39 protein-coding genes, 1 tRNA gene and 1 riboswitch are annotated in these 47,221 nt (G+C 53.0%); of the genes, 29 read left to right on the top strand and 11 right to left on the bottom strand.

Annotated features, from left to right (window positions below):
* Positions 1-72: 72 nt before the first annotated feature.
* Positions 73-381 carry an accessory factor UbiK family protein gene (locus JK223_RS12055; RefSeq protein WP_212714428.1) on the bottom strand — a complete coding sequence of 103 codons (309 nt, stop codon included), beginning with the start codon at positions 379-381 and terminating at the stop codon, positions 73-75.
* A 170-nt stretch (positions 382-551) separates the two neighbouring features.
* Positions 552-700: riboswitch (FMN riboswitch) on the top strand.
* A gap of 109 nt (positions 701-809) precedes the next feature.
* Between JK223_RS12055 and ribB the strand changes: the two genes are divergently transcribed.
* Complete coding sequence (gene ribB / locus JK223_RS12060) at positions 810-1,466, top strand: 3,4-dihydroxy-2-butanone-4-phosphate synthase (protein WP_212714429.1); 657 nt, start codon at positions 810-812, stop codon at positions 1,464-1,466.
* A gap of 181 nt (positions 1,467-1,647) precedes the next feature.
* The gene (gene ygiD / locus JK223_RS12065; RefSeq protein WP_212714430.1) at positions 1,648-2,433 is read left to right on the top strand and encodes a 4,5-DOPA dioxygenase extradiol; all 786 of its coding nucleotides are present in this window, start codon (positions 1,648-1,650) and stop codon (positions 2,431-2,433) included.
* Positions 2,434-2,488: 55 nt separating this feature from the next.
* Here ygiD and JK223_RS12070 read toward each other — a convergent pair whose 3' ends face one another.
* The 3 genes from JK223_RS12070 to tolC all read right to left on the bottom strand — a co-directional run bounded on the left by JK223_RS12070 (position 2,489) and on the right by tolC (position 5,932).
* A complete protein-coding gene (locus JK223_RS12070) occupies positions 2,489-3,649 on the bottom strand; it encodes a glutathionylspermidine synthase family protein (protein WP_212714431.1) in 1,161 nt (386 codons plus the stop codon).
* Positions 3,650-3,657: 8 nt separating this feature from the next.
* Positions 3,658-4,308: a DUF1190 family protein gene (locus JK223_RS12075; RefSeq protein ID WP_212714432.1), complete on the bottom strand. Its 651-nt coding sequence runs from the start codon at positions 4,306-4,308 to the stop codon at positions 3,658-3,660.
* A 142-nt stretch (positions 4,309-4,450) separates the two neighbouring features.
* Entirely contained in the window at positions 4,451-5,932 is a 1,482-nt protein-coding gene (tolC, locus tag JK223_RS12080) for an outer membrane channel protein TolC (protein ID WP_212714433.1), read from the bottom strand.
* 224 nt (positions 5,933-6,156) lie between these two features.
* Between tolC and nudF the strand changes: the two genes are divergently transcribed.
* Genes nudF through parE form a run of 5 tightly spaced genes read left to right on the top strand, consistent with a single transcriptional unit; the run spans position 6,157 to position 10,615 of the window.
* Entirely contained in the window at positions 6,157-6,792 is a 636-nt protein-coding gene (nudF, locus tag JK223_RS12085) for an ADP-ribose diphosphatase (protein ID WP_212714434.1), read from the top strand.
* Complete coding sequence (locus tag JK223_RS12090; protein ID WP_212714435.1) at positions 6,789-7,214, top strand: DUF1249 family protein; 426 nt, start codon at positions 6,789-6,791, stop codon at positions 7,212-7,214. Before nudF ends, JK223_RS12090 begins: the two co-directional genes overlap by 4 nt.
* A gap of 45 nt (positions 7,215-7,259) precedes the next feature.
* Positions 7,260-8,087, top strand: coding sequence for a 3',5'-cyclic-AMP phosphodiesterase (gene cpdA / locus JK223_RS12095; protein WP_212714436.1), 828 nt, complete (start codon positions 7,260-7,262; stop codon positions 8,085-8,087).
* Positions 8,088-8,090: 3 nt separating this feature from the next.
* Positions 8,091-8,672 carry an esterase YqiA gene (gene yqiA, locus JK223_RS12100; protein WP_212714437.1) on the top strand — a complete coding sequence of 194 codons (582 nt, stop codon included), beginning with the start codon at positions 8,091-8,093 and terminating at the stop codon, positions 8,670-8,672.
* A gap of 47 nt (positions 8,673-8,719) precedes the next feature.
* A complete protein-coding gene (gene parE, locus JK223_RS12105) occupies positions 8,720-10,615 on the top strand; it encodes a DNA topoisomerase IV subunit B (RefSeq protein ID WP_212714438.1) in 1,896 nt (631 codons plus the stop codon).
* Between the two features lie 665 nt (positions 10,616-11,280).
* Here the strand turns inward: parE and JK223_RS12110 are convergent.
* On the bottom strand, positions 11,281-12,198 hold the full coding sequence (locus JK223_RS12110) for a DMT family transporter (protein ID WP_212714439.1): 918 nt from the start codon (positions 12,196-12,198) through the stop codon (positions 11,281-11,283).
* A 419-nt stretch (positions 12,199-12,617) separates the two neighbouring features.
* On the opposite strand from JK223_RS12110, the gene JK223_RS12115 reads away from it, so the two are divergent.
* Complete coding sequence (locus JK223_RS12115; RefSeq protein WP_212714440.1) at positions 12,618-13,541, top strand: LysR family transcriptional regulator; 924 nt, start codon at positions 12,618-12,620, stop codon at positions 13,539-13,541.
* Here JK223_RS12115 and JK223_RS12120 read toward each other — a convergent pair.
* Positions 13,534-14,115, bottom strand: coding sequence for an NAD(P)H-dependent oxidoreductase (locus tag JK223_RS12120; protein WP_212714441.1), 582 nt, complete (start codon positions 14,113-14,115; stop codon positions 13,534-13,536). The two genes, JK223_RS12115 and JK223_RS12120, sit on opposite strands and share 8 nt — an antisense overlap.
* A gap of 624 nt (positions 14,116-14,739) precedes the next feature.
* Here JK223_RS12120 and parC point away from each other — a divergent pair.
* The 3 genes from parC to ftsP all read left to right on the top strand — a co-directional run bounded on the left by parC (position 14,740) and on the right by ftsP (position 19,448).
* Positions 14,740-17,031 carry a DNA topoisomerase IV subunit A gene (gene parC / locus JK223_RS12125; RefSeq protein WP_212714442.1) on the top strand — a complete coding sequence of 764 codons (2,292 nt, stop codon included), beginning with the start codon at positions 14,740-14,742 and terminating at the stop codon, positions 17,029-17,031.
* A gap of 167 nt (positions 17,032-17,198) precedes the next feature.
* Positions 17,199-17,936 carry a 1-acylglycerol-3-phosphate O-acyltransferase gene (locus JK223_RS12130; RefSeq protein WP_212714443.1) on the top strand — a complete coding sequence of 246 codons (738 nt, stop codon included), beginning with the start codon at positions 17,199-17,201 and terminating at the stop codon, positions 17,934-17,936.
* 90 nt (positions 17,937-18,026) lie between these two features.
* Positions 18,027-19,448: a cell division protein FtsP gene (gene ftsP / locus JK223_RS12135; protein ID WP_212714444.1), complete on the top strand. Its 1,422-nt coding sequence runs from the start codon at positions 18,027-18,029 to the stop codon at positions 19,446-19,448.
* A gap of 48 nt (positions 19,449-19,496) precedes the next feature.
* Here ftsP and dkgA read toward each other — a convergent pair whose 3' ends face one another.
* The 3 genes from dkgA to metC form a co-directional block, all read right to left on the bottom strand.
* Positions 19,497-20,327, bottom strand: coding sequence for a 2,5-didehydrogluconate reductase DkgA (gene dkgA, locus JK223_RS12140; protein ID WP_212714445.1), 831 nt, complete (start codon positions 20,325-20,327; stop codon positions 19,497-19,499).
* A 182-nt stretch (positions 20,328-20,509) separates the two neighbouring features.
* A complete protein-coding gene (locus JK223_RS12145) occupies positions 20,510-21,172 on the bottom strand; it encodes a DedA family protein (RefSeq protein WP_212714446.1) in 663 nt (220 codons plus the stop codon).
* 92 nt (positions 21,173-21,264) lie between these two features.
* Positions 21,265-22,476: a cystathionine beta-lyase gene (gene metC / locus JK223_RS12150; protein WP_212714447.1), complete on the bottom strand. Its 1,212-nt coding sequence runs from the start codon at positions 22,474-22,476 to the stop codon at positions 21,265-21,267.
* Positions 22,477-22,761: 285 nt separating this feature from the next.
* On the opposite strand from metC, the gene exbB reads away from it, so the two are divergent.
* The 4 genes from exbB (at position 22,762) to JK223_RS12170 (ending at position 28,028) form a co-directional block, all read left to right on the top strand.
* Positions 22,762-23,487, top strand: coding sequence for a tol-pal system-associated acyl-CoA thioesterase (gene exbB, locus JK223_RS12155; protein ID WP_212714501.1), 726 nt, complete (start codon positions 22,762-22,764; stop codon positions 23,485-23,487).
* 5 nt (positions 23,488-23,492) lie between these two features.
* Positions 23,493-23,915, top strand: a complete 423-nt coding sequence (gene exbD, locus JK223_RS12160; protein WP_212714448.1) for a TonB system transport protein ExbD — start codon at positions 23,493-23,495, stop codon at positions 23,913-23,915.
* A gap of 214 nt (positions 23,916-24,129) precedes the next feature.
* A complete protein-coding gene (locus JK223_RS12165; protein ID WP_212714449.1) occupies positions 24,130-25,452 on the top strand; it encodes an MFS transporter in 1,323 nt (440 codons plus the stop codon).
* A gap of 461 nt (positions 25,453-25,913) precedes the next feature.
* Entirely contained in the window at positions 25,914-28,028 is a 2,115-nt protein-coding gene (locus JK223_RS12170) for a bifunctional diguanylate cyclase/phosphodiesterase (RefSeq protein ID WP_212714450.1), read from the top strand.
* A gap of 425 nt (positions 28,029-28,453) precedes the next feature.
* Here the strand turns inward: JK223_RS12170 and JK223_RS12175 are convergent, their stop codons facing one another.
* Positions 28,454-28,921, bottom strand: coding sequence for a RidA family protein (locus JK223_RS12175; protein WP_212714451.1), 468 nt, complete (start codon positions 28,919-28,921; stop codon positions 28,454-28,456).
* A gap of 421 nt (positions 28,922-29,342) precedes the next feature.
* Here JK223_RS12175 and JK223_RS12180 point away from each other — a divergent pair, with 421 nt between their 5' ends.
* On the top strand, positions 29,343-30,590 hold the full coding sequence (locus JK223_RS12180) for an FAD-binding oxidoreductase (RefSeq protein ID WP_212714452.1): 1,248 nt from the start codon (positions 29,343-29,345) through the stop codon (positions 30,588-30,590).
* A 94-nt stretch (positions 30,591-30,684) separates the two neighbouring features.
* Here the strand turns inward: JK223_RS12180 and ftnA are convergent, their stop codons facing one another.
* A complete protein-coding gene (ftnA, locus tag JK223_RS12185; protein ID WP_212714453.1) occupies positions 30,685-31,197 on the bottom strand; it encodes a non-heme ferritin in 513 nt (170 codons plus the stop codon).
* Positions 31,198-31,685: 488 nt separating this feature from the next.
* On the opposite strand from ftnA, the gene prfC reads away from it, so the two are divergent.
* The 13 genes from prfC to JK223_RS12250 all read left to right on the top strand — a co-directional run bounded on the left by prfC (position 31,686) and on the right by JK223_RS12250 (position 46,703).
* A complete protein-coding gene (gene prfC, locus JK223_RS12190) occupies positions 31,686-33,275 on the top strand; it encodes a peptide chain release factor 3 (protein WP_212714454.1) in 1,590 nt (529 codons plus the stop codon).
* 311 nt (positions 33,276-33,586) lie between these two features.
* On the top strand, positions 33,587-34,171 hold the full coding sequence (osmY, locus tag JK223_RS12195) for a molecular chaperone OsmY (RefSeq protein ID WP_212714455.1): 585 nt from the start codon (positions 33,587-33,589) through the stop codon (positions 34,169-34,171).
* Positions 34,172-34,281: 110 nt separating this feature from the next.
* Positions 34,282-34,443: a DUF1328 domain-containing protein gene (locus JK223_RS12200; protein ID WP_071846595.1), complete on the top strand. Its 162-nt coding sequence runs from the start codon at positions 34,282-34,284 to the stop codon at positions 34,441-34,443.
* Between the two features lie 148 nt (positions 34,444-34,591).
* Entirely contained in the window at positions 34,592-35,395 is an 804-nt protein-coding gene (locus JK223_RS12205) for a TatD family hydrolase (RefSeq protein WP_212714456.1), read from the top strand.
* 231 nt (positions 35,396-35,626) lie between these two features.
* Positions 35,627-36,406 (top strand): deoxyribose-phosphate aldolase, encoded by a 780-nt coding sequence (deoC, locus tag JK223_RS12210; RefSeq protein WP_212714457.1) that lies wholly within the window; start codon positions 35,627-35,629, stop codon positions 36,404-36,406.
* 107 nt (positions 36,407-36,513) lie between these two features.
* Positions 36,514-37,833, top strand: coding sequence for a thymidine phosphorylase (deoA, locus tag JK223_RS12215; protein ID WP_212714458.1), 1,320 nt, complete (start codon positions 36,514-36,516; stop codon positions 37,831-37,833).
* 61 nt (positions 37,834-37,894) lie between these two features.
* A complete protein-coding gene (deoB, locus tag JK223_RS12220; RefSeq protein WP_212714459.1) occupies positions 37,895-39,118 on the top strand; it encodes a phosphopentomutase in 1,224 nt (407 codons plus the stop codon).
* 68 nt (positions 39,119-39,186) lie between these two features.
* Positions 39,187-39,906: a purine-nucleoside phosphorylase gene (gene deoD / locus JK223_RS12225; protein WP_212714460.1), complete on the top strand. Its 720-nt coding sequence runs from the start codon at positions 39,187-39,189 to the stop codon at positions 39,904-39,906.
* Positions 39,907-40,091: 185 nt separating this feature from the next.
* Positions 40,092-42,035, top strand: coding sequence for a penicillin-binding protein 2 (gene mrdA, locus JK223_RS12230; protein ID WP_212714461.1), 1,944 nt, complete (start codon positions 40,092-40,094; stop codon positions 42,033-42,035).
* A 154-nt stretch (positions 42,036-42,189) separates the two neighbouring features.
* A tRNA-Phe gene (locus tag JK223_RS12235) sits at positions 42,190-42,265 on the top strand.
* A 1,035-nt stretch (positions 42,266-43,300) separates the two neighbouring features.
* A complete protein-coding gene (locus tag JK223_RS12240) occupies positions 43,301-44,392 on the top strand; it encodes a phosphotransferase (RefSeq protein WP_212714462.1) in 1,092 nt (363 codons plus the stop codon).
* A gap of 15 nt (positions 44,393-44,407) precedes the next feature.
* Positions 44,408-45,775, top strand: a complete 1,368-nt coding sequence (locus JK223_RS12245) for an aspartate aminotransferase family protein (RefSeq protein ID WP_212714463.1) — start codon at positions 44,408-44,410, stop codon at positions 45,773-45,775.
* An 88-nt stretch (positions 45,776-45,863) separates the two neighbouring features.
* A complete protein-coding gene (locus JK223_RS12250) occupies positions 45,864-46,703 on the top strand; it encodes a GntR family transcriptional regulator (protein ID WP_212714464.1) in 840 nt (279 codons plus the stop codon).
* Positions 46,704-47,221: the final 518 nt, after the last annotated feature.

Below are 47,221 nucleotides of genomic sequence, written 5' to 3' on the forward strand. Positions count from 1 at the left end.
GTAAGCGGAAGGTGAAAGTAGCCCCCCTTACAGGGGGCATTCTCAAAAGCCACCTTCTAAGAAGGTGGTCTTTTACTCTGCCGCAGACGGTTTGTTGTCTTGTGCGTCAGCGTCGGCCACGACCACAGGAACGTCGGGTGTATTCTGACTTTCCAGCGCGGCCAGACGTTGCTCCAGCGCAGTCAGTTTTTCACGGGTACGCATCAGCACCTGAGTCTGGATATCGAACTCTTCACGGTTCACTAAGTCCATCCGGCCCAGTTGCGCCTGTAATACCTGACGAATTTTCTTTTCGACATCATCGCCCAGCGTACGGATCCCCTGCGGCATCGCGTCATGTACCTGGCGGGCAAGTTGTTCAATTTTCTTCGTATCTATCATGGCTGTTTCCTGTAATGTGCGCCCGAAAGCGGGCCGGTGGCTGTCCCGGATAAGATTAAGTGTAATGCTTCAACGGTAAACGGGAAACCATAAATTAAAAGCAATAAATGTTAATAGCTTTTGTCTTTCCCCTGATTGCCGTTTTTCCGGATTGGGGATATAGTGAATTGGCTTATTCTCAGGGCGGGGCGAAATTCCCCACCGGCGGTAAATCAGTGTCTACTGAAAGCCCGCGAGCGCTTCAGCTTCTGGCTGAAGGTCAGCAGATCCGGTGTAATTCCGGGGCCGACGGTTAAAGTCCGGATGGGAGAGGGTAACGATAGTCCAATGGCCCCGGGTGGGTCCATGCCGTTATTTTTTATGTCTTCCTGACATTCCTCCTAAGCTGCCCTGATTCTGGTAACGTTGATAATCAAAGGATTTTTACCATGAATCAGACTCTTCTTTCTGAATTTGGCACGTCTGAACAACGTGTAGAACGTGCACTGGCTGCACTCCGGGAACAGCGCGGCGTTATGGTGCTGGACGATGAAAACCGGGAAAATGAAGCGGACATGATCTTTGCCGCAGAAACAATGAGCGTTGCGCAGATGGCGCTGACCATTCGTCACGGTAGCGGTATCGTCTGCCTGTGCCTGACCGAAGAACGCCGCCGTCACCTGGATCTACCGATGATGGTGGACAATAATACCAGCGCGTACGGGACCGGGTTCACCGTGACTATCGAAGCGGCTCAGGGGGTTACCACCGGCGTTTCGGCACAGGATCGTATTACGACGGTACGCGCGGCAGTGGCCGACGATGCCCGGCCTTCCGATCTGAACCGTCCCGGCCATGTATTCCCGCTGCGCGCCCGTGAAGGGGGAGTGCTTTCCCGTGGCGGCCATACGGAAGCAACGATCGATCTGGTTCGCCTTGCCGGGTTTAAACCGATGGGTGTGCTGTGTGAACTGACCAACGATGACGGTACGATGGCCCGGGCACCGGAAGCCATTGAATTTGCAAAACAACATAATATGCCGGTCGTGACTATCGAAGATCTGATTGCCTGGCGTCAGGTGCACGACAACCGACAGGCGGTTTAATCCCGCCACCGCTCCTCCTGAAAGCTGACATCCCGTCAGCTTTTTTTATGGCTTGCCGCCCCCGCCGGCCCTGTCTTTGTTCAAATTCATTGAAAATGATCATCACCGATATCCGGGTGTAATCCGTGAGGGAAAGCGTATCGTGTAATGCATTAGCCCAACTGAATTGCGGAATAAATATATGACAGCTTCACGTATGCCGGCGGTGTTTCTCGGTCATGGCAGCCCGATGAATGTACTGGAAGAAAATCGTTATACCGAATGCTGGCGCGAACTGGGGGAACGCTTACCCCGGCCCGACGCCATACTGGCGGTTTCTGCCCACTGGTATACCCGTGGTACGGCGGTAACCGCTATGGAGCAGCCTCGCACCATACATGATTTCGGCGGCTTTCCGCAGGCATTGTTTGATACGCAGTACAATGCTCCGGGGGCTCCGGCACTGGCCCGGACAGTGGCAGAGCTATTGTCGCCGGTCCCGGTCGCTCTCGATCAGCAGTGGGGGCTGGATCATGGGTCATGGGGCGTTCTGATTAAGATGTATCCGGATGCCTCCCTCCCGGTCGTGCAATTAAGCATCGACGGAACCCAGCCGGCCAGTTATCACTTTGCGCTTGGACAAAAGCTGGCTGCTTTACGTGAGCAGGGAGTGATGATTGTCTCCAGCGGAAACGTGGTTCATAACCTGCAGAAAGCGCGTTGGGGAGGCGGGGATGAAGTGTACCCGTGGGCAGAATCCTTTAATGATTTTGTCCGTGAGAACCTGAACTGGCAGGGCGAGCCGTCTCAGCATCCGCTGGTGAATTTTATGCAGCATGAAGGCGCGGCGTTATCTAACCCGACTCCTGAACACTATCTGCCATTACTTTATATTCTGGGCGCATTTCAGCCGGGTGATAAGATCTCTGTGCCGATCGACGGTATCGAGATGGGATCCCTGAGTATGCTGTCGGTGCTGGTGGAATAACGTTACGATGGCGGGGATCGCCGGGATCCCCGCCGGTTGCCTCTCTCCGATCAGCTTATCCGGTGAAATAGTGCGGGTAAAAGCGGGAAAGATCCTGAGTGATCAGTTGCTTATCTTCCCTCAGCCCGATGCCCGCCGGCGCATCATCAATCAGCCAGCTACCGATGACGGTGTAATTGCCGTCAAACCCCGGGAGCGGGTGAAACTGCTGAATAATGTAGCCTTCTTCGCCGTACGGGCCACCGGCACAGGCAATTTCGCCCTGACTATCCATGATGCGGATGTTAGCACCCTCGCGCGAAAATAAGGGTTTGATAACATATTTCTCTGGCAGCGGCGGGTTATCTTCAGCAAACCACGCCGGTAACAGGTTCGGATGGCCGGGAAACATCTCCCATAACAAGGGCAGGATGGCTTTATTCGAGATAATACTTTTCCAGGCCGGTTCCAGCCACCGAACCCCGGCATCGGCCAGTTTCATGGAGAAGGATTCCCTGAACATATGTTCCCAGGGATAGAGCTTGAACAGATGACTGATCACTCTGTCGCCGGTATCGGTAAACTGACCTTTTTCACCCAGCCCGATATCATCAATGTACAGAAAATCATTATCAACGCCTGCTGCACTGGCGCAGTCCTGCAAATACTGTACTGTTGCACGGTCTTCGTCGGTATCACGACAGCAGCTCAGGTGCAGCAGGGGTATGCCGGAATGCTGTTGTAACTGACGGAAACGCTCAATCAGTTTTTCCTGCAGGCTGTTAAACTGATCACTGCCGGCGGGCAATTGCCCGGCCGCTAGCTGGTCCTCCAGCCAGATCCACTGGAAAAAAGCGGCTTCATACAGCGAGGTCGGTGTATCGGCATTATTTTCCAGCAGTTTGGCATCACCTTCGCCTCCCCACGCCAGGTCCAGTCGGGAGTAGAGCGATGGCTGCCGGCTTTTCCATGCATCGGCAACAAACGGGCGGACATGTGCCGGTATGCAGAATTTATCCAGCAGTGTTTCGCTATGTATGACTCTGTCGACCGCCTGCAGACACATCTGGTGCAGCTCTGCCGTGACTTCTTCCAGGTAGTCAATCTGTGACAGCGTAAAACGGTAACAGGCTTCTTCACTCCAGTAGGGTTCGCCATACAGCGTATGGAAATTGAAGCCATATTCTTCGGCTTTTCTGCGCCAGTCAGGACGTTCGGTGATCCGTTGTCGTTGCATACCCGGCATCAGCCTCCGAAGGTTCTGCCGCTGCGGGCAGCGGGTGCAGCGCTGTGACGTTGCATAGGCATCTGGCGGGCCACGGACTCGCCGAAACCGCCCCGGGTAATAGTAGTGGTGGTCGCCGGTTTCGGTGTCATGGCGCTTTTCGGCACGGTCGCACTGCGTCCGCCCGCTGCCGGACCGTAGCTCCGGCCGGAAGCATCCACAAATTGTCCGCGGGCCGGGCTGGTGGCACTGCGCGGACTGAACAGCGGCTGAGCCATCCCTCCGCCCATCATCCGTCCCATCATGTAGCCGGCCATCAGCGGCATCCAGGGGCTGCTGCTGTGCTGAGCTTCAGTCCCGGCGGCTGCCGGCACCTGCTGGCACTGATTATCACCAAATTCGGCGACGCAATCTTCACGGGTGGCATATTTCGGGGCGGTACGTGCGGCTTCTTTAGCGGCACTGTTATAAGCGCTGGTACATTGTGTGCTCTGACCGGGATTTGCCTGACTGCACTGGTCAGCATTCATATACATTGAGACTTTTTCGTCTTTTTGCTCGCAGCCAGTGACCATAAATACTGCAGAAATAGCCATCGCAACCGGTGTCAGATGACGGGGTTGCCAGCCTTTACGAAAGGCCGCATGACGTATGTTTTTTGTCCGTTTCATTATATTTTTCCTGAACCCAGAGATCAGGGCTAAGAATAGGGGATGGCTGGTCGAAAATGAAGCAGAAGCAGGGAGTGTGCGGGGATCTTTACGTTGTTATACGTTTCGCCGGGGAACAGGGCTGCCCCCCGGCAAATCAACGTTAGTGGCGGAAAGGATTGCCACCACGGGGTGATGCGACGTTCTGACGGGCTGCGGCCGGGGTGACGGCAGCACTGCCTGGCGCAGAGCCATTGCCATCCGCCGCGGCATCCTGTTGCGCATTTTCAGGCGCAACAGTATCCGGGGATGTCGAAACGTCTTTACCCAGCTGAGCATTCAGCGCGGCCAGGTCCTGTTCATTCAGGGTACCCAGCGCATACTTGATATTCAGCTGGTTAATCAGATAGCTATAGCGTGCATCTGACAGCTGCTGTCTGGCGTTGTACAGGGTAGTGGTGGCATCCAGTACATCGACGATGGTACGGGTCCCCACCTGGTAACCGGCTTCCATCGCATCCAGAGAACTTTTCGCAGAGACGACGGCCTGTTTATACGCATTAATGCTACTGATGGAGGCATTAACGTTATTAAACGAGGAACGCACGGTCTGTACCGCAGAGCGGTGTGCGCTTTCCAGTTTTTCACTGGCGCTGACAAAGCTGTATTCAGCCTGTTTTACTTCAGAGGAGACCGCGCCGCCGCTGTACAGCGGAATGGAAAGGCTCAGTCCGACCTGAGTGGTGCCGGCGATGGAGTCCTGGGTGGATGACGTGGTGTGTGTGCGGTAGCCATCGTACTTGCTGTTAGACATCCCGGTCGATGCCGTCAGCCCCAAGGTCGGCATATGGCCGGTTTCGGCATATTTAATCTGTTCACGGGCCAGATCCTGTGAAAGACGCGCGGATAATAAGGTCAGGTTATGATTATCGGCTTCTTTCAGTAATGCTCCCACGGCTTCCGGCTTCTCGGTGCTGAAACGGGAAATATTCAGAGACGCCAGCGCGTAATAATCATTACCGGTCACCTGACGTAAGGCTTCCACCTTATTATCCAGATTATTACGGGCAGTGACTTCGTTGGCTAATACACTGTCATATTGTGCGCGGGCATTCTGTACATCCGTAATCGCCACCAGGCCGACATTAAAACGCTGCGTCGTTTGGTCCAGTTCGCGATAAATGGATTGTTTCTGCGCTTCGGTATAAGAGAGCGTATCGATAGCACTCAGCACATTAAAATAGGCTGTCGCTGTATTCAGGATAAGATCCTGTTGGGCAACCTGATAAGTGACATCCTGAATACCGGCCGTTTTTTCCTGTAACGTCAGCGCACGCCATTTAGACATATCAAAAATAGTCTGTGTCAGCTGCAATGACGCGCTGCCGGTATTAGAGCGGATACCACTGTTGTCACGATAACCACTATTAAATGTGTAATCGCCGCCCAGACCTAACTGAGGTAACAGAGGACTGCGTGATTCATTAATTTTTTCGAACGCGGCATCACGATCGGCAGCAGCACTGCGCAGGTCAGGGTTAGAGGTACGGGCCTGCTGGTAAACCTGGAGAAGATCTTCTGCCTGGCTAAGCTGTGTGAAGCCGGCAAGGCTCATGCCAATAATGACGGGGAGCAATTTTTTCATTTGCATTCCTTGTATTGCAGCGAAATTGCATAAATGGTGCTGTCGGGTGCCAAAAAATAATCAGCGATTCTATCAGAGTCAGACGGCATGTTAAGTTGGCTTAACGTGCCATCCGGGTTGGATAGCGCGAAATAAGTGCCATACAGATACCTGCAACGGGGTGTAACAATTGCAGTATATAACGTTATACCGGGTTGTCATCAGACGTTATCAGGAGTATCGCAATGACGGAAATAAAAAAATCGCCCATCACTTTCGGGCATCACGATGTAGAAATTATGACACGGGAAAGCCGGTATAAAGGATTTTTTTCTTTAACGAGCTATCGATTTCGCCATCGTTTATTTTCCGGCGGGATGAGTCCGGTGATTGAACGTGAGGTTCTGGAACGGGGCCACGCCGTCGCCGTTCTGCCTTATGACCCCCGGCGTGACCAGGTGGTGCTGATAGAGCAGATCCGCATCCCGGCCTATGATACCAGTGAAACCCCGTGGCTCCTCGAGATAGTGGCGGGTATGATAGGTGAGGGAGAATCGGATGAGCAGGTGGCACGGCGTGAAGCAAAAGAAGAAGCCGGTTTACTGCTGGGCCGGCTGAAACCTGTGATAAATTATTTGTCGAGCCCCGGCGGGACCAGTGAACGTATCACTGTACTGGCAGGTGAGGCCGATGCCTCGACGGCGAAAGGATCTCACGGGCTGGCAGAAGAGAACGAGGATATTCTCGTCCGGGTGGTGAGCAGGGAGCAGGCTTATCAATGGGTAGAAAAGGGGATTATCGATAATGCAGCAACAGTGATTGCCCTACAGTGGCTGGAGCTGCATCACAGACGACTACAAGAAGAATGGAAGGCCACATGACTCAACGTTACACTCCCGATTTCCCTGAAATGATGCGTCTCAACGAGACGAACTATGCACAACTGCGTCGACTGTTACCCCGGGATGAGCGGGAAGGGGAGAGCATTACGTATCAGATTAACGGTGCCCGTTACCGTCTGACCGTTGAAGAGTCCACGCGCTACACCACCCGAATTAATCTTTGCCAGACAGCCCCTGCCGTCAGCTACTGGAGTCTGCCGGCGATGTCTGTCAGGTTGTATCACGACGCCCGTGTTGCGGAAGTGTGTTCAACGCAACAGATCTACCGTTTTAAAGCGCGCTATGATTATCCGAATAAAAAATTACATCAGCGTGATGAAAAGCATCAGATCAACCAGTTCCTTGCCGAGTGGCTGCGTTACTGCCTGCTGCAAGGGACGATGGCCGAAGCGATGTGTTAAATCCGACACCTTCCCCGATAATAGCGTGCTCACTAAGGATATCTCTTGGATAGTGTGTTAATACCCCGGATCGCCGATAACTCACAGATACGCGTGCTGCAACTGACGGATACCCATCTGTTTCAGGGCCGGCACGAATCTTTGCTGGGCGTCAATACCTGGGCAGGTTTCCAGGCGGTATTAGAGGCGATTATTGAGCGGCAGGATCATTTTGATTTAATTATTGCTACCGGTGACCTGGCTCAGGACCATTCGGTTCAGGCCTATCGGAATTTTGCGGAAGGGATTTGCAGGCTGCCCGCCCCCTGTGTGTGGTTGCCGGGGAATCACGATTTTCAGCCAGCCATGTATGATACGCTGGCCAGTGCAGGCATCAGTCAGTCCAGGCATGTTCTGCTGGGGGATCACTGGCAGATGCTGCTGCTCGATAGCCAGGTCTATGGCGTGCCCCATGGCATGCTCAGTGATTTTCAGCTGGAATGGCTGGAGATGACACTATCCCGTTCGCCGGAACGTGATACGCTTATTCTGTTGCATCATCATCCTGTGCCGTCCGGATGCCGCTGGCTCGACCAGCATAATCTGCGGAATTCCCATCAGCTGGATGCCGTACTGCAGTGGTATCCCCGTGTCAGGGCGCTGATTTGCGGGCATATCCATCAGGAAATGGATGAAGACTGGAAGGGCCGTCGGGTGCTCTCTGCACCTTCCACCTGTGTCCAGTTTAAGCCCCATTGCAGCGGTTTTACTATCGATGCTCTGGCCCCGGGCTGGCGTACCTTAACCCTGAAACCGGGCGGTGAAATGGAGACTGCTGTTTACCGGCTGAAAACGACCGACTTCCTGCCCGATCTGGAATCTGAAGGATATTAGTCCATGTCTGTTTTGCTTTACCTGCATGGTTTTAACAGTTCCCCCCGTTCTGTGAAAGCGACCCTGCTGCAGCAATGGGTGCAACAACATTACCCGCAAATCACCATGATCACGCCACAATTACCGGATCATCCCGATAACGCCGCCCGGAGTCTGGATGAGCTGGTCACCGGATTTGCCGGAGAGCCTGCGGGCATTGTGGGGTCGTCGCTTGGCGGGTATTATGCCACCTGGCTGTCACAGCGTTTTATGTTGCCGGCGGTGGTGATCAACCCCGCCACCCGGCCATTTGAACTGCTGCAACACTATCTGGGCGATAACCGGAACCCGTACACGGGCCGGGAATATGTGTTAGAGTCTCGCCATATCCATGACCTGAAGGCGATGCAGGTCGACCCTCTGGTCGCACCGGATCTTTTATGGCTGTTATTACAGACCGGCGATGAAGTCCTCGACTACCGGCAGGCGCTGACGTATTACTCAGCCTGCCGCCAGACCGTCGAGGAAGGGGGAGACCATGCCTTCCGCGGTATTGAACGCTATTTTCCACAGTTGATTGATTTCCTGGGATTAGCCTGCGACTGACACTGCAGCGCGAACCAACCTAATTCAGAAAAAACGAAAAGAGAACAATGACCCAATCAAGTTATAACGCGGATGCTATTGAGGTACTGACCGGGCTTGAGCCTGTCCGTCGGCGACCGGGCATGTATACGGATACTGCGCGTCCTAACCATCTTGGACAGGAAGTCATTGATAACAGTATCGATGAAGCGCTGGCCGGGCATGCGAAACGCGTCGAAGTGATTTTGCATGCGGATCAGTCGCTGGAAGTGATTGATGATGGCCGGGGGATGCCGGTCGATATCCACCCGGAAGAAGGGGTGCCGGCGATTGAATTAATTTTCTGTCGTTTGCATGCCGGGGGTAAGTTCTCGAATAAAAACTACCAGTTTTCCGGCGGATTACACGGGGTCGGGATCTCGGTGGTGAACGCACTGTCGACCCGTGTTGAAGTTTCTGTTCGCCGTAACGGTGAAGTCTTCGCGATGGCCTTTGAAAACGGTGAAAAAGTCGAAGACTTACAGGTGGTCGGCACCGTCGGTCGCCGTAACAGCGGGACACGGGTTCACTTCTGGCCGGACGCCTCATTTTTTGACAGCCCGCGCTTTTCCGTTACCCGGCTGACCCATCTGCTGAAAGCGAAAGCGGTTCTGTGCCCCGGGGTGGAGATTATCTTCCGGGATAAAGCGGCTAATACGGAACAACGCTGGCGTTATGAAGACGGTCTGACCGACTATCTGAAAGAGGCGGTAGATGGCCTGATCACCTTACCGGAACAACCGTTTGTCGGAACATTTTCCGGCGATACGGAAGCCGTGGACTGGGCCTTGCTCTGGCTACCGGAAGGCGGAGAGTTACTGACCGAGAGCTACGTTAACCTGATCCCGACAATGCAGGGCGGAACGCACGTTAACGGACTGCGTCAGGGACTGCTGGATGCGATGCGCAACTTCTGTGAGTACCGCAATATCCTGCCGCGTGGCGTTAAACTGTCCGCCGAGGATATCTGGGATCGCTGTGCTTATGTGTTATCGGTCAAAATGCAGGATCCGCAGTTTGCCGGTCAGACCAAAGAACGCCTTTCTTCACGTCAGTCTGCGGCCTTTGTTTCGGCAATTGTTAAAGATGCCTTTAGCCTGTGGCTGAACCAGAATGTTCAGCAGGCGGAACAACTGGCAGAGATGGCCATCAGTAGTGCTCAGCGCCGTATGCGTGCCGCCAAAAAAGTGGTGCGCAAAAAGATCACCAGCGGCCCGGCCCTGCCAGGCAAGCTTGCCGATTGCACGGCCCAGGATCTGAATAAGACCGAACTGTTTCTGGTGGAAGGGGATTCCGCCGGCGGTTCGGCTAAACAGGCCCGGGATCGTGAGTATCAGGCGATTATGCCGCTGAAAGGGAAGATCCTGAATACCTGGGAAGTCTCTTCCGATGAGGTCCTTGCTTCACAGGAAGTTCATGATATTTCTGTGGCGATTGGGATGGATCCGGATAGTGAAGACCTCAGCCTGCTGCGTTACGGCAAAATCTGTATCCTGGCGGATGCGGACTCCGACGGACTGCATATTGCTACCTTGTTGTGTGCATTGTTTGTCCGTCACTTTCCGGCACTGGTCCGTGGCGGCCATGTCTATGTTGCGATGCCGCCATTGTATCGTATTGATTTGGGGAAAGAAGTTTACTATGCCCTGGACGAAGACGAGAAAGCCGGTGTGCTGGAACAGCTGAAACGCAAGAAAGGCAAAGTGAATGTTCAGCGCTTCAAAGGGTTAGGTGAAATGAACCCGATGCAATTGCGTGAAACCACACTGGACCCTAATACCCGCCGGCTGGTTCAGCTCTCTGTCGATGACAATGACAGGGAGGAAACCCTGAAGATTATGGATATGCTGCTGGCGAAGAAACGTTCTGAAGACCGTCGTAACTGGTTGCAGGAACGGGGTGATAAAGCGGATATCGAAGTCTGAATACCGGCCAGGCAGACCGCTGTCTGGCATTGAGCCCCGTTGCTATGGCCTTGCCGGGAGACCCTGGCAGGCCATCCCCGTATTATTACCGGCGTCCACTCCTCCGGTCTTTACTGACTCATTGATCCCGTGCACCACCAGACAGCCCGTCAGCTCTTATTACCGGCAGGATGAGCGGACTCATATCCTTTGTTATTCCGTTTATTATCCACCCCGGCTCTGCCCGTCGGTGTCAGTCGTCTGTTCGGGCAGTGGTTGTAATCCCTGAATACTCACTGAATCACCGATACCCGCTCTGCCAGCCGTCCTGAGTTATTACCGGCCGGATCAGCGGATGTATTTCGTAAGTATTCATTGAATCACTCACCCCGGGTATCAGGTGACAGCCCGCATTAAAATCCTCAGTGATACCCTTCAGACGGACTTTTACCCTGTGTGCAGACGCATTTTATCTCCGCACTCACCGTGTTGCTTATCTTCCTGCCGAGGTCTGACTTCGGTGGCAGGGGGATCCTGCAGGGGAGGGCTGTTTTCGGGTGAAGACAGGCCACGACACAAGGCCCGGTCACGGCATAAGCCGCCCGGGGGACAGATATCCCGTAAACTCACCGGAAGAGTGTTACGCATGTTCCTGCCGCCGGTGAAATCCCCGCTATCTGCGGTGCTTACAGTTCGGTTAACTGCCGGGCTGAGCGGTTGCGATCCGGGGCCAGAGTGATAAGCACCACGGAAAAAAGTATTAATAAAGAGCCGGTCCATTCGGGGAAGCCAAAAGGAACGCCCAGCAGTATCACCGACAGGAAAGCGCTGCTCAGCGGCTCCGCACAACTCAGAATACTGGCATTCTGGCTTCCGGTCAGATAAGCCCCTTTCAGGAACAGACTGAAAGTCAGTGCGGTACCGATCAGAATCAGATAACCCAGCGCCAGGCCGCCGGAAAGGCCCAGCATATGCAAATCCAGGCCCGGCAGATAAAAGGGTACCAGAACCGCACCAGCTATCAGCATACTGACGCCAGTGACAGACAATGTACCGAAACGGCGTATTAAGCCCGAAGAATAGCCGGCGTTAAACGCCGCCGCGCAGGCGGAAATCAATCCCCACATCAGGCCCGAAACAGAAAGCTGTAATGATGTCAGATGCCCCTTGGTTGCCATTAACAGGGTGCCTGCCAATGAGGTCATGACTGCAATACAAATCATTGCTCCCGGTAATTTCCGGCGAACAACAACGGTGTAAAGCACCAGTACGACAGGGGCCAGAAACTGTAAGACGGTAGCGGTCGCGGCATTGGTCTTCTCTATAGTGACCAGGAAGGAGAGCTGTATCATCAGCGTCCCGAACAGACTGAAAATAATCAGCCTGCTCACTGTCGCCCGTTCACGAAACATTTTCCCCGGCTGACCGCCCTGTAACCGGCCCAGCAGTGTCAGGATCAGACCGGAAAACAGTAGCCGGATCATGGTGACCGCGCCGGGAGTCAGAGGATAAGACCGGAAAAGGTACTGGGCACTGACCCCGGAACTTCCCCACAGCGTCGCAGCCAGCAGAACCAGATAAACTCCCTGACGAGATGTATTCATTAATTTTGTACAAACCCTTGCGTAAAAAAGTATAGAAACCATTTTCTGGCGTCAGTGTCACGTCAGCATCAGCCTGTCTGATAAATACAGAGTCTGGTTTTGCATCTCCGGAGTCTGTTAAACAATTATTGTCCCCTCAGGGGACCCGGGTAAAGTATGTTTATACGGGAAATAAAAGTCATTGTGATAATTGCCAGCAACACGGCGGCGATGGATCAGGTCAGCATGAGGCTGACGTCCTGAAAAGACAACGCCAGCCCAACGGCGAGCGGTCAGGGGAAGTGGTGAGCAGGTATATTGTGCGGGCTCTCTGGTCACCGTGGGCCTGCTGATGGCAAACTCGGCACGATAAGTAATAATGACAGCCTGCCAGGTCACTCCGGCCTGAGGTATGGCGGGAACCTGCCGGGAAACAATGAATGAAAGTGACTCTTGAGGATATGCGCATCTGGATAGCTGTCGTGGACAGTGGCTCTATCACGGCCGCCGCCGCACAGCTGGATATGACTTCGTCGACAGTTAGCAGAACACTGAGCCGCCTGGAGCGTAAGCTCGAAACCGCCCTGATGTTACGTACGACCCGCAGAATGGCGCTGACACCGGAAGGGACCTTATTTCTGCAGCGGGCCCGTGAAATCGTGTCTGCCATGGAATCTGCCGAAGACGAACTGGCGATCCGCCGGGAAACCCCTGCGGGGAGATTACGCATCAACACCGCACCTTCGTTTATGCAGCATGTCATTGTGCCGTTTATTGGCGGATTTATGGAAAAATATCCGCAGATTGAACCTGAACTGGCCACGGACGATTTACCCATAGATCTGCTGGAGCAGCAAACGGATATCGCTATCCGGATGGGCGTATTACCGGATTCGGGGATCCATGCCCGGTTACTGGGGTACAGCCCGTTACGGTTATTTGCCAGTCCGGACTATCTTCGCCGCTATGGTATGCCGCGGCACAGTGACCAGCTTAGTCAGCACCGCACACTGGGGTTTACCCAGCCGGCCGTGCACAATCACTGGCCGTTACTGACTGCGCAGAATGAACTTTTGCAGGTGACGCCGACCTTACGGGCCTCGAGCGGAGAAACCATTTTGCAGCTGGCGATTGCCGGACAAGGGATAGCCCGGCTCTCGGACTTTGCTTCTGCCTCTGCGCTACGTCAGGGGCTGCTGGTTCCGGTACTGGAAAACGTTCTGCATCCTATGCATCTTCCGGTACATGCGGTGTATTACCGCAATGCCTCTCTGGCCGTGCGGGTTCGCTGTTTTCTTGATTATCTGCAACAGACCGTACATCAGCACGGTCTGTTAGTGAACGCCTCACCGTCAGTCAGTTAAATACTGTCTGTAAGTGCTGCTGGTATTGCGAGATATACAGCGGTACTTGCGGGTCTTTAATGACATCGTTACAGATAAAGGTCGGTAACGGACTCATCCCCAGGAACTGACAGGCTTTATGGGAATGCAGGTATACGCCATCGACCCCGACACCTTCAAAGAATTGCTGCGGATCGGTGAAGGCCTCCAGCGGGGCATTCCATGTCAGAGATAACATGTATTTTTTACCCTGCAGCAGTCCACCGGAACCGTATTTTTTGCTGCTGTCTTCGCGGCTGCGCCCGTCACTGGCATACAGACGGCCATGACCATAGGTAAAGACTTCGTCGATATATTTTTTAACGGTCCAGGGTTCACCCATCCACCAGCCTGGCATCTGGAAAATAACCACATCATGGCTAACGAATTTATCGATTTCTGCCTCGATCTCGTAGCCCTGATCGATTCGTGTGACGGAGACCTGATGACCAAGACGACGAAGCTCTGCTGCTCCTTCTTCACTCAGGGTGTGATTTAATCGTCCGGCGGAGTGACCGAAAGTGGTGCCTCCATCAATGATCAGGATCTGACTCATACGTGTTTCCTCATTAAGTATTTTTACGCATTATGGTCTCTGTGAATCATTATGGTGTCTGTGAGTGAGGAAAAAAACCCGACATACCGCACAAGAATTTTGCCGCTGGTGCAATAATCCTGCGGCATACCTGCGATCCTTCGACCGCAGCTCGCCGTCATCCCTGACCGATGGCCTGGTCAGGTAACTTTCAGCCCGTAAGCTGACCTTGTGCATCCGCGAGAGAAGGCTTTGCCGGCAGGAGATGCTTATCGTCCCCCTTCCGGCAGAGATAACCGCGATGTCCCCCCTGACCGCCACGGGATTGATCCCGAAACGGGTTACCGGTCTGAGTATAGCGGCGGGACAGCGGCTATAATGATGACCTCCGCCGGTCCGGCCGAAAATCAATGGCGGAAAGGGTATCGTAATAAACCGATCCTTATGCTCAGGCCGGGGGCACAAAGAGAGTCTGCTGACGGGGCAGTCACGGCGTTTTCCGCCGCTCAGCGGTCGGTGTGAAAAACCTTCCGGTGCTGCCTCCTGTTAGTCCCTGTGACTAAGCCCGGTGAATAATGTACTATCCCCGCCAGATAACCGCCAAAGACTGGTGTCTGGCTGGCCGCGAAGTGAGGATTGATTAAGATGAGCGACATGACCCGGGACGGCACTGAACGTCTCGCATTGCATAAATTTACGGAAAACGCATACCTGAACTATTCCATGTACGTCATCATGGACAGGGCGCTGCCCTATATCGGTGACGGACTGAAGCCGGTTCAGCGGCGTATCATCTATGCAATGTCTGAGCTGGGGTTGAATGCCAGTGCCAAATTTAAAAAATCAGCGCGTACAGTCGGGGATGTGTTAGGTAAATATCATCCGCATGGCGACAGTGCCTGTTATGAAGCGATGGTCCTGATGGCTCAGCCCTTTTCCTACCGTTATCCGCTGGTGGATGGCCAGGGGAACTGGGGGGCACCGGATGATCCTAAGTCCTTTGCCGCAATGCGTTATACCGAATCACGGTTATCGAAATATGCGGAAATCCTGCTCAGTGAACTGGGGCAGGGCACGGTCGACTATGTGCCTAACTTTGACGGTACGCTGGAAGAACCGAAAATGCTGCCCGCCCGGTTACCGAATATCCTGCTGAACGGGACGACCGGTATCGCGGTGGGGATGGCCACCGATATTCCGCCACATAACCTGCGGGAAGTCGCCAATGCGGCCATTGCACTGATCGAACGCCCCTCGACTACACTGGATGAGCTGCTGGATATCGTGCAGGGCCCGGATTTCCCGACGGATGCCGAAATCATCACTCCGCGCAGCGAGATCCGAAAAATCTATGCCAGCGGACGCGGCAGTGTCCGGCAACGGGCGGTCTGGAAAAAAGAAGATGGCGAAATCGTCATTTCTGCACTGCCGCATCAGGTCTCCGGGGCCAGGGTCCTGGAACAGATTGCGACCCAGATGCGTAATAAGAAGCTGCCGATGGTGGAGGATCTGCGTGATGAGTCTGATCATGAAAATCCGACCCGGCTGGTGGTTGTGCCGCGTTCTAACCGTGTCGATGCAGAGCAGGTGATGAATCATCTGTTCGCCACCACGGATCTCGAAAAAAGTTACCGCATCAACCTGAACATGATCGGCCTGGACAACCGGCCGGCGGTAAAAGATCTGCGGGAAATTCTGAGCGAATGGCTGGTTTATCGCCGTGAAACGGTGCGTAAGCGTCTGAACTTCCGGTTGGATAAAATTCTGCGCCGGTTAAATATCCTGGCCGGTTTGCTGGTCGCCTTCCTGAATATCGACGAAGTGATCGATATTATTCGTACAGAAGATGCCCCGAAACCGGTACTGATGTCGCGTTTTGAACTCAATGATATTCAGGCAGAAGCGATACTCGAGTTGAAGTTACGTCACCTGGCGAAACTCGAAGAGATCAAAATCCGTGGTGAGCAGGATGAGCTGGAGAAAGAGCGTGATGAGCTCCAGGCTTTACTGGCGTCAGAACGGAAGATGAACACACTCCTGAAAAAAGAGCTACAGGCCGACAGTAAAACCTATGGTGATGACCGCCGCTCTCCGCTGTGTGAACGTTCAGAAGCGAAAGCGATCAGTGAAACGGAACTGGTGCCTTCCGAGCCGGTGACGATCGTTCTTTCGCGGATGGGGTGGGTCAGAAGTGCGAAAGGCCATGATATCGATCCGGCCGGGCTGAATTATAAATCCGGAGACAGTTATCTGGCTTCCGCCCGCGGGAAGAGTAATCTCCCTGTCTCCTTTATCGATTCCAGTGGACGAAGCTATACCCTTGATCCGAACACCTTACCTTCGGCACGAGGCCAGGGAGAACCACTGACCGGCAAGCTGACACTGCCGCCAGGGGCGACCATGGAACATGTGCTGATGGAGGCGGACGATCAGCGCTTGCTGATGGCCTCGGATGCCGGCTATGGCTTTATCTGTAATTTCAGTGACCTGCAGTCGCGTAACCGTGCCGGTAAAGCCTTACTGTCACTGCCGGCCAATGGCAAAGTAATGGCACCGCTGGCGGTACATCATGATGACGACATGCTGCTGGCGATCTCTTCTGCGGGCCGGATGCTGATGTTCCCGGTCACTGATCTGCCCGCGTTATCCAAAGGAAAGGGCAATAAAATTATCTCTATTCCGGCGGCCGAAGCGGCCGAAGGGAAAGATAATCTTGCCTGGTTACTCCTGCTGCCGCCGGGCAGTGTAGTGACGTTATATGTCGGAAAACGCAAACTGACACTGCGTGAAGAGGATCTGCAAAAATTCAGAACTGAACGCGGACGCCGCGGTACCTTGCTGCCTCGCGGATTACAGCGTATTGATCGGGTGGAAGTCGATGCGCCGTCACGGGAAGGCGCAGAGGGTGATGCCGACAGTGAGTCTTCTGAGAATTAACCGATTGATATTTCTGCCGGCAGATTCTGCGAACCTGAAAAAAAACGTTATACTTGCCGGCTGAAAAAGTATATCAGGGTAACCACAGCACTGACCGACGGCCAGAGCTGTGATATTCAGGCCTGCCTTCAGGATGCTGCGGGGTCGGCCACTATTACGAGGTTGTTATGCTGTTAGTTCTGCGCGCCCTTTTCGTTTTTATTTACTCGGTCATCGTCTGTGTCGGAGGATGCCTGTGGTGTTGCTTCTCTCCCCGTAATCCTCGCCACGTCGCGACTTTTGCTCATGCCTTTGGCTGGCTGCACAATATTTTCGGTGTGCGGATAGAGTCCCGGAAACCGGAAGGGGCTGACAAGATCGGGAACGCTATCTATATTGCTAATCACCAGAATAATTATGACATGATCACTGCGGCCAATATGGTCCAGTCGCCCACCGTCACCATTGGCAAAAAAAGTCTGGTGTGGATCCCTTTTTTCGGACCGCTTTACTGGCTGACCGGTAATTTGCTGATCGACCGTGATAATAAAAATAAAGCCCACGACACTATCAGTGACCTGGTTGAACAGTTTAAGAAAAAAGAGATCTCGTTCTGGATGTTCCCGGAAGGAACCCGTAGCCGTGGCCGTGGTTTGCTGCCGTTTAAAACCGGGGCATTTCATGCCGCTATTGCCGCCGGCGTTCCGGTGATCCCTATTGTTGTTTCAGATACCCATAATAAAATTAAACTCAATCGCTGGAATAATGGTCTGGTGATTGTGGAGATGCTGCCACCGGTAGATATCAAACAGTTTGAAGGTCAGTCTGCCAGGAAACTGGCGACCCATTGCCGTGAACTTATGGCAACCAGACTGGAAGAGCTGAATGCAGAGATTGCCCGTCGCAGTCAGGAAAAACCTGAATAACCTGACAGCTGGCTGAAGCGTTCAGAAATATGTGTGTCGTTTGTCGTGGTATAACGCCGCTGGCGTTATCAGTATAAGGTCAGAAGTATTATGTCTTTTAGCAGACGTCAGTTCCTTCAGTTATCCGCCGCCGCTGCCGCCGGTACGACATTGCTGCCGCAGGTCGCACAGGCCGCAGAAAGCGGAGAGAATCCGTTACCGGTACCGCCTCTACTGGAATCCCGGCGCGGACAGCCACTGTTTCTTACGCTTCAGTCCAGTCACTGGGCCTTTAGCGGCGGTAATAAAGCGCCGGTCTGGGGATTCAATGGCCGTTATCTGGGGCCGACCGTACGGGTCAGAAATGGCGATGATGTGAAGCTGATTTACAGTAATCGCTTGCAGGAGCCGGTTTCTATGACCGTCAGCGGGTTACAGGTGCCCGGCGCCCTGAATGGCGGAGCCCCCCGGCAGATCTCACCCAACGTAGACTGGGCTCCGGTACTGCCGGTACGCCAGCCTGCCGCCACCTGCTGGTATCATGCCGATACACCCCATCGTATGGCTCCGCATGTGTACAACGGCCTGGCCGGTATGTGGCTGATTGAAGATGACAACAGCAAATCTCTGGCGTTACCCAAACATTATGGCGTTGATGATTTTCCGCTGATCATTCAGGACAAACGGTTGGATAACTTCGGTTCACCGGAGTACGACAGTAACGCGAAAGAGGGCTTCTACGGCGATATTCTGCTGGTTAACGGGGTACAGAAACCTTATGTGAATGTCTCGCGTGGCTGGGTCAGATTACGTCTGCTGAATGCGTCGAATGCCCGGCGTTATCAGCTGCAACTCAGTGATAATCGTCCTTTCACCGTGATTGCCGGCGATCAGGGCTTCCTGTCTGCACCGGTCACGGTACAGCAGCTGGCGCTGGCCCCGGGGGAACGCCGGGAAGTGCTGGTCGATCTCTCACAGGGTAACGATGTTTCTATCACGGCGGGGACGGCGGCGACCTTTGTTGAACGTATCAAAGGGATTTTCCAGCCATCCTCGATCCTGACCTCGACGCTGGTACTGACGCTGCGTCCGACCGGTTTACTGCCGCTGGTCACCGATGGTTTACCGACACAACTGAACGGCCCGGCCCAGCAAAGCAATGTGACCGGCAGCCGGCAGATCCGGCTGGATGACTCACCGCCCGGTATCAACGGTAGCGCCTGGGATATGATGCGTATTGATACCGTCGTCAGTCAGGGGACTACCGAGCGCTGGACAGTGCAGGCGGAGCACCCGCAGCCTTTTCATATTCAGGGCGCGGTGTTTTTGATTAGCAGTGTAAACGGTGCACCGCCGATGGCAGAAGACAGGGGCTGGAAAGATACGGTCTGGGTGGACGGTACGGTGGAGTTATTGGTGACTTTCCCGCACAGCGCCTCGGAGCATTTTCCGTTTGTCTATTACAGTCAGAATCTTGAACTGGCAGACCGCGGTGTGGCGGGGCAGCTGCTGGTTCAGCAGGCGATTAACTGATCCTGACGCGCCCGGGCAGGACCGGCGGACTCACCGCCGGTCAGCCGGTCAGGCTTTATTAAAACTTTCCGGTTCCGGCCCCAGACGTTTCCCTTCATCCAGCGCCGCCAGCTCGCTCAGCTCGCTCTTATCCAGACTGAAATCAAAGACGTCAAAGTTCTCATCGATCCGTTTCGGCGTCACCGATTTAGGGATCACGACCAGCCCGCTATCGATATGCCAGCGGATCACAATCTGCGCCGGGCTTTTTCCGTACTTCTGAGCCAGGCGCAGGATCAGAGGCTGGTCAAAGACCCCTTTACCGCCCTGAGCCAGCGGGCTCCAGGATTCTGTACGGATATGATGCAAATCATTCCAGGCATGCAGCGGACGCTGCTGAAACAGAGGGTGAAGCTCAATCTGGTTAATCGCCGGAGTAACCCCGGTTTCACGGATCAGCTGTTCCAGGTGAGGCTGCTGAAAATTACAGACACCGATACTGCGGGTCAGCCCTTGTTTCTGTAACTCAATCAGTTGTCTCCAGGCATCGACAAAATTGCCATTCTGCGGGCAGGGCCAGTGGATAAGATAGAGGTCCACATAGGACAGCTGCAGCTTCTGCAGGCTGGTTTCCAGTGCCTCGCGGGCCTGTAATTGATCGGAATTCCACAGTTTGGTGGTAATAAAAAGATCTTCCCGCGGCAGGTCACTCTCCTGCAGAGCCTGACCGACACCTTCTTCATTCTGATAGATCGCCGCGGTATCGACAGAACGGTATCCGGTGTTCAGGGCATGGATAACGGCATCGCGCGTCTGTTCAATGCTGGCCTGCCAGACGCCTAACCCCAGTTGAGGCATAAGACGATCATCATTCAGTCTGACAATGGGTTGTCCGGACATTGGGTTCTCCTCCGTGGTATTTTGCGGGTTCATGAGTACGGTGGCACGGAGTTGAGTGTAGACCGGAATATTCGTTTTTACCGGGGGACACCGGCAGAACAGCGGAAAAACCGAATATTCCGGGTAGACCGGACGGGAGGGAGGAGTGCACCGGCCCGGGCGAAAAAGGCCGGTTTGCGGGGTTATCCGGCGTTGTGGCGACGTTTTTTCCACACCAGCATCAGCGTTCCGATAAAGCCGCTGACCAGCAGCAGTAACGGGATTAACATCAGTGCTGTCATCACCTGGTCTTCATGTCGCCGGATAAAGGGGACATGACTGATCCCGTAACCGAGAGTGACCAGGATCGCGACCCACAGCAGGCCACTCAGCCAGTTGAAGAGCTGAAAGCGGGTGTTACTCAGCCCGGAAATGCCTGCCATGGCAGGTAACAGTGTCCGGACAAAGGCCAGAAAGCGGCCAATCAGCAGTGCAGCCAGCCCATGCCGGATAAACATCTGCTCTGCCCGCTGATGATAGCGGGCCGGCAGATGCTTCAGCCAGCCCTGTACCAGCGGGTAATTCCCAAGCCATCGACCCTGCAGATACCCGATCCAGCACCCCAGGCTGGCCGCAGTGGTGAGGATCACCAGTGCAGGAATAAAGTGCATCACGCCCCTGGCAATCAGTGCGCCAGCCAGCAGCAGTAAGCTGTCGCCCGGCAGAAAAGCTGCAGGCAATAAGCCGTTTTCCAGAAACAGCAGGGTAAACATGACCGCATAGACAATCCCGGCCATCTGAGGATTTGCCAGAACGGCAAAATCCTGATGCCAGAGAGCCCGGACGACCTCATTTAAAGCACTCATCAGTTATCTCGTTATAAAATCATGGCTGCGGGGGACGCTATAACTGCCCCGCAGGGCAGTCGACGCCGGTTCACCCGCGTATGTTTAAGGGGTTACCCCGGATGACGGGCCAGACGCTCAAAGCCTGCCGTCAGGTCGGCAATCAGGTCATCGACGTTTTCCAGTCCGATATGCAGGCGTACCAGCGTGCCTGGCAGCGCTGCCTCGCCCTGCGGACGGATGGCCGCAATCTCTTTCGGCTGATTCGCCAGGATCAGCGACTCGAAGCCTCCCCATGAATAGGCCATGCTGAAATGGCGGAAGTTATCCAGGAAGTCGGCCAGGGCGGCGTGAGAGAGCTGTTCCCGTAAGACAAAAGAGAACAGCCCGCTGCTGCCGGTGAAATCGCGTTTCCAGAAGCGGTGTCCGGGGGATTGCGCTAAGGCCGGGTGATTGACACGCCAGACCTCTTCACGGCCTGCCAGCCATTCGGCGACTTTCAGGCTGCTTTCTTCATGCTGGCGCAGGCGGACGGACAGGGTACGCAGACCCCGTGAGGTCATATAGGCCGTATCTGCATCCACCATCTGGCCCATCAGATAAGAATTTTCACGCAGGGTCGGATAACAGCGTTCATTTGCCACGGCCGTGCCGATCATCCCGTCTGAGTGACCGATCAGATACTTGGTTCCGGCCTGGATGGAGATATCAATCCCGAAATCCAGCGCATTAAACAGCACGCCGGCCGCCCAGGTGTTATCCATCATAATAATGGCGTCCGGCGCTTTTCTGCGGACTGCCGCGACGATGGCCGGAATATCCTGAACTTCCATGGTGACAGAGGCCGGGGATTCCAGGAAAACGATACGGGTATTCGGCTGGATCCACTGCTCTATCTCGCTACCGCAGGTGTGAGGGAAGTAGGTGGTGGAGACATTCAGTTTACGCAGGATGGTATTACAGAAGTCACGGGTAGGTTCATACACCGAACCGCACATCAGCACGTGGTCACCGCTTTCGGCGAATGCCAGAATCGCGTTGGTCACGGCAGCGGCACCGCAAGGGTAGAGCGCACACCCTGCGCCATTTTCCAGTTCGCACATCGCTTCCTGAAGGGCAAAATGCGTCAGAGTACCGCGGCGCCCGTAAAAGAGCTCTCCCTGTGTACGACCTGCCGCCGCCCGTTTCTTTTCGGCAACAGTCTCAAAAACCAGCGATGATGCCCGCTGAATGACGCTGTTTACCGCGCCTGCGGTATAGCGTTTGCCTCTGCCGGCGCTGATCAATGTCGTTTCCAGTTTTTTATCTGATCTGTTGTTTGTCATTTCTCTCTGCTCTGCCAGTCTAACCCTGAGTGACACGTTAACATGAAAAGGTGTCCCGGCCAGTGATCACGAGAAAAATTCACCTTGATCATCTCCTGCCTGAGAATAAGGGCTGCGGATGACAGCTGTATGAACGCGGAAGCCGCCTCCCGGAAGGGGCAGGGAATACAGGGTGTAAATACTAATGATAACTACTATCAATTAAGCTGTGATTTGGTATGATCGGGTATATTGCAGGTTGTTAAACGGTTATATGGAGTCGCACACGTGGTAGCCAATGATCTTATGCAGACGGATCTTTCCGTCTGGGGCATGTATCAGCATGCTGATATTGTTGTAAAAATTGTCATGATTGGTCTGTTACTCGCATCGGTGGTGACCTGGGCGATATTTTTCGGTAAGTTCACTGAGCTGAGTGCCGCCATACGCCGGCTGAAAACCGAGCAAAAAGCGCTGAAAGCGGTGCGGACGCTGCAACAGGCAGTGGATATCGCCACGACATTTCCGGCCAGCAGCCATAGCCGTGCGCTGATTGCTGAAGCGCTGGATGAACGCGATCTTTCTGCCGGCAGCCATGAGCCGGAAGGGATCAAAGAGCGAACCGGTTTCCGGCTGGAACGTAAGGTCGCCTCTGTCGGTCGTTTTGCCGCACGCGGTAACGGTTTTCTGGCGACTATCGGTTCTGTTGCTCCCTTTATCGGGCTGTTCGGTACGGTCTGGGGCATTATGAACAGCTTTATCGGGATTGCCAAAACCCAGACCACGAACCTGGCGGTCGTCGCTCCGGGGATTGCCGAAGCTCTCCTGGCAACCGCGATCGGTCTGGTGGCTGCGATCCCGGCGGTGGTGATCTACAACTTTTTTGCCCGGATGATTGCCGGTTATAAAGCCTCTCTGAGCGATACCGCAGCGCAGGTATTGTTGCTGCAGAGCCGTGATCTCGATCTGAATCAGGGCGCGGTAAACAGCACTCCGGCGCGTACCTCTGCCCAACAACTGCGGGTGAGTTAATCGTTATGGCAATGCGTCTGAATGAAGATGTGGAAAACGATGGCGAAATGAGTGAGATCAACGTGACGCCCTTTATCGACGTCATGCTGGTATTACTGATTATTTTTATGGTGGCGGCTCCGCTATCGACGGTGGATGTTAAGGTTAATCTGCCGGCTTCCACCAGTAAGCCTGCACCACGCCCTGAAAAGCCGGTTTATCTGAGTATCAAAGCAGATAAATCCTTGTATGTCGGCAATGAAGCGGTCTCTGCCGGACAGCTGATGGCGTCGATTGATGCACTCACCAACGGTAACAAAGAGACCACCATCTTTTTCCAGGCGGATAAAGAGGTGGATTATGCGACCCTGATGAGCGTTATGGATCAATTACGTGCGGGGGGCTATCTGAAAGTCGGGCTGATGGGGCTGGAGTCTGCCGGTCACTGATCGCCGGGTGGACGATGCCATGATGAAGAGGGCTTCTCTGAAAAGAGAGGCCCTTTTTTTATGCGGTCAGTTTTTATTGAAGTTTATTTGTTGATGTTTTGTTACTTATTTGTTGGCCGTTGTCGCGCATAAAACCAACGAGCATCACATATTTCCGTCAATAGCCGGGGTAAACATGAGCCACGATTAAAATAATCACAGGAAGGATTGGGCTATGAGCGCTTCGGACTTATCTTCTGCCGCCAGCCATACGCGCGGTGCTAAAGCGATTTTCAGGGTGACCAGCGGTAATTTCCTGGAAATGTATGACTTTATGGTGTTTGGCTACTATGCGACCGCCATTGCAGGCACATTCTTTCCTGGCGGAGACCCCTGGTCTTCACTGATGCTGACGCTGATGACGTTTGGTGCCGGTTTTCTGATGCGGCCGCTGGGGGCTATGGTGCTCGGGGCTTACATCGATCGCCACGGCCGGCGTAAAGGGTTGTTACTGACCCTGGGACTGATGGCTATCGGGACGCTGACGATTGCACTGACCCCGGGCTATCACACCCTCGGCAGCCTTGCCCCGGTAATTATTCTGGCCGGTCGTTTGTTGCAGGGGTTTTCTGCCGGGGTGGAACTGGGCGGTGTATCGGTCTATTTGTCTGAAATTGCCCCTAAAGGCCGCAAAGGATTTTATGTCAGCTGGCAGTCAGGGAGTCAGCAGATAGCCGTTATTTTTGCTGCCGTACTGGGACTGTTACTGAACCAGTGGCTGGATAAAGGGCAGGTCACCGACTGGGGCTGGCGTATCCCCTTTGTCGTCGGCTGCCTGATCGTGCCTTTTCTGTTCTATATCCGTCGGATGCTGGAAGAAACCGAAAGCTTTGTCCGGCGTAAACATCACCCGGAAGTCAGGGATATTCTGCGTTCGGTCGCCAGTAACTGGGCGCTGATCCTGGCCGGGATGCTGATGGTGGTGACCACGACGGTGATGTTTTATATGATAACGGCGTTTACTCCGACCTTCGGTAAAACGGTACTGATGATGAGCGATCGTCAGAGTTTTATGGTGACGCTGTTTATCGGGTTATCTAACCTGATCTGGCTGCCGGTGATGGGGGCTCTTTCGGACCGGCTGGGCCGTCGTCCGTTACTGATCGTTTTTACGTTGCTGACAATGTGTACCGCGTGGCCGGTGTTGAAATGGCTGGTGGCGGAGCCGACCTTCAGTCATTTACTGGAGGCCGAGTTATGGCTCTCTTTCCTGTATGCCAGTTATAACGGCGCAATGGTGGTGTATCTGGCAGAAATTATGCCCCCTGAAGTCAGGGCGACCGGATTCTCTCTGGCCTACAGTCTGGCAACGGCGTTGTTCGGCGGTTTCACACCGGCGATTTCCAGTTACCTTATCCACGCCTTCGGGGATAAAGCGATGCCCGGGGCCTGGCTGACCTTTGCCGCCTGCTGCGGGCTGATCGGCACACTGTGTATTGGTTACCTGGCCAGACGTTACCAGCAGAAACAGACAGCGGTGACATTACAGGGGGTGTGAAGGGCAGTAACTCACTTCTGCGCCTGAGACCCGGCGGATCGGCCGGCAGGCGCGACGATCAAACCGGGTCTGGTACCTCAGGCTGGTCAATGAAGCTTATGAGAACGCCGCCGCAGATAACGCAGCGGCGTTTTTATCAGGCCTGGGCGGCCGGTTTTTATTCTCCCGGCGGGGAAAGTCAGATATTTTTGTCACCTGAAGCCAATTAAGGTTTGTTAATGTCAGATCGTATGACGTACTATGTTTAATTAGCAGACGTTTTGACAGGGCGTCAGCGTGCAACGTTCGTTGCCGTACTTTTCTGCTTTGGAGCAGCACCGGATCCACTCAATAACTAAAAACACCCTAATGTTATCTGCCTCAGGGAGTATTTCCTGTGTACCGGAGATAGCTGTTCTGTTTTTTCACTGCTATTTTTAGTTAATACTTTCGTTTATGAACCTGTGACAAAAGGAGTCACTATGCTCGATGTATCCTGGGATAAATGGCTGGTGTTTATATCACTGCTCATCGCCTTTATCGCCTCTTTCACTGCATTGGATACGGCAGGGCGGGTTGCCAGTTCCCGGGGATGGAAAGCCAGATTCTGGCTGGCGGGGGGCGGCACCGCGATGGGCATTGGTGTCTGGTCTATGCACTTTATCGGCATGCTGGCCATGAAATTCCCGATGCCAATGCACTACAGTATCGGTTACACCGGTATCTCGCTGCTGCTTGTCATTGTGGCATCGATAGCCGCGCTTCAGCAGGTGGTCAGCCATCAGCATCTTGGCTGGGGCCGTCTGATCCGTGGCGCTTTTCTGCTGGGCAGTGGTGTGGTCGGGATGCACTATCTTGGAATGTATGCCCTGCTGGTCGACCCGGGGATCATCTGGAATAGCGGGCTGGTGATTTTATCGATTATCGTTGCCTATGTTGCTTCCGGGGTTGCCCTGTGGCTGGCGTTCGAGCTGCGCAAAGGTGAAAGCGGCATTGTTATGCGTCGTCTGCAGGCCTCTCTGGTGATGGGCGTCGCCATTGCCGGTATGCACTATATCGGTATGGATGCTGCTGATTTTAAAGCCGGGTCCCATATTTACGGACACGGTATTAACTCACCGGCGCTGGCTATCTGGGTATTTTTATTTACCCTCAGCATTCTTGGCTGCAGTCTGCTGGTGTCGATGATTGATTCGCAAATCAAAACCACACGGCTGGCGAAGAAATTACACCAGGCTAACCGTGAATTACATAAGCTGGCGATGCATGATCCATTGACGTTATTGCCTAACCGCGCTTATCTGGAAGAGCAACTGGATCATTATATTGAGGAGGCCTCCTCAGGCTCGGCATTTGCGCTGATGTTCCTCGACCTGGATGGCTTTAAGATGATTAATGATGCTTACGGGCATCATATTGGTGATCGGTTGCTTATTACGGTCACCGAACGGTTAAAAAACATTCTTGATTCTGACCATGTGCTGGCGCGTGTCGGCGGTGATGAATTTGTGTTGCTGACGCCATCGACCTCGGCAGATGCGGCGGAACGTATCGCCTCCCGAATGGTGAAAGCGATCGAAAAGCCGTTTCATATTTCTGAATATGAGCTGATGGTTTCCATCAGTATCGGGATTGCGCTGTATCCGCCACACGGATCAGAAGGTCGCGATATGATGTTCAATGCCGATGTCGCCATGTATCACACCAAGAATAATGGCCGTAACGGCTTCAGCGTTTATCGTCCGGACATGAACCCGATGGGGAAAAGTCAGGTCCAGCTGAAAAATGAATTGTGGCGGGCGTTGTACCACAATGAATTACGTCTGTTCTATCAGCCGAAGAACGATGCAGGAAGTGGGCAGATCATCGGTTATGAGGCACTGGTTCGCTGGCAGCACCCTGTGCGTGGTTTATTATCTCCGGATAAATTCCTGCCGGTGGCCGAAAAAAGCGGCATGATCATTCAGGTCGGTGAATGGGTTCTGAACGAAGCCTGTCGTCAGCTGGCTATCTGGCACGCCCAGGGCAATACAGAACTCTCCGTCTCCGTGAACCTGTCTGCACTGCAGTTTGAACAGGAAATGCTGGCCCAGGTGGTACTGAATGCCTTAACCACGAACAATGTGCCGCCGGAAAAAATGATCCTGGAGATCACCGAAACCACGGCGATGCGTTCACCGAAAGAAACTATCCGGATACTGACCATTCTGAAAGAACACGGTATTCAGGTGTCCATCGATGATTTCGGTACCGGGTATTCCAGCCTGTTGTATCTGCAGAGTATGCCGGCCAGTGAACTGAAGATTGATCGTGCATTTGTGCGTGAAATTAACAATAACCATACGGATACCCGTTTGTTAGCCATGATCATTGAACTGGCGAAGAACATGAATCTGAATATCGTGGCCGAAGGGGTTGAGACCGAAGAACAGCAGCGTCAGCTGACTGAGCTGGGTTGTAATATCCTGCAGGGCTTCTATTTCAGCCGTCCTGTGCCACCGGAACAGCTGGTATTGCCGGAAATCATGGTAAAACCCCCTGCACAGGTAAAACTGGATCTGGTACCGGATACCGGTTCCCGGAAGATCAGCGCCTGATGCCTGACAAAGGGCCGGGATTGAGAGGGTACCTGTCAGCCGTGAGGGAATGGCCTCTGTCTTAGCAGTTACTGTGATTTTCGTTACAACAACCCTCCCTGTTTTGCAGGGAGGGTTTTTTATTGCCCTGATCACTGATTGCCGGCCCCGCCAGACAATCCTTCCGCAGCGGTTACCCGTGAATGCAGTCCGTAATAACCAAACCCGGCGGCGGGGGAATGAGCCTCAGGCGTTTATGGGATGCCCTCGTCATCGTAAGAATGCTATTCGCCGCCTCTGCGCCGGCAACAGTCCCTGCAGGCTTGTAAGCGAATGACCGGCGTAATGACGCGGGACGCTGACATTGACCTGCCCGTAAAACAGCCCCGGCTTAGCCCGGCATGTGTCATCTATCAGAATGCCGGGTACCCACGTGACGCTGACCGTTATTCCGCGACTATTTCGGCAATCATTTCGATTTCCACCGCCATGCCCAGCGGTAACTCTGTGGCCGAGACCGCACTCCTGGCATGTTTGCCTTTGTCACCAAACACCTCGACGATAAAATCTGACGCGCCATTGATGACCAGATGCTGCTGATCAAACCCCGGCGCACTGCGGACCCATGCCAGCAGTTTGACGAATCTTTTAATTCTGTTCAAAGAACCCAGTTCGTTTTTCAGCACGCTGAGCGCATTAATCGCCGCCAGCCGCGCCGCCTGATACCCCTCTTCAGGGGTTATGTCGTGGCCTACCGACCCTTTCCAGACAACTGCACCGTCTGATAGCGGCCCCTGGCCGGAGACAAATGCGAGTGAACCGCTGATCACTACCGGGACAAAGTTCGCCGGCGGGGAGGTCACGGCGGGAAGTGTAATGCCCATTTCGTCGATTTTCTGATCCGGAGTTAGCATGTCGTTTTCCTGAACGCGGAGGGTAAGGGATACCCGCAGGTACCATTGAGCGTTTTATCTTAGATTTTTTTCCGGCCTGATTCTCATACTTAAAACTGATATCCCGCTGATTAAAAAGGTATCTTGTGGCTGTGGTCTGGTTAACCTGAACCTGCCGTGATCGATGGAATGATAAAGATCGGCCCCGGGGGGAGAGCGTGACACCTGCCGGGTATGACCGGGGCCAGAGACCCTGACTCTGTTCAGTCGTTCACTGCTGAGAGACGGTTCTGGCATACGAATTGCTTCAGGTTACAGATGCCGCGAGGCGGAGGGGGATGTTTACCGGACAGAGGGCCGACCGCACGCCGTAAACTCCGTATTGCGAAGATGCAGGATGATGCTCAGTACCGGATGGATACTGCTTTCACAGGTAAATTTTATGACGTATGACGTATTTGTTTTAGGTGCAGGGATGGTGGGGACCGGTTGCGCGCACTATTTACAGGAAAGCGGGAAAACCGTCGCTCTGGTCGATAAAGGTGCGCCCGGGATGCAGACCTCTCATGGTAACGCAGGGATTATTCAGCGGGAGGCCATTCAACCCTATGCATTTCCCCGCCAGTTATCGGTGATCCTGAGCGCAGCGGCTAACCGGAGAACGGATATACGTTACCAGCTGCCAGCTATCCCTTCGCTTATCCGGCCGCTCAGCCAGTATTACCATTATTCGGCGCCGGCACGGTATGCCGGTATCGCCCGCGAGTACGCCTCGCTGATCTCTCTTTCGCTCGAAACGCATAATGAGTTGATTCATAAAGCAGGAGCAGAGGCACTGACGGGAACTCACCAGTGGCTGGCCTTGTCACGTAGCGATCAGCATCTGGAAGAAAGTTACCAATCCGCCGATCTGCTGACAGAGCAGGGGGTCAGCCACATAAAACTCTCGGCAGAGGACCTGAAGCGCAGAGAACCGGATATCAGTCCGCACTTTCCCGGGGCTGTGATGTGGACTTCTCCCAGGACTATCCGCGATCCGTCTGCCTTAGTGCAGTCGTATGTGGATCTTTTCCTGCGTGATGGCGGGAGCTTTATTTCCGCAGATGCCCGGACCCTGAGCCGGACCCGCGAGGGCATGTGGGAAATCAGAAATGACCAGGGGGATGTCTGCCGGGCCCGGCAGGTGGTGGTGGCTCTGGGGCCATGGAGCACATTACTGACCCGTAAATTCGGCTATCAGCCTCCGCTGTTTCCCAAACGTGGCTATCATCGGCATTACCAGGCACAACCCGGTAAGCAGCTGAACAACTGGGTGCTGGATGCGGAAAAAGGGTTTCTGCTGGCACCCATGAGCCGGGGGATCCGGCTGACGACCGGTGCTGAACTTGCACGGCTCGATGATCCGCAAACCCCCCGTCAGCTTGACCGGCTGGAACCTGTTGCCCGGCAGGACTTCCCGGTGGGGGAGCGGGTGGATGATGAAACCTGGTCCGGTAGCCGGCCCTGTTTTCCGGATATGAAGCCGGTGATTGGTGAAGTGCCCGGGGTCAGTCAGATGTGGTGCGCTTTCGGTCATGGGCATCAGGGATTCACTCTGGGTCCAGCCACCGGGATGCTGCTGGCACAGATGATGACCGGTCAGAAAACAGCTATCGAAATGCAGCCATTCCGTCCGGAAAGGTGGAAATAGCCAGAGGTATCTGCGATACGCTGATAGCTGGCTGAACAGGGGCGTGCGGGAAAGGGCGAGGCTAACACGGCGGGCAATGCCCGCCGTGAGTCAGTCAGGCACCTTTGTTGTGCACTTCACTGTCCATTCTTGCCAGGTCTTTATCCAGCAGGAACGCACCGTTGGAGCTGTTTTCCAGCATACCCAGCTTATCCAGTACGGTTTTGAAGATTTTCTCTTCTTCGTGCTGCTCTGCGACATACCACTGCAGGAAGTTGAAGGTGGAGTAGTCGTGAGTTGTCATCGCGGCGTGTGCCAGCTCATTAATTTTTCCGGTAATTAATTGCTCATGCTCGTAAGTCTGTGCAAAAACGTCTGACAGTGATTTAAAGGTGACCGGTGGTGCGTCGATGCTACCGAGCACCGGTAACGCACCGGTATCGCTCAGGTAGTCGAACAGACGCTGCATGTGTTCCATTTCTTCACGGGAATGCTTTTTCAGGAACGAGGCTGCACCTTCAAATCCTTTATCTGCACACCAGGCGCTCATCTGGAGGTACAGGTTTGCTGAATAAAACTCAAGGTTCAGCTGATCATTCAGACGGGAGATCATATCGGTAGTTAACATGAGGATAACCTTTTAAACAGAGGTAACAAGTTGTGTATTTATGGTGAGCGATTATGCATCAATATGTGTTGCTTGTGAAGTGAGCGTTTGTATTTTTATCTTTATTTATCATGGTCTTAGTAATGTGAATTATTCAGTTAATGTAATGCAAGTCTTTCTCATTTTCATCTCTGTCCGGCGGCCGGTTTGTTACAAAAATGCGGATTCCGGCGGGCAGACAGCGCAGTAATACGATGACCGCGGGGTGCGGCTTAAGAAAGCTGCAGGCCGAATACCGAAATGCCCTGAAATGAGGTAGAATGTGCGTCCGGAGAATGGCCGTCATGTGCACTCCGCAGATAATTACGTGATGTTGACTGATACAGGTGGGGTTCAGGCCGGGCAGTGACATCCGTTGGAGCCGGCGGAGAAACACTCTCCCGGTACGATGATTTTTACGGAAATACACCCCTGTATTGTTTTTCCGCCAACCAATGAAGAACCTGTTGATGTCTACAGCACTTTTTTTAGACGAAGTGGCTCGTCGCCGTACCTTTGCGATTATTTCGCATCCGGATGCCGGTAAAACCACCATCACCGAAAAAGTCCTATTATTCGGACAGGCTATCCAGACCGCGGGTTCGGTTAAAGGCCGCGGATCCAGTCAGCACGCAAAATCTGACTGGATGGATATGGAAAAGCAACGCGGGATCTCGATTACCACCTCGGTAATGCAGTTCCCCTACCGCGATAAGCTTGTGAACCTGCTGGATACACCGGGGCACGAAGACTTCTCGGAAGATACTTATCGTACGCTGACCGCGGTGGATTGCTGTCTGATGGTGATCGATGCTGCAAAAGGTGTCGAGGATCGTACCCGTAAACTGATGGAAGTCACACGCTTACGTGATACACCTATCCTGACGTTTATGAATAAACTCGACCGTGATATCCGTGATCCGATGGAAGTCATGGACGAAGTCGAAAGCGAACTGAAAATCGCCTGCGCGCCGATCACCTGGCCGATTGGCTGCGGTAAGTTATTCAAAGGGGTCTACCACCTGTATAAAGATGAAACTTATCTTTATCAGACCGGACAGGGCCATACCATTCAGGAAGTCCGTATCATTAAGGGGCTGGATAACCCGCAACTTGACCAGGAGATCGGTGAAGAGCTGGCATCCCAGTTGCGTGATGAACTGGAGCTGGTCCAGGGAGCCTCCCATGAATTTGATCAGGACGCTTTCCTGCAGGGACAACTGACACCGGTCTTTTTCGGTACGGCACTGGGTAACTTCGGTGTGGACCATATGCTGGATGGCCTGGTCAGCTGGGCGCCGGCACCGATGCCGCGTCAGACTGACAGTCGTGAGGTCGTCTCCGGCGAAGAGAAATTCACCGGGTTTGTCTTCAAAATTCAGGCCAATATGGACCCGAAACACCGCGACCGCGTGGCCTTTATGCGTGTGGTATCCGGTAAATATGAAAAAGGCATGAAAATGTATCAGGTGCGTACCGGCAAAGATGTCGTTATCTCTGATGCGCTGACCTTTATGGCCGGCGACCGTGCGCACGTCGAGGAAGCTTATCCCGGGGATATCATCGGTCTGCATAACCACGGCACCATTCAGATTGGTGATTCGTTTACCCAGGGCGAAAAAATGAAGTTTACCGGTATTCCTAACTTCGCCCCGGAACTGTTCCGCCGTATCCGGCTGCGTGACCCTCTGAAACAGAAGCAGCTACTGAAGGGGCTGGTTCAGCTTTCCGAAGAAGGGGCCGTGCAGGTGTTCCGTCCGGTCTCTAACAATGATCTGATCGTTGGCGCAGTGGGTGTACTGCAGTTCGATGTGGTGGTTGCCCGACTGAAGAGCGAATATAACGTAGAAGCGATTTACGAATCGGTCAACGTCTCTACGGCGCGCTGGGTGGAATGCAACGATGTGAAGAAGTTTGATGAATTCCAGCGCAAGAACGAAGTCAACCTGGCACTGGATGGCGGGGATAACCTGACCTATATCGCGCCGACAATGGTTAACCTGAACATTACTCAGGAACGTTATCCGGATGTTGTTTTCCGGAAAACACGCGAACACTAACCGACTGTTGTTTCAATAAAACCGGCCTCTGGCCGGTTTTTTTAAGATATTCCCGCGTCCCGGTTCAGGATTTTCCTGCTTCTGCCAACCTGCGTAAATTGCTTATCATCACTTCCTTTTGGCAGCGATGGCTTCCCGCCGTTGCTTTGCAGACGCTTGTTCCGGGACTCAGCAGATTCCTAAAAATCTGCACAACAGTAAAACTCAACTATTATTAAAGTGATGTGACCGATGCGCAAGGCCGGGGACGACCGGTTCCGGACATGACAGTCAACGAAGCGCAGACGTCATTATCATGCAGGATATTATTAATGAAAAAAATCAGCATTATGAAAAAGCTGTTACTGATTTCCGCACTTTGCAGCCTGAATGTGTATGCCGCCGGTCAGCCGGCGCAAACACCCCCCGCAGAGGGGAAATCGGTGATGCGGAGTGTCGACAACTTTATGGACGACAGTGCCATTACCGCGAAGGTAAAAACTGCGCTGATTGATGACAAAGAGATCAACAGTACCGATCTCTCGCTGTCCACCCAACAGGGAGTCGTTACCGTTGAGGGTTTTGTGACATCGCGCCGGCAGATGGAGCGAGTAGATCACCTGGTCAGAAGCATCACCGGGGTGAAGCAAGTGATTAATCATCTGCACTTAAAGCCAGCGCAGCAAACGAATCTGAAGAGTTATGCCAGTGATACCGCGACAACCAGTGAGATTGTGGCCCGTTTACTGGCAAATAAGCAGGTCTCATCGAGGCATATCTCAGTCACTACGACACGGGGTACGGTTCTGCTGACCGGGGATGTCAGTAACCGTCAGCAAAAAAATAAGGCCGCTGAGATAGCCCGTAAGGTTTCCGGGGTCAGGGCGGTCAAAAACGAGTTATCTATCAGCAACTGACCCGGGTTCTCTGCGGAGGCTGCGGGAAAATTGAAGATAAATACGTGTTCTGAGTCTATGTCAGAACAAATTATAAGATGAGTTCTGTTAATGAAGGTAAGGAGATTACTATGTTTCGTTGGGGAATTATCTTTCTGGTGATTGCATTAATCGCGGCGGCACTGGGCTTTGGCGGACTGGCAGGTACAGCTGCTTGGGCAGCTAAAATTGTATTTATTGTCGGTATTATTCTGTTCCTTATCAGCCTGTTTACCGGCCGTAAACGGTTATAACGTTGTCCTGAGGTCACTCAGTTTACTGCCGGAAAGGATGCCGGCAGCGCTCCCGCCTGATACACTTCTCCGCACCGTCTGACGGCAATCCTGTCTTTTACAGCGTTTTCTGCCGCCGGCACTTTATTATGCTGCCCGGGAGAATGTTGTGCGTTTTATTGATACCCACTGTCACTTTGATTTCCCGCCATTTGCTGAGCATGAGGCTGAAGAGCTGATCCGTGCCCGTGATGCCGGGGTACAGGGGATAGTCATTCCTGCGGTGACGGCTTCCCGGTTTAGCCAGATTATCTCTCTCTGTGAACGTTTTCCTTCCCTCTGGTACGCACCCGGACTTCACCCGTTATGGATTGCAGAACATACCGCTGAGGATATCGATCGTCTGCAACAATGTCTGCAACAGGGCGGGGATAAACTGGTTGCGGTAGGCGAGGCCGGACTGGATTTTTATACGGCGGAACAGGTGGCACAGGCGGATAAACAACGCTCCCTGCTACAGAGTCAACTGACGCTGGCACGGCGCTATGATCTCCCGGTGATCCTTCATTCCCGACGTTCCCATGACCCGTTGGCTGCTTTACTGCGGAAGGCTGATCTTCCTGCCGGCGGGGTGATCCACGGTTTTTCGGGGAGCCTGCAACAGGCCAATGCATTTGTCCGGCTGGGGTTCGCTATCGGGGTGGGCGGCACGATCACCTATCCGCGTGCCCGAAAGACCCGTGAAACGATAGCTTCTCTGCCCCTCAGTGCCCTGGTGCTGGAAACCGATGCTCCGGATATGCCGGTTCACGGATTTCAGGGGCAACCCAACCGGCCTGAGCATGTGGTCACTATTCTGCAGTCGCTCGCGGAACTCCGTCCGGAGCCACCGGAGCAGCTGGCTGAAGTGCTATGGCAGAATGCCCTGCGTCTTTTCCCCCGGCTACATCCGCCCGAATCTGACGCGGATTAAGGTCAGTTTGTTACTTTTATAACATTTCTCGTTCCGCAAGCGACCCGACCCTCTGACGGTTTCTTTACCCCTTTAATGCCCTTTTTTGCGGTTTTTATCTGCTTTCTCCCGCAAGGATGGATTATTTGATCCGTCACGCAGTCCTGGCGGAGATTAATTGTTAGAATTATGACAAATGACGGTGCAGCTTTTTCCGCACCGCAGACCGGCTACTCTGCAGAGGAATAATGAATGACGGATATGACAACGATCGCCCGCCGGGCCCTCGGATTGATGGACCTCACTACACTGAACGATGACGATACCGATGAAAAAATCGTGGCCCTGTGCCGGCAGGCAAATTCTGCCGCCGGACAAACGGCGGCCATTTGTATCTACCCGCGTTTTGTTCCGCTGGCCCGCAAAGTCCTGCGTGAGCAGGGAACACCCGGCATCCGTATCGCTACCGTGACCAACTTTCCGCACGGAAACGATGATATCGATATCGCGGTAGCAGAAACCCGGGCAGCGATTGCCTATGGGGCTGATGAAGTCGATGTGGTCTTTCCCTGGAGAGCATTAAAACGCGGAGATCACCGTCAGGGGGCCAGCCTGGTCAGTGCCTGTAAAAAGTACTGTAGCGAAGCAAATGTGCTGCTGAAGGTCATTATTGAATCCGGGGAATTACAGGATCCTGCGCTGATCCGTCAGGCCTCTGAAATTGCCATCGAGGCCGGTGCTGATTTTATTAAAACCTCTACCGGAAAAGTGGCCGTCAATGCCACTCCCGAAGCTGCCCGAATTATGCTGGAAGTGATCCGGGATAAAGGTGTATCAGCGAGCGTCGGTTTTAAACCTGCCGGCGGCGTGCGTACTACGGGGGATGCTGCCGATTATCTGGCAATGGCTGCAGAGATCCTCGGCGACGACTGGGCGGATGCCCGTCATTTCCGTTTCGGCGCTTCCGGATTACTGAGCAGCTTACTGAAAAGCTGTGGTGTGGACACAGACACGCCGGCCGCCGGTTACTGACGCGGCAATTCATAAAAGCGGTATGACTGCCGCGGGCAGGTTATCCGTCCCCCCCGGCGGGGACGGTATCAGGGAGTTCGGACTCTTCAGCACAGCGGGGAAGCACCATGTTTTTGCCACAGGAAATTATCCGTAAGAAACGTAACGGTCAACCTCTGACAGCGCAGGAAATCGGGGCCTTTATTCAGGGGATCACGGACGGTAGCATTGGCGGAGAGCAGATTGCTGCGCTGGCGATGGCTATCTGGTTTCGGGATATGACACTGCCGGAGCGCGTGGCTCTGACTCTGGCAATGCGGGATTCCGGCACCGTACTGAACTGGCAGGACCTGCATCTTAACGGCCCTGTGCTGGATAAACATTCGACCGGAGGGGTCGGGGACGTTACCTCTCTGATGCTGGGCCCGATGGTGGCAGCCTGCGGGGGGTATGTTCCGATGATATCCGGGCGTGGTCTGGGGCATACCGGCGGGACGCTGGATAAACTGGAAGCGATCCCCGGGCTGAATATCTTCCCCGACAATGATCGCTTCCGGCAAATCATTCGCGAAAATGGTGTCGCGATCATCGGTCAGACCCGGACGCTGGCACCCGCAGACCAGCGCTTTTACGCCACCCGGGATGTGACAGCGACGGTGGATTCTGTACCCCTGATCACGGCCTCTATTCTGGCGAAAAAACTGGCCGAAGGGCTGGATGCGCTGGTGATGGATGTTAAAGCCGGCAGCGGGGCATTTATGCCGGATCTTGCACAATCAGAGCAACTGGCCCGGTCAATTGTCGATGTGGCCAACGGTGCCGGCTGCCGGACGACTGCGTTACTGACGGATATGAGCCAGGTGCTGGCATCTTCGGCGGGTAATGCGCTTGAAGTGCGTGAAGCGGTTCGCTTCCTGACCGGCGAACACCGTAATCCCCGGTTACTTGAAGTGACAATGGCCCTGAGCAGTGAAATGCTGGTCAGTGGCGGATTAGCCGCTAACGATCAGCAGGCGCGGGCCAGATTGCGACAGGTGCTGGACAACGGCCGGGCCGCTGAGGTTTTTGCTAAGATGGTGGCGGCTCAGGGCGGACCGGCTGACTTTGTCGAACGCTATGCGCATTATTTAACGCCAGCTCCGGTAATCAGACCGGTATTTGCCAGGGAGCCGGGGTTTGTCAGTGCGATGGATACCCGGGAGGCCGGGATGACTATCGTCCGGATGGGCGGCGGTCGTCAGCGTGCCGGTGAGAATATCGATTACCGGGTCGGTATCAGTGAGATTGTTGCCCTGGGCCAGCCGGTCGATGCGTACCACCCTCTGGCAATGGTGCATGCGGCGGATGAGCAGAGCTGGCAACAGGCGGCAGAGAGCCTGCAAGCCGCCATTTCGGTGACGCATCAACGGCCAAAAGAAATCCCTTTAATCTATCGCAGAATTTGCTGAATGGTTGCATACTGTTCTGATCAGTTTTTTTTCTCATGACATGAACGCACAGGAGGCGAGCATGAAACGTGCATTTATTATGGTGCTGGATTCCTTCGGGATCGGAGCCAGCAAAGATGCAGAGAAATTCGGTGACGCTGGCTCAGATACGCTGGGCCATATTGCACAGGCCTGCTACGACGGTAAGGCAGATCAGGGCAGACAAGGCCCGCTGCACTTACCGAATCTGACGGCGCTGGGTCTGGCGAAGGCCGCAGAGATATCAACAGGTAAAATCCCCGCAGGGATGGATGCTGATGCCACTATTCTCGGCGCTTATGCCAGTGCGGCGGAACTCTCTTCCGGGAAAGACACGCCATCCGGGCATTGGGAGATCGCCGGGGTGCCGGTACTGTTTGACTGGGGATATTTCAGTGAAACAGAAAACAGTTTTCCGCAGGAGTTACTGGACACACTGGTCGAACAGGCCGGGTTGCCGGGGTATCTGGGGAACTGCCATTCTTCAGGGACCGTGATCCTCGACAAGCTGGGTGAGGAGCATATGCGTACCGGTAAGCCTATCTTTTATACCTCGGCGGACTCGGTGTTCCAGATTGCCTGTCACGAAGAGACATTCGGTGTGGATCGGCTGTATGAGCTCTGCGAGATCGCCCGTAAGATCCTGACGGAGGGGGGCTACAACATCGGTCGTGTGATTGCCCGCCCGTTTATCGGTGCCAAAGCCGGTGAATTTGTCCGTACCGGTAACCGTCATGACCTCGCCGTCGAACCGCCTTCTGCCACCATGTTACAAAAGCTGGTGGAAGAGAAGGGGGGAGAGGTGATTTCGGTGGGTAAGATTGCCGATATTTATGCCCAGCAGGGAATTACCCGTAAGGTTAAAGCCACCGGACTGGATGCACTTTTCGATGCTACCCTGGCAGAGATGAAACAGGCCCCGGATAATTCGATTGTCTTCACCAATTTTGTCGACTTTGATTCCAGCTGGGGACACCGCCGTGATGTCGCCGGGTATGCCGGGGGGCTGGAACTCTTTGACCGCCGTCTGCCGGAGTTAATGGCGCTGGTGGGGGAAGGGGATATTTTGATCCTGACAGCAGACCATGGCTGTGACCCGACCTGGTCCGGCACAGATCATACCCGCGAGCATATCCCTGTATTGATCTATGGACCGCAGGTGAAGCCCGGCCCGCTGGGACAGCGCGAGACGTTTGCCGATATCGGGCAGACAATTGCGACCTATTTTGGTCTTTCAGCTATGGATTACGGGCGTAACATGCTGTAAAAAAGCCTCTTGTTTCTCATTTGCTGGCTGTCATGCCGGCAAATGACACGATTAAAAGGAAAAATAACATGGCAACACCTCATATTAATGCTGAAGCTGGTGATTTTGCAGACGTTGTGCTGATGCCGGGCGATCCTCTGCGTGCGAAATATATTGCTGAAACCTTCCTGCAGGATGCCCGTGAAGTGAACAATGTTCGCGGTATGCTGGGTTACACCGGGACTTACAAAGGTCGTCGGATTTCTGTGATGGGTCACGGTATGGGGATCCCTTCCTGCTCTATCTACGCGAAAGAGCTGATCACCGAATTCGGCGTTAAAACCATTATCCGTGTGGGTTCCTGCGGAGCGGTCCGTTCTGACGTTAACCTGCGTGATGTGGTAATCGGTATGGGCGCCTGTACGGATTCTAAAGTGAACCGTATGCGCTTCAAAGATCATGACTTTGCTGCGATTGCCGATTTCGATCTGGTTCGTCATGCGGTGGATGCCGCGAAAGCGCTGGGTGTTCATGCCCGCGTCGGTAACCTGTTCTCTGCCGATCTGTTCTATACCCCGGACCCGCAAATGTTCGACGTCATGGAAAAATACGGCATCCTGGGTGTGGAAATGGAAGCGGCCGGTATCTACGGTGTTGCGGCGGAGTTCGGTGCTAAGGCCCTGGCTATCTGTACCGTTTCAGATCATATCCGTACCGGCGAGCAGACGACGGCCGAAGAACGTCAGCTGACCTTCAATGATATGATCAACATCGCGCTGGAATCTGTGCTGGCCGCTGATCAGGCTTAAGATATCTCTTATTTAGCCCCGGCAACGCGAAGAGTTATTGCTTTTCGCGTTGTTCATTTCTTGTTACATTCTTCAACAAATGACACACTTTAATCTTTCCCGGATCAACTTGTCACTGGCACTGGCTGACTATCTCTCTATGATAGGCTGCTGGTGATAGCTCTCCCTGCAAACTATGTTATGTAATGAATCTGCGTAATTTCGAAATTGAAGAAAAACTATTTATTCGTCGTGCCATCACGGCGTTTGTTCTGGTAGCAGTATGCTTTGGCATCCTGGTATATAACCTCTATCGGCTGCAGATTTGTGAGCATAGTTATTACCAGACCCGATCAAACGATAATGACATCAAGATGATCCCGATCGCGCCTACGCGCGGGATGATCTACGATCGTAATGGCACGCCGCTGGTACGGAATATCACTCAGTATGACCTGACGGTGATCCCGTACAAAGAAACCGATCTTAAAGCGACTATCCAGGCGCTGACGCCCATCATCGGCCTGACGCCGGATGACGTGAACGATTTCTGGCATCGTCTTAAACAGACCAGCCGATACAAACCGATCATCATTAAAGATGAGCTAAGCGAAGAACAGATAGCGCGGTTTGCGGTGGATGAATATCGCTTCCCCGGGGTCAGCATCGATTCTTATCAGGATCGTCAGTACCCGTATGGCGCGGATTTAGCGCATGTCGTCGGTTATGTTTCAAAGATTAACGACAATGACTTCAAACGTCTGAATGCCGCAGGGATTGCTGAGAACTACGCGGCGGATCACAATATCGGTAAGCAGGGGATTGAAGGCTATTACGAATCCGTGCTTCACGGTCAGACTGGTTATCAGGAAGTGGAAGTGGATAACCATGGGCGTATCGTACGTGTGCTGAGTGAACAGCCGCCGGTCGCCGGGAAAAATGTCTGGCTGACGCTGGATCTGCCGTTGCAGCAATATATCGAAAGTCTGCTGACGGGACAGCGAGCGGCGGTGCTGGTGGAAGACCCGCATGATGGTTCTGTACTGGCGATGGTCTCGGCCCCCAGCTACGATCCTAACCCGTTTGTGAAAGGGATAAGCTATCAGGCTTATAAGAAGCTGCTGGAGAATAAAGACCTGCCGCTGATTAACCGTGTGACCCAGGGGTTATACCCGCCGGCCTCCACGGTAAAACCTTATATGGCAATGTCTGCCTTGCTGAACGGGGTTATCACGCCGCAAACGACGTTCTTCGGTGCTCCGACCTGGACTTTACCGGGCACTGACAGACGATATCGTGACTGGAAAAAAACCGGTCACGGCATGCTGAATGTGACTAAAGCTATCGAAGAGTCGGCGGATACCTTCTTCTATCAGGTCGCTTATATGATGGGGATTGATCGTATTCATCATATGCTCAGCCAGTTTGGTTACGGGAAGCTGACCGGTATCGACTTGCATGAAGAATATAAAGGTCTGTTACCGAGCCGTGAGTGGAAAGAGAAAGTCCATAAGAAAGGCTGGTACCAGGGGGATACCATCTCTGTCGGTATCGGGCAGGGATACTGGATAGCAACGCCTATTCAGATGGTGAAAGCACTGGTGGCCTTACTGAATAACGGACGGGTGATCACTCCGCATCTGCTATACAAAGAGCAGCAGGGGAACGATGTCCTGATGTATCATCCTGTGGAAGCCGAGCCGCAGATAGGTGACCCGAATTCACCTTACTGGGCGCTGGTGCGTCGTGCCATGTTTGGTATGGCGAATGCACCTAACGGTACCGGGTATCGCTATTTCCACACCGCACCTTATGGTATTGCGGCAAAAAGCGGGACATCGCAGGTATTTAGTCTGAAACAAAACCAGATTTATAACGCGAAGATGATCCCGATACGGTTACGTGACCATATCTTCTATACGGCATTTGCACCGTTCAAGGACCCGAAGGTTGCTGTCGCATTGATCCTTGAGAACGGCGGTGTCGATGGGGTAACGGCAGCACCGTTAATGCGTAAGATTCTGGACCATATCATGCTGCCTGCAGACCAGGCGAATGTACCGGTCACTGATAAAGATAAAGGCGCCGTTCCTGCGGATATCCCCGGAATGGGAGATGCCGCGCCGGGTTCGGTGACCACCGACCAGTAAGGTCCGGACAGACAGAGGATAAGGCGCGTCCTCTGTCTGTTTTTACGGGAGTTGCGGCAAATTTCAGCGCATTGCTGTAAAAGTCAGCGGTCAGCGCACTTAAGAAGAAAAGTGATTGACGGAAAAGGGCGATTACGGTTTAATGCGCCCCGTTGCCCGAATAGCTCAGTCGGTAGAGCAGGGGATTGAAAATCCCCGTGTCCTTGGTTCGATTCCGAGTTCGGGCACCACTCTTTCTAAGGCCCCGCTGAAAAGCGGGGCTTTTTCGTTTCTGCTCCGGGGACCATTTATGGCCCTCGCCCGGGGGACCCTCTGTTACCCGGATGCTTCTCTGCAGATATGGCTGTCCGGTGGCTATCTTATTGATTCCTGATGTTGAGCTGACAGCTCTGACTCTTTGTCTGTGTGACCTCTGGTCTGTTACGGTTGTATCCCGCTATCCCGCTATCCCGCTATCCCGCTATCCCGCTGTTCCTGCTTTATCTTTCTCTTTTGCCGGTTCTTCTCCGGGCTCTGCCTGGTGTCTCCACGGAGTGTTCAATATTGTTCTGGATACCGGCAAAGTTTATTCTGCCTCTGCCTCTGCCTCTGCCTCTGCCTCTGCCTCTGCCTCTGCCTCTGCCTCATACCCATCCTCACATTAAAATATTCCTGATCCGAAACTGAATCTTTCCCCTTACGCGGGTCTGGTTATTCACCGAAGCATCCACGTCGTGGCCTCTGTCCGTTTTTATCTGCCGAAGACCATGCCCCTCTGAACAGGCAAAGAGAATGGATTTCTCCGGATCCCCGTCGTTATCGGCAACGCTGTGCACCGTTGATTGCCGCAGGATAACAAACTGCATTAAAGACGTTTAAAAGTAGTGTTCATCTCATCAATAAGGTCTGTCAGGTATACCCTCAGGATTGTCCGACAAAAATAATTATTACCCCTCTGCTCAGGCACTGCACCAGTATGTGGCAAAGATGCACTGAGTTATTTTAATTCCCCCATTAGCAATACGTTATGCACCATAAAAGTGATCTTTTTGCCTCTGTGTCACCGCTATAAATTGTCCAACAAATAATGGGTATGATCGCTTGCTTTCGATCATTAGCAGGTGCTATGTTGGTTTTGATCCTGAAAACTGGTGGACAATTTATACGGGGGATCCTGGCTGGGGGGCTAAATTTTGATCGTGTCAGTCAGAATGTTGAGTGCTGTCCCCGGTGAGTAAGACAGAGGTTTCATCTTTACATCCTCAGACATCAAATGCAGAGAAACTATGATAACCAATGATTCAGTTAATAAATCCAGGCTCTCAGCTGCATTCTGCCTGCTTGATGAAAGTGGTCTGGTGCATGGAACTGATGAAGTGCCGTCCGCTCTGGTCGAAAATATCTTAAATATCAGATACGGACTTGAAGGTGAATTGAGACGGTTATCTACCGAAAAGGATGACAGTTTTATTCTGATTTGTGATGGGCTTTATTACCTCGTAAAAATATCATCACCTGCCGAATCTCGCGGCGTCGTGGAAATGCAGTCGGCCATAATGAAGTGGCTTAATCACCATACTGCGGCGTGGGAAGTTCAGAACGTTATTTCGACTCTGGATGGTGAGAGCCTTGTTCCGGTTCATACAACATCTCTTCGCTATATGCGTGTATTGACCTATCTCTCAGGTGATATTCTGGCAACGGTTCCGGTTGACGAAGCTAAGCTCACCTTAACAGGACGCGCTGCCGGTGAGATTGATCTCGCATTACGCGGATTTGCTCATCAACATGATTTACGTCCTTTGGTCTGGGATCTTGCAAACATCCCCACACTGGCAATTCTGCAGGAAGAATTAACCGATGAAACTCATCGGGCTTTAGCCGCTGAAGCTTTTGAGCGATTTACACGTAATGTAGTCCCCCTGATGGGAGAACTTGAAACCCAGGTAATACATGGAGATTTCAGCCCCTACAATATTTTAGTCTCTGCAGAATCGGCAGATTTTGTCAGCGGGATAATTGATTTTGGTGATGCCGTCCGGACGTGTGTGATATTCGAACCCGCGGTAAGTCTCTGTAATCTCCTGGGGCAATGGGCTGATGATCCCTGGGGAGCTCCTCTGGCTTATCTGCGGGGATATCTGTCGAGCTATAAAATGTCGCCAGCACATGCGGTGCTCATCGCTGATGCGGCCACTGCCCGTCTGGCATTACGTGCGGTGGTTTCTCAATGGAGGGCACAACGTCTCCCTGACCGCCGGGAATATATTGAATCACATGCAAAACATGACTGGGACAACCTCGCGATGGCGCTGGCGACGCCCGTTTCAGATGTGCAGGCGCGCATCCATCACCTATCTGCAACGTCATCTTTCTGACCGGAGCAATGACCAATGACAACTCCAAAGTACGACACAAAAGTAAGCCGGGCACTTGAAGTTTATCCCAATCGATTTGATCCCTCCCGGATGGATAATCTTGATCCACGTATGCGTTCTATCGTGGAACGTCGAATGAGTATTCTGGGGCCGGGATATTCCCTCATCTATCGTAATCCGGTTGAATTTGTGGAAGGGCGGGGAGCTCATCTGTTTGATCGCGAAGGAAATGACTTTCTCGATGCGTATAACAATGTGGCATGCGTGGGTCATTCACATCCGCAGGTTGTCGAAGCCATCACTTCACAGATTAAGAAACTCAACACCAATAACCGATATGTACAGGAAAGTCTGGTTGACTATGCAGAACGTCTGGTCGCTACCTTCCCGGAGGAACTCTCCCGGGTAACGTTCGGTTGTTCAGGCTCGGAAGCTAACGACCTGGCCATTCGCGTAGCGAAATTCTACACCCGTAATCAGGGGATTATTGTCACCCGTAATGCCTATCATGGCATTACCAGTGAAGTCGCTTCCTTTTCTCCCAGTCTGGGGCCGACATCGCCTATCGGACCCAATGTTGTGCTTATTGAAGCCCCCGACCCTCGTGTCGCGGCTGCCGAAGGGCTTTCCATTGATGAGTACATGAGGAAGGAGATTAAGCGAGGGGTCTCTGAACTTGCCCGGCATGGCTTTGGGCTGGCAGCATTTGTTGCAGACTCCCTGTTCACCAGTGACGGAATTTTTGCTGACCCGGCGAGCTATCTGAAACCCATGATTGAAGAGGTTCATGCCGCCGGGGGGCTTTATATTGCCGATGAAGTGCAGTCAGGATTCGGCCGTTGCGGGGATACCATGTGGGGGTTTCAGCGTCATGGTATTATTCCGGATATCGTCACACTGGGTAAACCGATGGGTAATGGATTACCGCTATCGGGTACCGTTTTCCGCCCTGAGGTTGCGTACGAGTTTGGTCAGAATTGCAGGTATTTCAATACATTTGCTGCCAGCCAGCTCCCCATCGCGGCGGGTGCGGCCGTTCTCGACGTGATCAGCAGCGAGAATCTATTGGAAAATGCCATTGTTCAGGGGGAGGCGTTGCGTAAGGGTCTGCATGAGATCGTTAAGAATTCTCCTTATGTGTCTGATATCAGAGGGGTCGGATTATATACCGGTGTTGAGATCGTTGCTGATCGGGATTCCGGAGCACCGGACAAACGACGTACTGAGCAATTTATTGATGAATTACGCGAAAGAAGGATCCTTATACGAAGCTGCGGGGGGGAGGGAAATGTCCTGAAAATTCGTCCTCCGTTAGTCTTCAATTCATCGGATGTCACACGTTTTCTTGAAACCTTCTCTGATATTGCAAAAGAGCTGCTCTGAATATGCGAGAGCCTTATCAGGGGACCGGTCATTACTATGCCCGGCCCCCTGATAATTCTGCAATCAGCGAAATGTATGGTAATGTGCTGTGAGTCTGGCTGTAGAGCGTGGCTGCCTGAAAAGGAATCATCAGACAGTTACCGGAAAGGGAGCAGTAAACGAGCGGTTAACCTCTGCTGCAATATTTTGCTATTTCTTTACTACAGAATGCACGTTGTGTTTTCTTTTTGAGCAATCACCAACATTAACATGTAGCTATATCATGGAAAATCATCTGCCATCATCTTTGTCTTCTGAAGAAATAAAATCCACCACATTAGAATCACTTGTCTTAACGATACGACAGCGGATCCTGAATGGTGAATTCGAACCTGGTTCATTTTTGCGTGACATCCGTATGGCAGAAGAGCATGGGGTATCCCGAACGACATTCAGAAGTGCGGCTCAGATTTTGGTCAGCCAGGGGCTGTTAGTACAAATTGTGAACCGGGGGTTCTGTGTACCAAAATTCGGCCCTAACGATATTGTTGATGTGACGCGACTTCGCGGCGTGTTAGAAGGCGAAGCGGTACGCATGATTACCTACAGTGGATTGATCCCTAAAGGTGCCCTCGATGCTATTGAAGTGATGCGTGCGGCTCCTGCGGGTGCATCTTCTGCTTACCTGAGTGCAGCCGACAGAGCTTTTCATCGTGCTATTATAGATGCCAGTCTGAGTCCCAGGTTACAAAAAAGTTATAGCGTTTTGGAAGGTGAGATTGAGTTACTTATGGTTCAGCGTAATGCCTTCTACGAGAATTCAAAAGAATTAGTGGCTGAACATGAGCATCTTATCCGTTGTCTTGAAACGCGTGTGTACGATATTGCCCGTGATGCATTTGTTGAGCACTGGGAGGATTTAAGCAAAAAATTATTATTACCGACGTGAACCTTCTTAAACTATCCGGGTTTCCCGGGTGTTCACCAAACAAAGGAGCCGTGTCCGCCCTGCACATTATACTTCGATTATTGTATCTATACCTGCAGTTGTATATTGCGGGTAATGGCCTGAGTAGCGTGGGATTATGCTCGCCTCTGAAAGAATGAGCCATTCTGTTCTTTAATGGCAGGTTTGAAATTTACAGTGAGCTATAATCTAAATTCTCTGGCGCAGTGTTTTATAGGGAGATTTATTATAAAATCTGTGGTGTTGCTTTCTGCTGTTTTATTTAATCCTTTAATCCTTTAATCTTTTAATCCTTTAATCTTTTAATCCTTTAATCCTTTAATCCTTTAATCCTTTAATCCTTTAATCCTTTAATCCTTTAATCCTTTAATCCTTTAATCTTTTTATCTTTTTATCTTTTTATCTTTTTATCTTTTTATCTGTTTATCTTTTTATCTGTTTATCTGTTTATCTGTTTATCTGTTTATCTGTTTATCTGTTTATCTGTTTATCTGTTTATC

Origin of the sequence: Tatumella sp. JGM118, from assembly GCF_018257515.1 — a bacterium.
In the GTDB taxonomy this organism is placed as follows: Bacteria; Pseudomonadota; Gammaproteobacteria; order Enterobacterales; family Enterobacteriaceae; genus Tatumella; species Tatumella terrea.

Excerpts from the sequence above, each read along its gene's own strand:
- ribB (WP_212714429.1), top strand. The coding sequence starts at position 810 with ATGAATCAGACTCTTCTTTCTGAATTTGGCACGTCTGAACAACGTGTA.
- JK223_RS12180 (WP_212714452.1), top strand. The coding sequence starts at position 29,343 with ATGACGTATGACGTATTTGTTTTAGGTGCAGGGATGGTGGGGACCGGT.
- ftnA (WP_212714453.1), bottom strand. The coding sequence starts at position 31,197 with ATGTTAACTACCGATATGATCTCCCGTCTGAATGATCAGCTGAACCTT.
- exbD (WP_212714448.1), top strand. The coding sequence starts at position 23,493 with ATGGCAATGCGTCTGAATGAAGATGTGGAAAACGATGGCGAAATGAGT.
- deoD (WP_212714460.1), top strand. The coding sequence starts at position 39,187 with ATGGCAACACCTCATATTAATGCTGAAGCTGGTGATTTTGCAGACGTT.
- deoA (WP_212714458.1), top strand. The coding sequence starts at position 36,514 with ATGTTTTTGCCACAGGAAATTATCCGTAAGAAACGTAACGGTCAACCT.
- prfC (WP_212714454.1), top strand. The coding sequence starts at position 31,686 with ATGTCTACAGCACTTTTTTTAGACGAAGTGGCTCGTCGCCGTACCTTT.
- exbB (WP_212714501.1), top strand. The coding sequence starts at position 22,762 with ATGCAGACGGATCTTTCCGTCTGGGGCATGTATCAGCATGCTGATATT.
- JK223_RS12240 (WP_212714462.1), top strand. The coding sequence starts at position 43,301 with ATGATAACCAATGATTCAGTTAATAAATCCAGGCTCTCAGCTGCATTC.
- JK223_RS12070 (WP_212714431.1), bottom strand. The coding sequence starts at position 3,649 with ATGCAACGACAACGGATCACCGAACGTCCTGACTGGCGCAGAAAAGCC.
- ftsP (WP_212714444.1), top strand. The coding sequence starts at position 18,027 with ATGTCTTTTAGCAGACGTCAGTTCCTTCAGTTATCCGCCGCCGCTGCC.
- JK223_RS12110 (WP_212714439.1), bottom strand. The coding sequence starts at position 12,198 with ATGAATACATCTCGTCAGGGAGTTTATCTGGTTCTGCTGGCTGCGACG.
- JK223_RS12200 (WP_071846595.1), top strand. The coding sequence starts at position 34,282 with ATGTTTCGTTGGGGAATTATCTTTCTGGTGATTGCATTAATCGCGGCG.
- JK223_RS12130 (WP_212714443.1), top strand. The coding sequence starts at position 17,199 with ATGCTGTTAGTTCTGCGCGCCCTTTTCGTTTTTATTTACTCGGTCATC.
- yqiA (WP_212714437.1), top strand. The coding sequence starts at position 8,091 with ATGTCTGTTTTGCTTTACCTGCATGGTTTTAACAGTTCCCCCCGTTCT.
- JK223_RS12165 (WP_212714449.1), top strand. The coding sequence starts at position 24,130 with ATGAGCGCTTCGGACTTATCTTCTGCCGCCAGCCATACGCGCGGTGCT.
- JK223_RS12075 (WP_212714432.1), bottom strand. The coding sequence starts at position 4,308 with ATGAAACGGACAAAAAACATACGTCATGCGGCCTTTCGTAAAGGCTGG.
- parC (WP_212714442.1), top strand. The coding sequence starts at position 14,740 with ATGAGCGACATGACCCGGGACGGCACTGAACGTCTCGCATTGCATAAA.
- deoB (WP_212714459.1), top strand. The coding sequence starts at position 37,895 with ATGAAACGTGCATTTATTATGGTGCTGGATTCCTTCGGGATCGGAGCC.
- JK223_RS12055 (WP_212714428.1), bottom strand. The coding sequence starts at position 381 with ATGATAGATACGAAGAAAATTGAACAACTTGCCCGCCAGGTACATGAC.
- JK223_RS12090 (WP_212714435.1), top strand. The coding sequence starts at position 6,789 with ATGACTCAACGTTACACTCCCGATTTCCCTGAAATGATGCGTCTCAAC.
- parE (WP_212714438.1), top strand. The coding sequence starts at position 8,720 with ATGACCCAATCAAGTTATAACGCGGATGCTATTGAGGTACTGACCGGG.
- metC (WP_212714447.1), bottom strand. The coding sequence starts at position 22,476 with ATGACAAACAACAGATCAGATAAAAAACTGGAAACGACATTGATCAGC.
- nudF (WP_212714434.1), top strand. The coding sequence starts at position 6,157 with ATGACGGAAATAAAAAAATCGCCCATCACTTTCGGGCATCACGATGTA.
- deoC (WP_212714457.1), top strand. The coding sequence starts at position 35,627 with ATGACGGATATGACAACGATCGCCCGCCGGGCCCTCGGATTGATGGAC.
- JK223_RS12145 (WP_212714446.1), bottom strand. The coding sequence starts at position 21,172 with ATGAGTGCTTTAAATGAGGTCGTCCGGGCTCTCTGGCATCAGGATTTT.
- dkgA (WP_212714445.1), bottom strand. The coding sequence starts at position 20,327 with ATGTCCGGACAACCCATTGTCAGACTGAATGATGATCGTCTTATGCCT.
- osmY (WP_212714455.1), top strand. The coding sequence starts at position 33,587 with ATGAAAAAAATCAGCATTATGAAAAAGCTGTTACTGATTTCCGCACTT.
- JK223_RS12170 (WP_212714450.1), top strand. The coding sequence starts at position 25,914 with ATGCTCGATGTATCCTGGGATAAATGGCTGGTGTTTATATCACTGCTC.
- ygiD (WP_212714430.1), top strand. The coding sequence starts at position 1,648 with ATGACAGCTTCACGTATGCCGGCGGTGTTTCTCGGTCATGGCAGCCCG.
- JK223_RS12120 (WP_212714441.1), bottom strand. The coding sequence starts at position 14,115 with ATGAGTCAGATCCTGATCATTGATGGAGGCACCACTTTCGGTCACTCC.
- tolC (WP_212714433.1), bottom strand. The coding sequence starts at position 5,932 with ATGAAAAAATTGCTCCCCGTCATTATTGGCATGAGCCTTGCCGGCTTC.
- JK223_RS12115 (WP_212714440.1), top strand. The coding sequence starts at position 12,618 with ATGAAAGTGACTCTTGAGGATATGCGCATCTGGATAGCTGTCGTGGAC.
- mrdA (WP_212714461.1), top strand. The coding sequence starts at position 40,092 with ATGAATCTGCGTAATTTCGAAATTGAAGAAAAACTATTTATTCGTCGT.
- JK223_RS12175 (WP_212714451.1), bottom strand. The coding sequence starts at position 28,921 with ATGCTAACTCCGGATCAGAAAATCGACGAAATGGGCATTACACTTCCC.
- JK223_RS12245 (WP_212714463.1), top strand. The coding sequence starts at position 44,408 with ATGACAACTCCAAAGTACGACACAAAAGTAAGCCGGGCACTTGAAGTT.